Annotated in this window: 54 protein-coding genes and 1 pseudogene (1 of these 55 cut by a window edge); 21 read left to right on the forward strand and 34 right to left on the reverse strand. The window is 69.3% G+C overall.

Translation table 11 applies throughout. From position 1 onward, the window contains the following. Positions 1-182: 182 nt before the first annotated feature. From KGQ19_RS11940 to KGQ19_RS11965, 6 genes and pseudogenes are all read right to left on the reverse strand, one after another. Positions 183-1,211, reverse strand: a complete 1,029-nt coding sequence (locus KGQ19_RS11940; RefSeq protein ID WP_307856398.1) for an AI-2E family transporter — start codon at positions 1,209-1,211, stop codon at positions 183-185. 386 nt (positions 1,212-1,597) lie between these two features. Next, positions 1,598-3,754, reverse strand: coding sequence for a catalase (locus KGQ19_RS11945; RefSeq protein ID WP_212009168.1), 2,157 nt, complete (start codon positions 3,752-3,754; stop codon positions 1,598-1,600). 51 nt (positions 3,755-3,805) lie between these two features. Next, positions 3,806-3,928: pseudogene (locus KGQ19_RS11950) on the reverse strand (protease); the annotation flags it as partial. A gap of 310 nt (positions 3,929-4,238) precedes the next feature. Further along, positions 4,239-4,820 (reverse strand): hypothetical protein, encoded by a 582-nt coding sequence (locus KGQ19_RS11955; protein WP_212009170.1) that lies wholly within the window; start codon positions 4,818-4,820, stop codon positions 4,239-4,241. Beyond that, positions 4,817-5,791, reverse strand: a complete 975-nt coding sequence (locus KGQ19_RS11960; protein ID WP_212009171.1) for an Asp23/Gls24 family envelope stress response protein — start codon at positions 5,789-5,791, stop codon at positions 4,817-4,819. Before KGQ19_RS11960 ends, KGQ19_RS11955 begins: the two co-directional genes overlap by 4 nt. Continuing rightward, entirely contained in the window at positions 5,788-5,985 is a 198-nt protein-coding gene (locus tag KGQ19_RS11965; RefSeq protein ID WP_212009172.1) for a hypothetical protein, read from the reverse strand. Before KGQ19_RS11965 ends, KGQ19_RS11960 begins: the two co-directional genes overlap by 4 nt. A gap of 169 nt (positions 5,986-6,154) precedes the next feature. On the opposite strand from KGQ19_RS11965, the gene KGQ19_RS11970 reads away from it, so the two are divergent. The 5 genes from KGQ19_RS11970 to KGQ19_RS11990 all read left to right on the forward strand — a co-directional run bounded on the left by KGQ19_RS11970 (position 6,155) and on the right by KGQ19_RS11990 (position 8,841). Further along, a complete protein-coding gene (locus KGQ19_RS11970; RefSeq protein ID WP_212009173.1) occupies positions 6,155-6,667 on the forward strand; it encodes an Asp23/Gls24 family envelope stress response protein in 513 nt (170 codons plus the stop codon). A gap of 64 nt (positions 6,668-6,731) precedes the next feature. After that, positions 6,732-7,328, forward strand: coding sequence for an RNA polymerase sigma factor (locus KGQ19_RS11975; RefSeq protein WP_212009174.1), 597 nt, complete (start codon positions 6,732-6,734; stop codon positions 7,326-7,328). Then, positions 7,319-7,954, forward strand: coding sequence for a hypothetical protein (locus tag KGQ19_RS11980; protein ID WP_212009175.1), 636 nt, complete (start codon positions 7,319-7,321; stop codon positions 7,952-7,954). Before KGQ19_RS11975 ends, KGQ19_RS11980 begins: the two co-directional genes overlap by 10 nt. Continuing rightward, positions 7,944-8,276: a hypothetical protein gene (locus KGQ19_RS11985; protein WP_212009176.1), complete on the forward strand. Its 333-nt coding sequence runs from the start codon at positions 7,944-7,946 to the stop codon at positions 8,274-8,276. The genes KGQ19_RS11980 and KGQ19_RS11985 overlap by 11 nt, the downstream gene beginning before the upstream one ends. A 94-nt stretch (positions 8,277-8,370) precedes the next feature. Further along, positions 8,371-8,841, forward strand: coding sequence for an SRPBCC family protein (locus KGQ19_RS11990; protein ID WP_230418518.1), 471 nt, complete (start codon positions 8,371-8,373; stop codon positions 8,839-8,841). Positions 8,842-8,878: 37 nt separating this feature from the next. On the opposite strand, the gene KGQ19_RS11995 is transcribed toward KGQ19_RS11990, so the two are convergent. After that, positions 8,879-9,166 (reverse strand): STAS domain-containing protein, encoded by a 288-nt coding sequence (locus KGQ19_RS11995; protein ID WP_212009178.1) that lies wholly within the window; start codon positions 9,164-9,166, stop codon positions 8,879-8,881. Next, positions 9,163-13,356, reverse strand: a complete 4,194-nt coding sequence (locus tag KGQ19_RS12000) for a SpoIIE family protein phosphatase (protein ID WP_212009179.1) — start codon at positions 13,354-13,356, stop codon at positions 9,163-9,165. Before KGQ19_RS12000 ends, KGQ19_RS11995 begins: the two co-directional genes overlap by 4 nt. 106 nt (positions 13,357-13,462) lie before the next feature. Between KGQ19_RS12000 and KGQ19_RS12005 the strand changes: the two genes are divergently transcribed. Then, positions 13,463-13,831, forward strand: a complete 369-nt coding sequence (locus tag KGQ19_RS12005; protein WP_212009180.1) for an STAS domain-containing protein — start codon at positions 13,463-13,465, stop codon at positions 13,829-13,831. An 83-nt stretch (positions 13,832-13,914) separates the two neighbouring features. Here KGQ19_RS12005 and KGQ19_RS12010 read toward each other — a convergent pair whose 3' ends face one another. From KGQ19_RS12010 to KGQ19_RS12030, 5 genes are all read right to left on the reverse strand, one after another. Beyond that, positions 13,915-14,187 carry a GlsB/YeaQ/YmgE family stress response membrane protein gene (locus tag KGQ19_RS12010; protein WP_212009181.1) on the reverse strand — a complete coding sequence of 91 codons (273 nt, stop codon included), beginning with the start codon at positions 14,185-14,187 and terminating at the stop codon, positions 13,915-13,917. A 194-nt stretch (positions 14,188-14,381) separates the two neighbouring features. After that, the gene (locus KGQ19_RS12015; protein WP_307856402.1) at positions 14,382-14,762 is read right to left on the reverse strand and encodes an ATP-binding protein; all 381 of its coding nucleotides are present in this window, start codon (positions 14,760-14,762) and stop codon (positions 14,382-14,384) included. Positions 14,763-15,188: 426 nt separating this feature from the next. Next, entirely contained in the window at positions 15,189-15,971 is a 783-nt protein-coding gene (locus KGQ19_RS12020; RefSeq protein ID WP_212009183.1) for a DUF1206 domain-containing protein, read from the reverse strand. Between the two features lie 403 nt (positions 15,972-16,374). Beyond that, entirely contained in the window at positions 16,375-16,710 is a 336-nt protein-coding gene (locus KGQ19_RS12025) for an STAS domain-containing protein (RefSeq protein ID WP_212009184.1), read from the reverse strand. A 119-nt stretch (positions 16,711-16,829) separates the two neighbouring features. Further along, positions 16,830-17,306 carry an ATP-binding protein gene (locus tag KGQ19_RS12030; protein ID WP_212009185.1) on the reverse strand — a complete coding sequence of 159 codons (477 nt, stop codon included), beginning with the start codon at positions 17,304-17,306 and terminating at the stop codon, positions 16,830-16,832. Between the two features lie 473 nt (positions 17,307-17,779). Between KGQ19_RS12030 and KGQ19_RS12035 the strand changes: the two genes are divergently transcribed. Genes KGQ19_RS12035 through KGQ19_RS12060 form a run of 6 tightly spaced genes read left to right on the forward strand, consistent with a single transcriptional unit; the run spans position 17,780 to position 23,852 of the window. Continuing rightward, the gene (locus tag KGQ19_RS12035; protein ID WP_230418527.1) at positions 17,780-18,598 is read left to right on the forward strand and encodes an STAS domain-containing protein; all 819 of its coding nucleotides are present in this window, start codon (positions 17,780-17,782) and stop codon (positions 18,596-18,598) included. After that, positions 18,595-18,972, forward strand: a complete 378-nt coding sequence (locus KGQ19_RS12040) for an STAS domain-containing protein (RefSeq protein WP_212009186.1) — start codon at positions 18,595-18,597, stop codon at positions 18,970-18,972. Before KGQ19_RS12035 ends, KGQ19_RS12040 begins: the two co-directional genes overlap by 4 nt. After that, positions 18,969-19,397 carry an anti-sigma regulatory factor gene (locus KGQ19_RS12045; RefSeq protein ID WP_212009187.1) on the forward strand — a complete coding sequence of 143 codons (429 nt, stop codon included), beginning with the start codon at positions 18,969-18,971 and terminating at the stop codon, positions 19,395-19,397. The genes KGQ19_RS12040 and KGQ19_RS12045 overlap by 4 nt, the downstream gene beginning before the upstream one ends. Further along, positions 19,385-20,458, forward strand: a complete 1,074-nt coding sequence (locus KGQ19_RS12050) for an ATP-binding SpoIIE family protein phosphatase (RefSeq protein ID WP_212009188.1) — start codon at positions 19,385-19,387, stop codon at positions 20,456-20,458. The genes KGQ19_RS12045 and KGQ19_RS12050 overlap by 13 nt, the downstream gene beginning before the upstream one ends. Further along, on the forward strand, positions 20,455-22,227 hold the full coding sequence (locus KGQ19_RS12055; protein ID WP_212009189.1) for an ATP-binding response regulator: 1,773 nt from the start codon (positions 20,455-20,457) through the stop codon (positions 22,225-22,227). Before KGQ19_RS12050 ends, KGQ19_RS12055 begins: the two co-directional genes overlap by 4 nt. After that, positions 22,224-23,852 (forward strand): SpoIIE family protein phosphatase, encoded by a 1,629-nt coding sequence (locus tag KGQ19_RS12060; protein ID WP_307856400.1) that lies wholly within the window; start codon positions 22,224-22,226, stop codon positions 23,850-23,852. Before KGQ19_RS12055 ends, KGQ19_RS12060 begins: the two co-directional genes overlap by 4 nt. A 75-nt stretch (positions 23,853-23,927) precedes the next feature. Here KGQ19_RS12060 and KGQ19_RS12065 read toward each other — a convergent pair whose 3' ends face one another. Genes KGQ19_RS12065 through KGQ19_RS12075 form a run of 3 tightly spaced genes read right to left on the reverse strand, consistent with a single transcriptional unit; the run spans position 23,928 to position 26,404 of the window. Beyond that, complete coding sequence (locus KGQ19_RS12065) at positions 23,928-24,470, reverse strand: hypothetical protein (RefSeq protein WP_212009190.1); 543 nt, start codon at positions 24,468-24,470, stop codon at positions 23,928-23,930. A 30-nt stretch (positions 24,471-24,500) separates the two neighbouring features. Next, entirely contained in the window at positions 24,501-25,064 is a 564-nt protein-coding gene (locus KGQ19_RS12070; RefSeq protein ID WP_230418521.1) for a phosphatase PAP2 family protein, read from the reverse strand. Further along, a complete protein-coding gene (locus KGQ19_RS12075) occupies positions 25,061-26,404 on the reverse strand; it encodes a diacylglycerol/lipid kinase family protein (RefSeq protein WP_212009192.1) in 1,344 nt (447 codons plus the stop codon). The genes KGQ19_RS12070 and KGQ19_RS12075 overlap by 4 nt, the downstream gene beginning before the upstream one ends. 460 nt (positions 26,405-26,864) lie before the next feature. Between KGQ19_RS12075 and KGQ19_RS12080 the strand changes: the two genes are divergently transcribed. The 3 genes from KGQ19_RS12080 (at position 26,865) to KGQ19_RS12090 (ending at position 28,268) form a co-directional block, all read left to right on the forward strand. Next, entirely contained in the window at positions 26,865-27,461 is a 597-nt protein-coding gene (locus KGQ19_RS12080; RefSeq protein WP_212009193.1) for a hypothetical protein, read from the forward strand. A gap of 32 nt (positions 27,462-27,493) precedes the next feature. Continuing rightward, complete coding sequence (locus KGQ19_RS12085; protein WP_212009194.1) at positions 27,494-27,733, forward strand: hypothetical protein; 240 nt, start codon at positions 27,494-27,496, stop codon at positions 27,731-27,733. A gap of 82 nt (positions 27,734-27,815) precedes the next feature. Next, the gene (locus KGQ19_RS12090) at positions 27,816-28,268 is read left to right on the forward strand and encodes a DUF5324 family protein (RefSeq protein ID WP_212009195.1); all 453 of its coding nucleotides are present in this window, start codon (positions 27,816-27,818) and stop codon (positions 28,266-28,268) included. 245 nt (positions 28,269-28,513) lie between these two features. Here the strand turns inward: KGQ19_RS12090 and KGQ19_RS12095 are convergent, their stop codons facing one another. From KGQ19_RS12095 to KGQ19_RS12135, 9 genes are all read right to left on the reverse strand, one after another. After that, positions 28,514-30,661 (reverse strand): phosphocholine-specific phospholipase C, encoded by a 2,148-nt coding sequence (locus tag KGQ19_RS12095; protein ID WP_212009196.1) that lies wholly within the window; start codon positions 30,659-30,661, stop codon positions 28,514-28,516. A 236-nt stretch (positions 30,662-30,897) separates the two neighbouring features. Continuing rightward, entirely contained in the window at positions 30,898-31,578 is a 681-nt protein-coding gene (locus tag KGQ19_RS12100) for a hypothetical protein (RefSeq protein WP_212009197.1), read from the reverse strand. Positions 31,579-31,944: 366 nt separating this feature from the next. Beyond that, positions 31,945-34,296: a penicillin acylase family protein gene (locus KGQ19_RS12105; RefSeq protein ID WP_212009198.1), complete on the reverse strand. Its 2,352-nt coding sequence runs from the start codon at positions 34,294-34,296 to the stop codon at positions 31,945-31,947. Between the two features lie 180 nt (positions 34,297-34,476). Continuing rightward, positions 34,477-36,516, reverse strand: a complete 2,040-nt coding sequence (locus KGQ19_RS12110) for a bifunctional aldolase/short-chain dehydrogenase (protein WP_212009199.1) — start codon at positions 36,514-36,516, stop codon at positions 34,477-34,479. Further along, positions 36,513-37,538, reverse strand: a complete 1,026-nt coding sequence (mtnA, locus tag KGQ19_RS12115; RefSeq protein WP_212009200.1) for an S-methyl-5-thioribose-1-phosphate isomerase — start codon at positions 37,536-37,538, stop codon at positions 36,513-36,515. The genes KGQ19_RS12110 and mtnA overlap by 4 nt, the downstream gene beginning before the upstream one ends. Before the next feature lie 113 nt (positions 37,539-37,651). After that, positions 37,652-38,287 carry a TetR/AcrR family transcriptional regulator gene (locus tag KGQ19_RS12120; protein WP_212009201.1) on the reverse strand — a complete coding sequence of 212 codons (636 nt, stop codon included), beginning with the start codon at positions 38,285-38,287 and terminating at the stop codon, positions 37,652-37,654. Between the two features lie 131 nt (positions 38,288-38,418). Next, a complete protein-coding gene (locus tag KGQ19_RS12125) occupies positions 38,419-39,438 on the reverse strand; it encodes an NADP-dependent oxidoreductase (protein WP_212009202.1) in 1,020 nt (339 codons plus the stop codon). A gap of 111 nt (positions 39,439-39,549) precedes the next feature. Next, on the reverse strand, positions 39,550-40,170 hold the full coding sequence (locus tag KGQ19_RS12130) for a TetR/AcrR family transcriptional regulator (protein WP_212009203.1): 621 nt from the start codon (positions 40,168-40,170) through the stop codon (positions 39,550-39,552). 225 nt (positions 40,171-40,395) lie between these two features. Next, on the reverse strand, positions 40,396-41,319 hold the full coding sequence (locus KGQ19_RS12135; RefSeq protein ID WP_212009204.1) for an NADP-dependent oxidoreductase: 924 nt from the start codon (positions 41,317-41,319) through the stop codon (positions 40,396-40,398). 73 nt (positions 41,320-41,392) lie between these two features. Between KGQ19_RS12135 and KGQ19_RS12140 the strand changes: the two genes are divergently transcribed. The 5 genes from KGQ19_RS12140 (at position 41,393) to KGQ19_RS12160 (ending at position 46,516) form a co-directional block, all read left to right on the forward strand. Then, positions 41,393-41,809 (forward strand): winged helix-turn-helix transcriptional regulator, encoded by a 417-nt coding sequence (locus KGQ19_RS12140; protein ID WP_212009205.1) that lies wholly within the window; start codon positions 41,393-41,395, stop codon positions 41,807-41,809. A 170-nt stretch (positions 41,810-41,979) separates the two neighbouring features. Beyond that, positions 41,980-43,653: a class I adenylate-forming enzyme family protein gene (locus tag KGQ19_RS12145; RefSeq protein WP_212009206.1), complete on the forward strand. Its 1,674-nt coding sequence runs from the start codon at positions 41,980-41,982 to the stop codon at positions 43,651-43,653. Next, positions 43,650-44,531, forward strand: coding sequence for an amidohydrolase family protein (locus tag KGQ19_RS12150; RefSeq protein WP_212009207.1), 882 nt, complete (start codon positions 43,650-43,652; stop codon positions 44,529-44,531). The genes KGQ19_RS12145 and KGQ19_RS12150 overlap by 4 nt, the downstream gene beginning before the upstream one ends. Then, the gene (locus KGQ19_RS12155) at positions 44,531-45,328 is read left to right on the forward strand and encodes an SDR family oxidoreductase (RefSeq protein ID WP_212009208.1); all 798 of its coding nucleotides are present in this window, start codon (positions 44,531-44,533) and stop codon (positions 45,326-45,328) included. Before KGQ19_RS12150 ends, KGQ19_RS12155 begins: the two co-directional genes overlap by 1 nt. Before the next feature lie 171 nt (positions 45,329-45,499). Then, positions 45,500-46,516, forward strand: a complete 1,017-nt coding sequence (locus tag KGQ19_RS12160; RefSeq protein WP_212009209.1) for an NADPH:quinone reductase — start codon at positions 45,500-45,502, stop codon at positions 46,514-46,516. A 65-nt stretch (positions 46,517-46,581) separates the two neighbouring features. Here KGQ19_RS12160 and KGQ19_RS49505 read toward each other — a convergent pair whose 3' ends face one another. Continuing rightward, entirely contained in the window at positions 46,582-47,019 is a 438-nt protein-coding gene (locus tag KGQ19_RS49505; protein ID WP_212009210.1) for a MarR family winged helix-turn-helix transcriptional regulator, read from the reverse strand. Positions 47,020-47,134: 115 nt separating this feature from the next. On the opposite strand from KGQ19_RS49505, the gene KGQ19_RS12170 reads away from it, so the two are divergent. Then, positions 47,135-48,103: an amidohydrolase family protein gene (locus tag KGQ19_RS12170; protein WP_212009211.1), complete on the forward strand. Its 969-nt coding sequence runs from the start codon at positions 47,135-47,137 to the stop codon at positions 48,101-48,103. A gap of 1,969 nt (positions 48,104-50,072) precedes the next feature. On the opposite strand, the gene KGQ19_RS12175 is transcribed toward KGQ19_RS12170, so the two are convergent. From KGQ19_RS12175 to KGQ19_RS12210, 8 genes are all read right to left on the reverse strand, one after another. After that, on the reverse strand, positions 50,073-51,155 hold the full coding sequence (locus tag KGQ19_RS12175; RefSeq protein WP_212009212.1) for a hypothetical protein: 1,083 nt from the start codon (positions 51,153-51,155) through the stop codon (positions 50,073-50,075). Beyond that, positions 51,152-51,670, reverse strand: coding sequence for a SigE family RNA polymerase sigma factor (locus KGQ19_RS12180; RefSeq protein WP_194898096.1), 519 nt, complete (start codon positions 51,668-51,670; stop codon positions 51,152-51,154). Before KGQ19_RS12180 ends, KGQ19_RS12175 begins: the two co-directional genes overlap by 4 nt. 225 nt (positions 51,671-51,895) lie before the next feature. After that, positions 51,896-52,957 carry an aspartate-semialdehyde dehydrogenase gene (locus KGQ19_RS12185; RefSeq protein ID WP_212009213.1) on the reverse strand — a complete coding sequence of 354 codons (1,062 nt, stop codon included), beginning with the start codon at positions 52,955-52,957 and terminating at the stop codon, positions 51,896-51,898. Then, the gene (locus tag KGQ19_RS12190; RefSeq protein WP_212009214.1) at positions 52,954-54,231 is read right to left on the reverse strand and encodes an aspartate kinase; all 1,278 of its coding nucleotides are present in this window, start codon (positions 54,229-54,231) and stop codon (positions 52,954-52,956) included. Before KGQ19_RS12190 ends, KGQ19_RS12185 begins: the two co-directional genes overlap by 4 nt. A gap of 181 nt (positions 54,232-54,412) precedes the next feature. Continuing rightward, positions 54,413-54,949 (reverse strand): DUF5063 domain-containing protein, encoded by a 537-nt coding sequence (locus tag KGQ19_RS12195; protein WP_194898099.1) that lies wholly within the window; start codon positions 54,947-54,949, stop codon positions 54,413-54,415. After that, positions 54,942-55,541, reverse strand: coding sequence for a recombination mediator RecR (gene recR / locus KGQ19_RS12200; RefSeq protein ID WP_212009215.1), 600 nt, complete (start codon positions 55,539-55,541; stop codon positions 54,942-54,944). The genes KGQ19_RS12195 and recR overlap by 8 nt, the downstream gene beginning before the upstream one ends. Before the next feature lie 21 nt (positions 55,542-55,562). Next, positions 55,563-55,889, reverse strand: a complete 327-nt coding sequence (locus KGQ19_RS12205) for a YbaB/EbfC family nucleoid-associated protein (protein WP_230418536.1) — start codon at positions 55,887-55,889, stop codon at positions 55,563-55,565. 339 nt (positions 55,890-56,228) lie between these two features. Continuing rightward, on the reverse strand, positions 56,229-56,815 hold the end of the coding sequence (locus KGQ19_RS12210; protein ID WP_212009217.1) for a DNA polymerase III subunit gamma and tau. The gene runs 1,957 nt beyond the window's last position; only the last 587 of its 2,544 coding nucleotides appear in the window; the start codon falls outside the window, past its right edge — the gene reads right to left on this strand; the stop codon is at positions 56,229-56,231.

Raw genomic sequence — 56,815 nt, forward strand, 5'->3', positions numbered from 1 at the left:
CCGCAACCCGGCCCACAAACCCCAGCCCCCAGCAAACTCCACCCGCCAACGGATCCCGCCCGCCGACCGACACGTCGCGAACCACATCGCGAACCACGTCGCGAAAACTCCCGGGCAAACGTTGCCTGATACAGCACTAGAGCACCACCAGCCGCGCCCGGTTCGCACCGGGCGCGGTCGTGCTACGACAGCACGCCGGAGACCGCTCCGGTCTGGTCTCGCTTGGGGAAGACGACCTCGTCGAGGATCAGGCCGACGGCCGTGGCGGTCGGGACCGCGATCAGCGCGCCGATGAGGCCCAGCAGGGTTCCCAGTACCAGCACCGCGATCATCGTCGCGACCGGATGGATCCGTACCGTGTATTTCATGGTGAGCGGCGTGATGAGGTGGTCTTCGGCGAATCGGAAGACGATGTAGAAGACCAGCGAGGTGATCGCGGTCGGCACCGACACGGACAGCGCCACCAGGCTCACCACTACGCCGCCGACGGTTGAGCCGATCACCGGCACCAGGTCCATGATGGCGACCAGGAAGCCGAGCACCGCGGCGTAGGGGACGCCGACGGCCAGGCACCAGACGAAGGTCGCGATCCCGGCCAGGACGGAGGTGGCCAGGTTGGCCAGCATGTAGCGGCCGACCTGGAGCACGATCCGATTGGTCAGGTCCTCGGCCCGGGGCCGGTCGTCGGCCATGACGAAGCGCAGGCCGAAGTCCCGGACGGCCGGCATGCCGATCAGGAAGTAGGTCGTCAGCGTGATGACGATGAGGGTGCCGCTCACCGCACCGATGATGACCTGGCTGGCTGCCAGCAGACCGGAGACGACCTTCCCGCCGGCGTCGCCGGAGACGAATTGAGCCCGGGCTTTGGCGACGATGTGGTAGCGGTCCTCGATGCGGCCCAGCTGCGAGTTGTGGTCGTGGAGTTCCTGCAGCCACTGGGGGATGGCCTTGGTCAGGGCGCTGATCTCAGTACTCACCGGTGGGATGACCAGCGCGATGAAGCCGCCGATCACCGCGGCGAACCCGATCAGAACCACGGCCACGGCCGCACCGCGGCGCAGCCGCAGGCGCATCAGGCCCACGACGATCGGCTCCAGGCTGACGGCGATGAACGCCGACAGCAGCACGAGGATCAGGACCTGGGCGGAGCTCAATATCGCTTCGGCAGTCGCATAGGCCAGGATCAGCCCGATGCCCAGCCCGAACCCCACGTGCACCCAGGATCGCTCACGGGGCGGTCGCCGCGGGAAGCGTCCGGGCAGCCACAACGATCGGTCCCGCGGGTCGGCGGAAGCCGGCGAGGCAGGTGCCCCGTTAGCCGCCACTCCCCCGCCCGGCGTCAAGTTCGTGCCGTTCCCCACGCCCGCCACCTCTCCTCTGTCGACGCCAACGATGCCGGGGGCCGGTTGTCCCGCACTCCGCTCGCCAAACGTGCCTGTTTTGACCGGAGAGGTCCTGGCATTTCGCGGGCGGGCCGGGAAGTCACGGACGAGCCGCTTCGCCTCGAACAGCCAGGTGCCGGCAGAGTTCGCGGCGTACGCACGGCAGAGCGCGGGTCGCCAACGGGCCCGCGCTCTGCCGTCGACCATTCGCGCTGTCAGGTGAGGACCGGCGGACGGTCGGGGAAACGGTGCGCGGCGAGCGCGGCGAGAAAGGCGTCTGCGAAGTCGTCGACGCCGTTCTCGCCCGGTGCCGCCACCACGACGCCTTCCTGGAGGTCGGAGGCGGTCGGCGTCCGGCTATCGGAGGAGTCGGACAGGCCGGCCGGGTCGGCTGGGCCGTAGGGCGGCAGCACGTACGCGCCGCCGTCCAGCGCGCCGATCGGCTTGCCGTGGCGCCAGGCCTCTTCCACGAAGCGGCGGGTGTCCGGGTCGGCGGCCAAGGTGCGTGCCGACTCGGCACCGCCGGCGACCACGACCGCGTCGTAGAGCACCGAGGCGGTGGTCGGCAGTGCCCGGGTCACCGGCAGCGTGCCCTCGCCGTTCCCGTCGTGCAGTGAGCCGTCGTGCGCGGCGAGCACTTCAACGGTCACCGAATGCTGCTTCAGAAGCGACTGTAGAGCGGCGGCCGACGCGACGTCGACGCCGTCCGCCGCCAGGAGTGCGACCTTGCGGGTGCCGGGGTCGCCGGGCAGAAGGTTCTGCTGGCTCAGCGCGGCAGAGCTGCGGCCGTGGTTGGCGGTGCCGGTCTGTTCCGGGACGTCGACACCGATCCCGGCCGCGACGGCTGAGGCCAGGCCGTGGTCGACGTGGGTGAGGTTGTCGACCATGCGCTTTCTGATGGCCCGGTTCTCCACTTTGCCGAGTTCGAACCGGAAGGCCTGGACGATGTGCTGCTTCTCCCAGTCGGCCATGCTGTTCCAGAACAGCGTGGCCTGGCTGTAGTGGTCGGAGAAGCTGCCGCTGCGCTTGCGGATCGTGTCGCCGTCCACGCGCTGCTGATAGTGCTGGAAGACGCCGGGCTGCCGGTCCTGGCCGGCCTGGTGCGGGTTGTCTCCGTTCAGGGAGTTCGGGGCGTAGCTGGTGCCGGAGTGGATCACCTGCTGGCCGTAGCCGTCGCGGTGGTTGTGATTGACGTCGGCGATCGGCCGGTTCACCGGCAGCTGGGAGAAGTTGGGGCCGCCCAGGCGGATCAGCTGGGTGTCCAGGTAGGAGAAGTTGCGGCCCTGCAACAGCGGATCGTTGGAGAAGTCGATGCCCGGGACGACGTTGGCGGTGTGGAACGCGGCTTGTTCGGTCTCGGCGAAGAAGTTCTCCGGATTGCGGTCCAGGACCATCCGGCCGATCACCCGGACGGGGACCTCCTCCTCGGGAATCAGCTTGGTGGCGTCCAGGATGTCGAAGTCGAAGCCCGTCTCGTCCTGCTCGGCCACCAGCTGCACGCCGAGCTCCCACTCCGGGTAGTCCCCGCCTTCGATCGCCTCCCACAGGTCGCGGCGGTGGAAGTCGGGGTCCTTGCCCGCGGTGATCTGGGCCTCGTCCCAGACCTGCGAGGCGACGCCGAGCTTGGGCCGCCAGTGGAACTTCACGAACGTCCCGCGGCCGTCGGCGGTCACGAAGCGGAAGGTGTGGACGCCGAACCCCTGCATCATCCGCAGGCTGCGCGGGATCGCGCGGTCCGACATGGCCCACATCAGCATGTGGGTGGATTCGGGCTGCAGCGAGCAGAAGTCCCAGAAGGTGTCGTGCGCGGTGCCGCCGGTGGGCATCTCGTTGTGCGGCTCGGGCTTCACCGCGTGCACGAAGTCCGGGAACTTGATCGCGTCCTGGATGAAGAACACCGGCATGTTGTTGCCGACCAGGTCGTAGTTCCCTTCTCGGGTGTAGAACTTCGTGGCGAATCCTCGGACGTCCCGCACTGTGTCGGCCGAGCCCCGCGGGCCCTGGACGGTGGAGAACCGCACGAACACCGGCGTCCGCAGACCGGCTTCGGACAGGAAGTCCGCACAGGTCAGATCGGCCAGCGACGCATAGGCCTCGAAGTAGCCGTAGGCGGCCGAACCGCGGGCGTGCACCACGCGCTCGGGGATGCGCTCGTGATCGAAGTGGGTGAGCTTCTCCCGGGCCTGGAAGTCCTCCAGCAGCGTCGGGCCGCGCTCGCCGACCCGCAGCGAGTTGTCGGTGTCGTCGATCCGGACGCCCTGGTCGGTGGTGAGCAGGTCCTGCGCGGGGTGGGCGCGGAAGGCTTCGAGTTGCTCGTTCTTGGGGTCCTCGCGGTCAGCGCCGCTTCCTGCGGTGCCCGGTCCTGTCGCCATGAGAAAAGCTCCTTGCTGGTGGTTGTCTTTGCCGACTGCCGTACGGGAGCCTCAGCGGCTCGCGGACCGGGCTTGATCGGCGTGGCGGCCCTGGGCGAACTCCGCCACGAGCTTCGCGCAGCACTTCGGCAGGTCGTCGGGCTTGCGGCTGGTCACCAGGCCGGCGTCGGCGACGGCCTGGCCCGCCTGGATCACGTCGCCCAACGCTGCGGCCATCTCCGGTACCTCCATGCCTTTCGACGCGTGCCCCGAAGGGCGATCGCGGCGTTTTGCCCCGAAGATCCCATCCCAAACGCCGGACCGCGTCCTCGCAACCGGCAGGTCGCCGCCGCGAGGACCATCCGGTGAGGAATCCGGCCCTGGCCCGGGCGGGCTCCTCGCGAGCTTCCTCGGCCATGTGGTGTCCGCGTTCGATTCCGTGTCCGCGCAGGTCGGCGGCCCACCGGTGTGGTCGGCGGTGGGGGCCGGGCCGCGGACGCGTGTCTCATTTCACGCGTGCGGGTCTGCCGCGGCGCGAGCGTCGGCCGACGATGCGGATCTCGATGCCGGGCACGGCCCCACCGCAGGCCGTGCCGATGCCGGGGACGATGTCCGATCGCACACCGGCAAGCAGCCGAGCCGGCTCGGCCTCCGGACGCGGCCGCAGGATCAGGCGCAGCCGTGGCGGATCGGTGGTGACGAAGTGGGCGCGAGCCGAGGCCACCTCGTCGAGGTCGCGTGCCTCGGCGCAGATCCGGCGTGCCAGGGTCTGCGCGTCGACCCGTGCGGTGCCCAGTCGCAGAGTTCGCATTCGCACGGCGACGTACTGCCAGACGAGAAAGAGCGCCGCGAGAAGGCAGACGGCCGTGAGCGCGCCGGGCAGATACCAGCCGTGGACGGCCTCCCGCAGATGCGAGCGCGTGGTCGGCCCGGCCAACGAACGGTCCGGTCCGGTGGCGACGTACCGCACGGCACTCCCGGGCAGCAGGTGCGCGGCATACCGCGCCGTGAGCAGCCACAGGCCGAGCGCGACACACACCAGGCCCAGCACCGCGAGCAGCAGCCGGTTGACGATCACCGTGGTCATTGAACCCTTGCCTTCCTCATGCGCACTCGTGCGCGTACACGCAACCTCGGCGCCGCGAACGTCGCAGGAGCCTGCTCCTGGATCTGCCGCGCCCGGACCAGCGCGGCATCGGAGTCGGCCGGCTTCACGGTGAGCCGCACCCGAGCCGTGCGCCCTCGACGGACCGTGACCACGGCCGCCATGTCGACGTCCCGCACCGCGTGCCGTAGGTGGGAGGAGACCGCGCCGGGAGAGATCGCGGCGTGCAGGCGCGGATCCCCGGTCACCATCTCCAGCCGCGTCCGTCTCGGGGCGAGCGCGCACACCAGCGCGACGAGCCCGACCACGACCAGTCCCACGGCACCGGCGACGACCGCCCCGCTGGACGGATGCGCGTCCGCGATCGACCTCGCCCAGGACCCGAGCCGACCGCTGTAGTGGTAGCGCCGCTGGATGACGACGGCCAACGCGAGCGCCGCGACAGATCCGACGGCTGAAGCGGCGATTACGGTGGGCAGGGTGCGGGCATGCGGGATCGGCTTCGCCGCGGAAGCGGTCCGCGGTCCGCCATCTGGTTCGTTGTCTGATTGGGTCTGTGATGCTGTCTCTGTCGCTGGTCGAGATGCGGGCGCGATATAGGAGACACGGACTGCGACACGCCGCACGCGCGTATCGGCGAGAGCGTCGAGCCGCTCGGCGAGATGGCCGGAGACCTCGGCTGCCGCGGCTGCCGCCGACCGCGGATAGGGGACTTCGATCCACGCGTGCGCGACGCGCCGCCCCCGCCCGAAGTGCACCCGGACCCGTGCCTGATGGCCTGCCGGGCCCCAGGTGCCCAAGGTCTCGCGGGCGGCGTGTTCGGACAGGTGCGCGAGCGCGCGGTCGGAGATCGACAGGCTGCCGCGCTCGGCGGCCGGCGTGCCGACCGGTGTCGGAGCCGGCACCGAACTCTGAGCCGCCGTATCCGCCGACGCCTCCAAGGGCACGCTCACCGGTCCCGATCCCGGTCCCGGTCCCAGTCGCGGCTGCGCAGCGCCTCCGCCAAGCCGCCGCCCTCGGCGAGCCGCCCGACCCCGTATCCCGCCGCGCCCAGGGCCGCGACCATCACGAACGCGCTGAACCCGCCGAACGCCGCCGCGAAGCCCAGCGCGATCCCGTACATCATCCCGACTGTCGCAGTATTCATCGGCATCATCACCTCATCCCTCTCACCCGTATTCGACCCGGCCGGGCCCCGATCCTCACGCGGGCAGGCCGGGATGGCCGGAAAAAATCTCGGCGGCACCGCGTGAGGATCGCCGCGCGGCGGGGTCCAAGTCTGTGCACCGACGTCAAGACCCATGTGGAGGTACGCCATGACCACGACCGCGACCGAGCGCAGCACGAAGAGCGACGGCGAGAAGACCGAGGTGGTCGGCCAGGGGCGCACCCTGCCCGCCGCACGGGCCGAGAGCGCGGCGCCGGGCGCCGTGGAGGACCGGGGCAAGACCACGATCGCCGACCAGGTGGTCGCCAAGATCGCCAACCTGGCGGCGCGCGAGGTGCCCGGCGTGCACGCCCTCGGCGGCGGCATCTCCCGCACCCTGGCCACCGCCCGCGACCGGGTCACCGGCTCCGGTGCCAAAGCCGCGGGCCTGACCGGTGGGGTCAAGGTCGAAGTCGGCCAGCTGCAGGCGGCGGTCGATCTGCAGCTGATCGTCGAGTACGGCGTGGTGATCACCGACGTCGCCGCCCAGGTACGCGAGGATGTGGTGGACGCCGTCGAGCGGATGACCGGCCTGGAGGTCGTCGAGGTCAACATCTCGGTGATCGACGTCCGGCTGCTCGAAGAGGACGACGACCAGGACGGCGACGGCCGCGTGCAGTAAGCGCGCGCCGGGGGCCCCGCCGGTTTCCCGAACATAGCGCGGCAGCCGATCGAGGGGGTTGACCGTGACACCGGTATCAGGGCTCACCGACGCCCCCGGCACCCGGGACAGCGGCGGCGGCCTCGCCGAGGTCGACGACCGCCTGCTCGCCGCCCGCGCCGCCGACGGCGACGACGAAGCCTTCGAACACCTCGTGCACCGCTACGCCCCGCGCATGCTGACGCTCGCGACCCGGATACTGGGCGACCGGACGGAAGCCGAGGACGCGGTGCAGGAGGCATTCGTCGCGGCCTGGCGCGCGCTGCCCGGCTTCCGCGCCGACTCCCAGTTCCCCACGTGGCTCTACCGCATCGTCACCAACAAGTGCCTCAACCTCTTGCGGGCCCGGCGCCCCAACGCGCCGCTGGAGGACGCCGGCGAACTGCGCGCACCGGCCGGCGACCCGGCCGACGCCGCCGAGGCCACCGAGACACTGCGTACACTCGGGCAGGCCCTCGACTCGCTGACCGACGAGCAGCGGGCGTGCTGGGTGCTGCGGGAGATGGACGGGCTCTCCTACGAGGAGATCGGCCGGATCCTCGGGATCGGCGAGCCCTCGGTCCGTGGCCGGATCCACCGAGCACGCAAAGCACTGATGGAGGCGGTGCGCCCATGCACCTGAACCACCCCCTCCCCGACCCGGCGGCCGACCACAGCCTGCCGTGCGGCGCCGATCTGGACGAACTCCAAGCCTTCGGCGCACCGCCGCCCGCCCACGAGCGGTGCCCGCACTGCCTCGACGCCGTGGACGCCCTGCACACCCTTGAGAATCTGGTACGCGGTGCCCTGGAGCAGGATGAACGCGCCCAAACCAGTGCCCTGTGGCTCACCGACCGGATCATGCGCACCGTCCGCACCGAACTGCGCCCCGGGCCCCTGCTGCCCATGGGCGAGCCCGACGAAGACCTGTGGATCACCCACGCCGCCGCCACACGCGCCCTGCGCCGCGCCGTCGACACCCTGCCCGGCATCACCGCTGGAAGCTGCCGCGTCACCGCGGTCACCGCCGACGGCGAACGGCGCCCGCGAGGCGGACGGCTGCCGCGCGGACCGGTGCGGATCCGGCTGGAGATCGCCATCAGCCTCGGCCAGGTCGTGGCCGAAGTGGCGGCGGCGGCACGGGTCGTGGTCGCCGACACCGCCGCCGACTGCGGCATGGACGTGCGCGAGATCGACATCGCGGTCATCGACCTGATCGTCACGGCGCCGGCCGGCACAAGGGAAGACAAACGCAGCGATGGACACTGAGCTCACCGCCCGCCTGGCCGGCGCGGTCGCCGCCGTACCGGACATCGCCTACCTGAGCCCGCACCCGCGCGCCCTGTTCAGCACCGTGCTGGCTCGCGGCGACACGCGCGGCGGCGGAGTGAGCGTGCACGACGGACCGGCCGGTATGGTCGTGGAGGTGCGCGTGGCTCTGCGTCGGAACGCCCCCGCGCTGGCGACTGTGCGTGCGGTGCGCAGTACTGCGGAAGAAGTACTCGCCGGCTACTTCGGTGCGGATAAAAGCTATAAGGACACACACTCGCCGCGCGCCCACATCACGGTCACCGTCACGGCGATCATCTGACGAACCCGGCTCCGGTTTCTTGCGGACCACTTTGGGTAGCCGTGTATCCCCTGGCAGCGATGCCACAGCGACTAAAGCTTTTGAGAGGCTGAACATGAACTCGGTGACGCATTCGATCGATGTGGACGTGCCGGTCGCCACCGCGTATGACCGCTGGTCCCGGTTCGAGTCGTTCCCGCACTTCATGAGCGGTGTCCGTCAGGTCGAAACCCTGGGCGGCGGGCACTCCCGATGGCTGACCGAGCTCGGCGGGGTGCACCGCGAGTTCGAGGCGCGGATCACCGAGCAGCGCGCGGGGAAGTCCCTGGCCTGGGAAAGCGTCGGCGGGGATCTGTTCCACTCCGGGACCGTCACGTTCGACGAGCTCACCAAGTCCTGCACGCGCATCACGGTCACCATCGACTGGCAGCCCGACGGCCTGGTCGAGAAGGCCGCCGGCGCGCTCGGCCTGGACAACGTGCAGGTCCTGGTCGATCTGGAGCGGTTCAAGGAATGGGTTGAGGGCTCTGAGGGCTCTGAGGGCTCTGATCAGGCTCTTCCCGAACCGAGGGCTGTGCAGGTCTGAAGCGGCCCAAGGGCTTACAGACCATGTCCACGCCTGCTCACGGACGGTGGACGGTGGTGAGATCGGCGAGGCCGGAGATCGTCAGGACCGGTTCCAGCAGAGCGGTGGCGATGAGCTGGATGCGGTCGGCATGGGCGAAGAGCACGCTCAGGCCGGCGCTGTCGAGGTACTCGACGCCGGTGAGGTCCAGGACGATGGGACCGGGCACCTGCTCGATCGCGGTGGCGAGGTCCCCGGTGTTGCTCATGTCGATCTCGCCGACCGCCGTCAACACGGTCACGCCGTCCTGCCGCCGGCTGGAGGTCAGGGCAAGGGGTGCGGTCATAGGCCAATCCTCTTATGCATGCGGACAGTGGTGCCGGTCGGCCCCGGCGTGACGACGACCTGGTTCATGAGGGCGTGCATGAGCGTCAGGCCGCGGCCCCGGTCGGTGCCGCTCTGGATCTCGGGCGGTTTCCAGCTGCCGCTGTCCGTGATCGTCAGGTGCAGGCTGTCGACGCCGGCTTCGGCTCGGAAGAGGACGACCTCGCCGCGCACCTCGCGGTGGCCGTGCTCGATCGCGTTGGCGCAGGCCTCGCCGACCGCCACCAGGACGTTCTGCACGGTGCCCGGGGGCAGGTCGCACTGGTCGAGCCAGCCACGCAGGGCCTGACGAACCGGTGCCAGCTGCGAGGACTCCGCAGCGAAGGAGATCTGCAACGGGGCCGGGTGCCGGTACAGCAGCAGGGCGACGTCGTCGTCGTAGCCGCCGGCGGGGGCCAGGCTGTTTATGACGTCGGTGGCGAGGTCTTCGACCGCGGCGTCGCGGCCCGCGCGGACCACGGCGCCGGCTTGGTCGATGCCCGCGCTGAGCGAGCGGCGGCGGCGTTCGACCAGGCCGTCGGTGTACAGCAGCAGGGTGGAGCGGGCCGGTATCGCGCAGATACTCTCCGGCCGCGGGTGCTCCGGTCTGACGGCCAGCGGCAGCGCGCGCCCCTCTTCGAGCAGATGGGTGCCGCCGTCGGAGTGCACGAGGATGCCGGGTGGATGTCCGGCGCTGGAGTAGGTCAGGTTGCCGGTCTCGGGATCGAGGACGCCGCAGAACACGGTGGTGCACACTGCTCCGGGCACGTCAAGGGCGAACTGGTCCAGCACCGTCAGCACCCGGGCAGGGCTCGCGTCCTGCAACAGCAGTGCGCGGCAGGCGCTGCGCATTTGGCCCATGACGCTGGCCGCGCTGAGTCCGCGGCCGACGCAGTCGCCGACGACGATGCCGATACGGCCGTCAGCCAGGCGGACGGTGTCGTACCAGTCGCCGCCGACTTCCAGCGGCCGGGTGGCCGGCTCGTAGCGGACCGCGAATCCCTCGGGCAGCGAAGAGGGGCCCAAGATGGCGCGTTGCAGGGCGATGGCGGTCTCGCGCTGTTGCTCGATCTGGTGTACCCGCGCCAGGCCCTGGGCCAGGTGGCTGCCCAGCAGGGACAGCAGAAGCAGGTCTTCCACCGAGAGCGGCCGCTGCTCGCCCAGCTCGATGCCCAGGACCAGGGGACCATCGGGGTGCTCCAGCAGGACGCTGGCTCCGGCCTCGTCCGCGACGGTGGTCAGGGCGGGCTGCTGCCGAAGGTCCGCGAGCGCCCGGCGGCGTTCGGCGGCCAGCTGAGGCCAGGCCAGGGCGGGGTCGGTGGTCGTGAGGACCGGCTCGTCGCCGGATCCGAACACGGCCGCCACGACGCGCCGGGCGTGCCACAGGTTCTTGAGTTCCTCCAGGGCGCCGGTCAGCGCTTCGGGCAGGCTCGTGGCCCGCGCCAGGCACCCGGCCAGGGCGGCCAAAGCGGTCTCCCGCTGAACCGCGTAGTACTCAGCGGTCACGTCGCGAAAGGTCCCGACGATCACGGTGCGGTCCGAATCAGGGTCACGGACCCGGTCGCTGGCGATGCTGATCCACAGCCGATGCCCCTCGCGGTGGGTGACCGGGACGGTCTGGGTGCCCCGGTCCCGGCCGGGCAGCGCGGTGAAGGCCTCCGCGACCCGCCGGTGGGCCTCCGGCTCCGTGGCAGCCTCCGGCCACCAGGGATGGGCCGGGCGATAGGGCAAGCCCTCGGGGCCGTAGCCGAGGATTCCGCCGAAGGCGGCGTTGGTCTCGACGACTGTGCCGTCCTGCTCACAGATGAAAAACGCTTCCTGCAAGGAGTCCACCAGTGCGTTGCGCCACCGGATGTGATGGCTGCGCAGCTGCGAGAGTTCGATGTTCGCGCGGACCCGGGCCAGGAGTTCGGCAGCGGCGAACGGTTTCACCAGGTAGTCGTCCGCACCGGCCCGCAGTCCTTCGATGGACGCCTCCTGGCCGGCCCGGGCCGACAACAGCAACACTGGTATCGACGCGGTGCGCGGATCGCCCCGCAACGCCGCGACCAAGGCCAGTCCGTCCAGGTCCGGCATCATGACGTCGCTGATGATCAGGTCGGGCACGTCGGCGGTGACGGACTCCAAGGCCTGCCGGCCGTCCGCGACCACCGTGACCTCGTAACCCGCGCCCCGCAGAAGCCTGGTGAGGTAATCGCGCATGTCGGCATTGTCGTCGGCGACCAGCACCCGCCCGGCGTCCGCCGGACCCGCGCGCCGCGGCCCGGCCACGGGCTCCGGGGCTTGTTCGCCTCGGCCGACGGCCGCGCCGGCACCACCCCCGGCGGACTCCCCCGCCGAAGGCAACCAGCGCAGAGCCTCCTGCAGGAACGGATCGGCTCCAGTAGGGGCGGAATCCACCCCCGGCTCGGAAAAGACGGCGTCAGAGGGCAGATGAGCCGAGCCGAAGGGCAGGCGGATGGTGAGACACGTGCCCTCGCCCACAGCCGACGTCGCGGTGATGACGCCACCGTGCAAGGCGATGAGCTCCTTCGCCAGAGCCAGCCCGATACCGCTGCCCTCGTTGGAGCGGGAGCGCGCGCTCTCGATGCGATGGAACCGCTCGAACAGCCGGGGCATCTCCTCGTCGGCCACACCGATACCGGTGTCGGCGACCTCGACCTGAGCCTGGCCGTCGACGGCGCGCGTCGTCACCCGGATCGAGCCCTCGAAGGTGAATTTCAACGCGTTGCTCAGAAGGTTGAGGACGACCTTCTCCCACATGTCGCGGTCGACGTAGACCGCCGAGGGCAGCGTCTGGCAGTCGACCTCGAAATCCAGGCCGGCCTTGACGACGGCGGAGCGGAACACACTGGCCAGTTCCCTGGTGACCACCGCGAGATCGACGCGTTCGTAGACGGCCCGCATCCGGCCCGCCTCGATGCGGGAGAAGTCCAGCAGGTTGTTGACCAACTTTCCCAGCCGCATGCCGTTGCGGCGGATGGCCTCCAGTTCCTCCCGCACTCGCGGGTCCGCGTCGGAGAGCCGGTTCTGCAGTTCCTGGACCGGCCCCATGATCAGGGTGAGAGGCGTCCGGAACTCGTGGCTGATGTTGGAGAAGAACGTGGTCTTGGCCCGGTCCAGCTCCATCAGTTCCTCGGCCCGGCGTTGCTGGGCCCCATAGCTGCGGGCGCTGCCGATACCGGCGGCGATGTAGCCGGCGACCAGTTCCACGAAGGCGCCGTAGCCCTCGTCCATCGCGCGATACCGGTTCAGCGCCGCGACCAGGAAGCCATACGGCTGGCCGCCTTGCTGCCGCAACGGCACCACCATCGCCTGCGCGGGGGCCGCCGCCCAGGGTCCCGGCGGGAGATCCGCGAACACCGCTCCGTCCAGCGGCATCACCGCGGACTCGCCACGCAGGGGCATCTCGATCGGCCATACGGTCGCGCCGCCGGGATCGAGGAAGTCCACGGCAGCCGGATGGCCGCCCGGGAAACCGGTGGCAGCCGCCAGACGGGCACCCCCACCTTCCTGGTACAGGTACGTCAGCGTGAATGGCAGGTCGTACGGATTGCGGCCGAGCTGGGTCACGGCGAAGTCGAGCATCTCCCGCTCGGTCCGCAGCACGCTGGGGTCGGAGCCGAGATCTCGCAACGTGGCCATGCGGCGATCGCCGATGACCCGTTCGGTGTCCTCGCTGACCACGCACAGCATGCCCACGATCCGGCCGTCGTCGTCACGCATCGGGCTGTAGGAGAAGGTGTGGTAGCTCTCCTCGGGGTATCCGGACCGCTCCAGGAACAGCAGGAGCGCCTCGTCCCACGTCGCCTCGCCCGTGGCCAGCACGGTCTGGATCCGCGGGCCGATGGCGTCCCAGATCTCCTCCCACACCTCATGGGAGGGCCGGCCCAGCGCCCACGGGTACTTCTGCCCCAGGGTGTCGCGCCGGTAGGCATCGTTGCAGAAGAACGTCAGGTCCTCGCCCCAGGCCATCCACATGGGGAACTTGGACGCCAGCAGAATGCTCACCGCCGTCTGCAAGCTCACCGGCCAGCGGTCCGGCGGCCCGAGCGGCGTCGCCGACCAGTCCACCCGGGCCAGGTCAGCGCCGACTTTCCAATCCGCGGCGAAGACGGAGGCGGCCCGGTCCGCGATCGGCCCGGCAGGTTCGCCGTCATGGTGACGCGCCACTGCGCAGACCCTTCATCCGCCCCGGTGCTCGTGTGCGGAGCCTATCGTGTCCCTCAGCCCTATCCTGGAGAGGCGCAAAGTCGCGCCAAGTCGGACAGGAGCGAAGGTGACCGACCGCACTCTGACTGTTCTCCTCGACGACGACCCCTCGGGAGTCGCCGTGTTGACCCTGACCGGCGAGCTCGATCAACATACGGCTCCGGACCTGACCAAAGCCGTCCGGGACGCCCCGTTCACCAAGGACAGGCCGACAGTCATCGACCTGACCGGACTCACATTCTGTGATTCCACCGGCATAACCGTTCTTGTCATGGCATACCAGCGCGCCGAAAAGCAGGACAGCGGACTCGTGGTCGCGGGACTGGACAGCAATCTGATGTCTGTCTTCCACATCGTGGGCCTGGACCAGATCCTCACCTTCGCGCCGACCCTCGCCGAGGCGATCGCGCTGCTGCGGCCCGCGATCGAGCCGTGAGCGTTCGGTAGATCCTTCGCGGATCTCCTCACCGCGAAGACGGCGTCACGGATTCCTGGCGGTGCCGGCCATGTCGTCCTTCTTCATCGCCGGGCCGAGCGCCGGCCGGTCAGGGCGTGGAACACCAGCAGGAGCACGACCGCGCCGGCCAGGGCGGTCAGCCAGGTCGAGATGTTGAAGAATCCCTTCACGTCGTCGACGTGGAACAGCTTGGTCGCCAACCAGCCGCCGACGACCGCACCGGCGACACCGATGACGGTCGTCACGATGAGCCCGTGCGAATCGCCGCCGTTGACGATCTTCTCCGCGAGCAGGCCGACGATCAAACCGAGGACAATCCAGGCGATGACACCCATCGAACCGTGCTCCTCTCTGCGCCCGCCCTTCGCGGGACGGGACCTCTGCGCTTGCTTCCCGATCCCGTATGGCTCTTTGCCCGTGTATCAAACGGCGGCCCGCGCCGTCCGACCACGGACGCGGCGTGGACGCGATGGCGCTCGGGCAGACCCCGCACGGGCATAGTCCTTCGACGCGGTGGGCGTGGCCGAGGTCACCGCCCGGCACCGCGGCGCTTCACAAGCTCCACGTACACCGTCGGGCCGTCCGCACGCCACAGGATGTCGTCCACCAGCGCGCTGAGGATGGTCCAGCCGAACTCGTCGTTCTGCGGCGGTGCGGCGTTTCGCGCCTTACGGCTGAGCACCATGCGCAGGGTCGCGTCGTCGAGAATGAAGCGGCAGAACAAATCCCCCGCGCTGCCGGTGCCGTCGGCGGCCTGCTCGTCCCGGACAGTGTTGCGGAGCAACAAACCACAGGCCTCATCGACCGCCAAGCGCAGATCAGCGACCTCCGACAGGGTGCAGCCGGCTTTCGTCGCCACATGCGCACTGGCCGAGCGGATGACGGCCAGATAGTCGGCGTCAGCCGGCACCTGGATCAAAACCGCTTGCGTGTCAGCCTCGGCCGCCCAGGACGTCCCTTCGGACTGCGTTCCAGGATCCATTTTACTCTCCGCCGGTCTGTCAATCGCGGGCCGCTGCCGATTCACTCGGTGGGCGTCATTCCGCCGTACCCCGGCCGTTGCGGCCTAAACGGCGCGTCGATGATGGCAGGCAGAATCCAGCACAAATACACAAGAAAATGTTTCGCCACCGGTCAGTGGAATCACGCCGGAATTCCGAACCCGGTGGCCGCCGACCCGACAGCCGGATACCGGGCAAGATCGATCGTCAGGAGTCGTCTATGAAATACCCTTACACCGCTATATATTTCGTGCACTGAATCCGCACTCACAGTCCCCGGCAAGAATCAGTTCCCTCAGGTCTGGCCGCAGCCCACCGGACGTTCAAACCACACCCTAGAGCCGTCGCCATCGCGCTTCGCAGAACGAGTACGCGCCGAACGCGGCGAGGCCGAAGGCCATCGCGATCAGGATGACCGTGCCCAGCGGGGCGGTGGCCAGGGCTCGCAGAGTCCCGTCCACGCCGCGGGCTTTCGAGGGGTCGAACTTGATCGCGGCGTCGACGAGGAAGCCGCCCGCGCCCACGGCGATCACTCCACGCGCCACGTTGCCGACGGTGCCGAGGATCAGCACTCGACGTCGCGTGGCGCCGGAGGGCGACCCGGTCCGGAGTTCCTTCGCGAAACGCCTCTCCAGCCCCCGCTTGATCATGAAGACGCCGCCGATGACCAGGCCCAGCCCGGCCGCGCCGACCAGCCACCGCCCGCCGCTGTGCCGCATCAGATCGGTGGTGAAGTCCGTCGACTGCTGGTTCGTCGAGCCGCTCGCGTGACCGGTGACCGTGAACCGGGCCGTGGTGTAGGCGGCGACGGCATAGAGCACCGCCTTGCCCGCCGAGGCGAGTCGGGAGCCGACACCCTTCTTGCCCGGCAGTTCGGGACGCAGCGCCAAGGTCGCGCGCCACAGCGTCATCCCGGCGAAGCCGACGACGAGGAACCACAGGACGGCGAAACCCATGGTCTTGCCGGCGATCAGCTCCAGAGCACCGGTGCGGTCGGCCTCGACAGCCCGGTGTTCCAGCGCGATCATCAGCGCGATCCAGCCGATCACGAGATAGACCACACCGCGGGCGACGAAGCCGGCGCGGCCGAGGGTGTCGAAGACCTGCTTGTGCGACATCCCGGACGCTGAGCCACGGCGCCCGGTACGTCGTGTTCGGAAATGGGAACGCGGCGCTTCGTGCGATCCTGTACTCATCCGGGGTCCTCTTCTTCCTCCGGGCTGCACGGACGTGGCGCGGCTCGCTACCGCCGGCTCCGTGTGCCCTCACCCGAAAGAGGTAAACAAGACCCCAGACCTCGGCTCAGGTCGCGACTGACCGGCGTGCATGACGGGGCAAACCAGGTCTGCTCCACAGGACGCGAACGCCGTGCCCGGCACCCGCGGGATCGGCCACCGTTCGGCACCGCGCCCTGCCCCACCGATTCGATGGACGCTTCAGGCCCGCTTCCGACGGGGACCGATACCCGCTTCGCCGACGCGATCCGCCGGTTCGCCGCCCGCCACCGGTCGGCTCCGGGTGTCAGCCCCGCGGCGGCTCCGGAACCGACTCCCGAACGGTGAACCGCTCAAGCGTCCCGGACAGCTCCAGCACTCGGAGCACAGGCGGCGAAGGCGCGGCCAGTTCGAAGCCCAGGCCCGCCTCCTCCGCCGCGAGGAGGCCCGCGACCAGGGCGCGCAGGCCCATCGAGTCAAGGAACGTGATCCCCGCGCAGTCGACGACGACCGGCTGCCCGGCCCCGACCAAGGCGACGACCCGTGTCTCCAAGTCGGTGTGCGCCGCGAAGTCCAGCTCGCCGACCAAGGTCAGAAGCACGTGGTCCCGGTGTTCAGTGACCGTGTGGTGGAAACTGTTCATGTCATGATCCTGATGTGCGGGCACGATGGCCCTTGGCCGACGGAGGAGGCCCGACGCGATCCGCGGTGCGGGCACGATCAGACCGAGCGGCGGCGCCGCCGCTCGAACAGACTTTAGAATCAACCATTTACATGCAGCAACATTCGGTCGGTACCCGAACCGGTGCCGGCGGTGCCGGCCGCCGGCGACCAGGCCGGCCGACGGCCGCGGTCCACGGCCAATCTGACCCACACCGACTTGCCGTTCCGGCGCTTGTCCACACCCCAGGCGTCGGCCAGCCGCTCGACGATCACCAGGCCCACGCCGCCCGCGGCGCGGGCACCCGGCGCTCCGACGCGGAGTTCCCGGTCCGCCGCGCCGTCGGACACCTCGATCCTGACTTCCGAAGAGGCCCTCAGGATCCGCACCGCGAGTTCGGTGCCGGCATGATGCACCGCGTTGGTGACCAGTTCGCTCGTGATCAGCACCGCGGGTTCCTGCCAGGGCTCAAGCCGCCATGCCGAAAGCGTCTCGGCCACGAAGTCCCGAGCCTGCTGTGGTGCTGACGTCTGCGGCCGCAGCACGAGCCGGCGCTCGCTGTGCCCATCGGCGCTCACCCGTTCCCACCTCGATTCCATAAGAACCCGCCACCTCTTCGAGCAATCCGCCGGATTGCCGGGTTTGATCGCCGATCACCGGGCCATAAGGCACCGGCTCGACTCGAGCCCGACAGACTCACACCGGTTGGGAGGCCCCATGTACATCAGCTTCGGCGCCATCGTGCTCATCCTGCTCGTCGTTCTCGTCGTGATGATGATGCGGCGGCGCTGACATGCCATGGCAGAAGTCACATCGTTCATGCCAGACCTCCCCCGCCGATCGCATTCGAACTCCTGGATCGTCGTATTACCGGAGTACTGTTGATCAAACGGTGCGAGGCAGCTTCCATCCGTGCCCGAAGACACACCTTCGGTGACAGCGGCGCCGCTTAATCGATGGTCTTATAATCAGCTCGCCTGTGACCGTGAGCAAGGCGTGAGGAAGCGAGGAATCAGTGGATCAGGATTCAGCGAGTCATCTGCTGGAGTTGATGACCGGGCGGCGTGAGGAGCTGGCGGCCGGCTGGATCGAGGTCGTGTCGCGGACGCTGGCGACCCGGGTCAGCCGGGCGGAGTTGGATCGTGAGCTGCACGAGCTCTACAGCGCGATCGTGGAGGCCCTGGGCAGCGGCGGCCTGGACACCGGCGCGGAGGCCTGGACCGAGGTTCGGGCGCTGCTGGTGGAGCTGTCCCGCAACCGGGCCCGGCAGGGCTTCAGCCCGGCGGAGACCGCGGTGAGCGTGTTCGCGCTGAAGGCGGGCCTGGAGCGGCAGCTGGACCAGGGCTCGCCAGGGGATGTGGCCGCCTACCTGACGTTGTCCCGGCTCACGGACGCGTTGGGCATGTTCACGGTGGACAGCTACACGACGACCAGGGAACAGATCATCAGCTCCCAGGCGGAGGAACTGCTGGAGCTGTCCACACCGGTGGTCAAGCTGTGGGACGGGGTGATCGGCGTTCCGCTGGTGGGGACGCTGGACTCGGCCCGCACCCAGGTGGTCATGGAGAAACTGCTGCAAGCGCTGGTCGACACCGGTTCGGCCAAGGCGATCATCGACATCACCGGGGTGCCGGCGGTCGACACCGAGGTCGCCCAGCACCTGCTCAAGACGGTCGTGGCCGCCCGGCTGATGGGCGCGGAGTGCATCGTGTCGGGGATCCGGCCGCAGATCGCCCAGACGATCGTCGCCCTGGGCATCGAGTTCGGTGACATCGTCACGAAGGCCACTCTCGCCGATGCCCTGCGGCACGCGCTGCGTGGTCTGTCCGACGCGGATTCGGTACGCGGCAGGGGGGCATCGCAAGCGTGAGCGAGCGGCTGCCGATCCTGCGCATCGGCGAGAACCTGTTGGTCTCCATCCAGATAGACCTGGACGACCAGACGGTGCTGAACCTGCAGGATGATCTGGCCGAGCAGGTGGTCAAGCACAGTGCGCGCGGTGTGATCATCGACATCACGGCCGCGGAGATCGTCGATTCCTTCGTCGGCCGGATGCTGGCCACCATCGCCTCCATCAGCCGTCTGCTGGACGCCGAGACCGTGGTGGTCGGGATGCGCCCGGCGGTGGCGATCACCCTGGTCGAGCTCGGCCTGTCGTTGGGCGGCGTGCGTACCGCGCTGAACCTGGAGCGGGGCCTGGCGATCCTCGCCGAGCACGCGGCGGCGCGGGCGGCCCAGGCGTGACCGTTCCGGGGCGGGATACGACGGCCGACACGGTCCGTACGCAACCCATCGTCACCTCCGACGACGTGGTCCGGGCCCGGCAACTGGCCCGCACGCTCGCCGTGGAGTGCGGGCTGTCGCTGGTGGAGCAGACCAAACTGGTCACCGCCGCCAGCGAGCTGGCCCGCAACACCCTGGTCTATGGCGGCGGCGGCCGCATGGACGGCGAGGTGGTGTCCCGCACCGCCGGCCGCGGCGTCCGGCTCAACTTCACCGACCACGGCCCCGGCATCCCCGACACCGATCTGGCGCTGCGTGACGGCTGGTCCTCCGGCACGGGCATGGGCCTGGGCCTGTCCGGTGCCCGCCGTCTGGTGGACGACTTCGTCCTGCGCACCGAGGTCGGCGAGGGCACCGCGGTCACGGTGGTCAAGTGGACGCACTGACCACCGGAGCCATGGACGAGACCTGGATCCGCCAGGACGTCTCCTCGACGGCCCGAGCGCGACGGGCCGCCGCGGAGCTGGCCCGCCGAGTGGGCATGTCGGCCGAACGGGTCGGCCAGATCGAGCTCGCGGTCACCGAGGCAGCCGTCAACCTCACCACCCACGCCGACGACGGAGCGCTGCTGCTGCGCCTGATCGACACCGGACCCGCCGTGGCGGTGGAGCTGCTGGCCATCGACCACGGCCCGGGCATCGCCGACCTCGACCACGCCCGGCGCACCGGAGTGTCGACCGCTGGGACTCCAGGACTGGGCCTGGGTGTCGTGGAACGGATGGCCGACTCCTTCGACGTGCACTCTGTGCTGGGCCGAGGCACTGTTCTGGTGGCCCGGTTCCGGGATCGGGAGAAGTCGGCCACGCCCGAAACGCCCCTTCCAGAGCCGACCATGACCGGTCTGACCCGGCCGCTGAGCGGCGAGCAGGTCTGCGGGGACGCGTGGAGCGCCAAGAGCGTCGTGCCCAAGGAGCAGACCGGAGACCCGGTTCCGGTGGTGGTGATGCTGTGCGACGGACTCGGACACGGCCCGCTGGCCGCGCGGGCGAGCGGACAGGCCGTGGCGGTGCTCCACCGCGGCACCGCCGAAGACCCGAAGGACATCATCAACGAGTTTCACCACGCTCTGGCCGGCACCCGCGGCGGCGCGGTCGCGGTGGCCCGGATCGACTGGCACCGCCGCCGGATCGACTTCTGCGGGATCGGCAACGTCAGTGCCTTCGTCGTGGCCGACGACGCCCGTTCCAGCCTGCTGTCCTCCCCCGGCATCGTCGGCCACCACCTGCCCCGGCTGCGCGGCCACGAGGCGGCGCTCCCGCCCGGGGCGAGCGTGGTGTTCCACTCCGACGGGCTCACCGAGCGCTGGAGCCCGGCTGCGATGCCCGGTCTGTTCGCCGCGTCGAGCACGCTGATCGCCGCGCATCTGCTGCGCGAGGCCGGCGTGCGCAGAGACGACGCGAGCGTGCTGGTGGTCAAGGATCCCGCGGCCCCGGGCGCCAGATCATGACCGATGACAGCGCCACCAAGGTGCGGGTGATCGCGGTCACCGACGAGCGGGACGTCTTCGCGCTGCGCCGCGACGCGCGGACGATCGCCGAGGCCGCGGGCGCCGACAGCCAGGACCGGATACGGCTCGCCACCGCGCTGAGCGAGCTGGGCCGGGACCGCCTGGGCAGTGCCGGCGTGACGGTCCGGTTCGCGCTGACCGCCCGCCCGGCGCCCGCCCTTGAGGTGACGGTCCGCTGGACGGACGGCGCACCGCCGGATCCCGAGGCACTGAATTCGGCCCGCCGGCTCATCCGCGAACTGTCCAGCGAAACGCTGGGCCGGCAGGGCAGCATCGTGCTGCGCCAGCCCGTTGCGCTGGCTCCCGAGGGCTTCGCGGCGGCCGCCGACCGCCTCGCCGAGCTCCTGACCGACAACGAATCCGCAGATCGTGAGGACGACTTGCGTTCCCAGACCAGGGACCTGATCATCGCGCTGGAGGAAGCGCGTGCCCAAAGCGAGGAGCTCCGGCTGCTCAACGAGGAACTCGAGCAGACCAACGCGGGCGTGCTGGCACTGTACGCGGAGATCTCCCTGGAGCTGGAGCAGACCAACTCCGGGGTCGTCGCGCTGCACGCCGAGCTGGAGGACAAGAGCCGCCAGCTGCGGGAGGCCAGCGAGTCCAAGACGCGCTTCTGGGCCAACGTCAGCCACGAGTTGCGCAGCCCGCTGAACTCCGTGATCGGGCTGAGCCGGCTGCTGGCCGCCTCGGCCCCGGAGGAGCTCGGCCCGCAGCAGCGCGAGCAGGTCGCGCTGATCTCCGCCTCCGGGGAGACCCTGCTCGCCCTGGTCGACGATCTGCTCGACGTGGCCAAGGCCGAGGCCGGACAGCTCACCCCGCAGCCGGCGCCGGTCGACCTCGCCCTGCTGCTGGCGCAGATCGAGGCCGTCGTCCGCCCCGCGGCCCCGAATCCCGCGGTGGAGCTGCTGTTCCCGCGGCCGGAAGCGCTGCCGCCGCTGGTCACCGACGAGACCATGCTGACCCGGGTCCTGCGCAACCTGATCGGCAACAGCCTGAAATTCACCGAGAGCGGCCACGTCCGGCTGAGCGTCCGGCAGGCCCCGGACCAGGCGGGCATGATCGAATTCGTGGTCGAGGACACCGGTATCGGCATCCCCCCGCAGGAGCAGGCCAAGGTCTTCGAGGAGTTCCACCAGGTACGCGGCGCGCATCAGCGGGGCAAGGCGGGCACCGGGCTCGGACTTCCCTACGCACGCAGCCTGGTGACGCTTCTGGGCGGCACCATCGAGCTGACCAGCACGGTCGGTGCGGGAACCACGGTGATCGCGGCGCTGCCGGTCGTCCAGGCCCCGGAGCCGGTCCGGCTGCCGCTGGTCGCCGCCGCCGACGACGATCCGGCGTTCGCCGCGGTGTTCCGCCCGATGCTGGAGACCGTCGCCGAGCAGGTGGTCCAGCTTCCGGGAGGCCGGGAGCTCGTGGAGTTCGCGGTGCGCGAGCAGCCCTCGGCGGTCGTCGTCGACTTGGACATGCCCGGCACGGACGGCTACGAGGTGGTCCGCAGACTGGCCGCCGACCCCCGGACCGCCGCGACCCCGGTCGTCGTCGTCACCGGTTACCCGGCGGCCCGGGTGGACCGCGCGCGCCTGGCACACGTCCGCGCGGTGCTCAGCAAGGACACCGTGGACGCCGCCGCGCTGGGCCGGGCGCTCGGTCCGCGCCGGCCCGGTTCGTCCGCGACGTCCGCTGGCGGCCAGGGCGGTTCGCCGTGAGCGTCGTCGCGCCGGACCCCGGCGACATCCCCGGCAGGCTTCTGGTCGTCGATGACAACACAGCCAGCCGGTACGTGTTCGCCCAGTGGCTGCGCCGGGCCGGCCACGAGGTGCTGGAGGCGGCCGACGGCGCCGCGGCCCTGAAGGTGCTGACCGACGCCGGAGCGCTGCCCGAGGTCGCCGTCCTGGACGTGGTCCTGCCCGACATGACGGGCTTCGAGCTCTGCCAGAGCATCAAGGGCACCAAGGCCACAGCCGACATCCCGGTCGTGCACGTCTCGGCCTCGGCCGTCTCGGTGAGCGACCGGGCCCAGGGCCTGCACGGCGGCGCCGACGCGTACCTGACCAAGCCCGTGGACCCGGACGAACTGCTCGCCACGATCTCAGCGGTGCTGCGCTACACCCGCGCGCGCCGCGCGGCACAGACCCTGGCCGAGCGGCTGCTGCTGCTCAACGAGGCGACGCTGGCGCTGCACGGGGCCACCGAGTTCGCCCAGTTCGCCGCCGCCGCGGTGCACGGCGTTCTCAGCGTGCTGGGCGCGGAAGCCGCCAGCGTCTACCTCAACCTGTCCGGGAAGCCGGTGCGGACCTTCCAAGCCGATAGCGGCTCGCCTCTGGTCTCCGAACCCATCGACGAGGAGTTGCTCGAAAGAATCACCGACAGGGTCCTTGGTGCCCGCATCGGCGCCCGCACGATGCTGGTACCGGCTGAGACGTGGCACGATCTGGCGCCCGGGCCGAAGGCTTCCGGCGACGTCCTGGTCGCCGCCGTCCGGGCGCACCGCGCCCGTCCGCCGGTCTGCGTCGCGGTCACCGCCGGGCCGGCCCCCTCCGAGGATGACCACAGGCTGTTGCTGCAGATCGCGCAGGCCTGTTCCCTGTCCCTGGAGTCGCTGCGGAGCTACGCCGAGGAGCACGCCCTGGCCCTGCGGTTGCAGCGCTCGTTCCTGCCGGCCCGGCTGCCCCGGCCGGTCGGCGCCGAACTGGCGGTGCGCTACGTCCCGGCCAGCTCCCACGCCGAGATCGGCGGCGACTTCTACGAAGCCATCACCACCGCCGACGGCCTCCTGCTGGCGATCGGCGACGTCGTCGGCCACTCCCTGGAAGCGGCGATCCTGATGGGCGAAGTCCGCTACGCCCTGCGCGCCTACGCCATCGAGGGACACCCGCCCGACACCGTCCTGGAGCTCCTGGACACCCTGCTCAGCCGGGACCGCCCGGTCGTCACGGCCACGGTCTGCCTGGTCCTGATCGAACCGGGACGGCGCCGCCTGCACATCGCGAACGCCGGCCACATCCCGCCGCTGCTGGTGACCGACGGCCCCGCCGGCCCGGCCGCCCGTTTCATCACCGAGCACGGGCAGCTGCTGGGCATCGGCCGGGCCCGCTTCACCACGGCCACGGTGGAGCTGACCGGACCGGCCCGGCTCGTGCTGTTCACCGACGGCCTGGTCGAGAACCGCAGCACCGACATCGTCGAGGACCTCGCCGACTTCGCAGCCGCCGCGGCGCGGGGCCCGGCAGGCATCGAGGAGCTCTGCGACGCGCTGCTCACCGCCTTCGGACAGGGCAAGGACGACGACATCGCCCTGCTCGTCGCGGACCTGAAGCCGGCTGAGGGCTGATCTCGGCACACGTCCGCCGCGTGTCCGGGCCCGATGCGGTTCCGAACAGGGTCGCTGACCGATCCGGACGCGGGACTAGGGCAATCGGTGTCCTCTTCGGGCCGCCGTTCGACGATTGAGCGCCAAGAGGCGCCGGACCAGGGCACTCATCAGCTCCTCGCGGCGTCGGCGCTCGTACTCGGCCCGGATGGAGACCCAGAGACAGAAGACGCCCAAGGGCACCTCAACGCACAGCGCCAGCCCGAGGGCAACAATGAATTCCTTCGTAGTAGGCGCGGACAACACGTCGAACCAGGCGTCGATGAACAACATCACCGCCGTCATCGCCGCCGTGACCTCCACGTAGGCCCGTCGGTGCAACAGGGACCAGCCGGTGCGGATCAGCAGTGCGCACAGCAGCAGGTCGAATCCGACCCATGAGGCGTTGTAGTGCGCGGCCTCGGATTTGTCCGGCAGGTATACGGCCAGGTTCGCCGTCCAGGGCAGCGTGAAGACGCCCAAGGCGAGAAGAAGCCACCCGGTCCAGTGCGGAACGTTCCGCGGCGGAGTGACCCCCCTGTCCCCACCGGCTGCGGAATGGTTCTCGCCGTGTTCCTCGTGCGCCAAGTCAGCGCTCACGACCACACAACCCCCTTCCGAATCCTGCTGTCAGTGAACGGACCGCCGCGTTGCCCGGCTGGCGTTGAGTACCAACGCCGCACTGGCCGCGCCGAGTGCCGCGCCCCCGGCCACATCGCCGGGATAGTGCACGCCGGTGTGGACCCGCGAGTATCCGACGATCGCGGCGAGTGCTCCCAGCGGGGCCGCCATGGTCGGCAGGACCTTCCCCACGGCGACCGCGAACGCCACCGCCGATGCCGTGTGCCCCGACGGGAACGACGCCGAGTGCGGCATCACGACGTGGCGTCTCGGAAACGGTCCCGGCTCGGCGCGCGGTGGCCGGGGCCGTCGCGCCAGCCGCTTCGCGAGCAGGTTGGCGCCCACCGAGGCGACGCCGACAGCGCCGAGGCCGGTCGCGGCGGCCAACCGCGGCCGTCCGGGCCGGGTGGCCAGCAGCGCGGCGATCGTGAACGAGATCTTCGAATGGTTCGCGGCGCGCGACAGCGTGCGCACAGCCGCATCGACGGCCTCGGGGGCGGGCATGCGAGCCACCGCGGCGTACGCCCGCGCGTCGAGTTCCCCGAGCCCGCGCGGCAAAGGACGGCCGCTCATCGGTCGCCTCCCTCGTGCGATTCGGTACCGAGGCGGCCGAGTGCCAGGCCCAGGAGGGTGCGCCATTCAGTCCGCAAAGGCCGTGGCGGAGAAGTGTCCGGCCGGCGGCGCGGCACTTGGACGCGCAGCACGCCGGGGCGGATCGTGCAGACCACCGGAGTCCGCAGGCTCAGAGCCTCGCCGTCCACGGCGACCGGGATCGCCGCTTCGGCTGCCTCGACGCGCACTTCGCGGGCGTCGCGCACGGTGACGGCTCCGGACCCGGTGCCCAGCAGCGCCATCTGGGCCGCGCTGAGCGCACCGTCCACACGGACGGCCACCACGCCCAGAACCCCTCGGTCCAGACGCGGGCGGCGGCCGCCGCCGAGCGTGCCGGACTCCAGATAGGGGTTGTTGCTCACCAGCAGCATCTGAGGCGTCGGCAGCCGGTCGCCGTCCACGTTCACCGTGAGCGCCGCGTCGTCGCCGGGGAGCAGATCGGGCAGACTGTCCAGCGCCGTGCCGGCCTTGGAATCCCGGTACCGCGCGTCCTGGACGATCGCGGCATAGGCGCCGAAGGACGCCGTGTTGACGAACGGCCGGCCCGCCACCGTACCGAGGTCCACCCGCAACTCCACGCCATCGCGCAGCGCCGCCAGGCCCGAGGCCGGGTCGTCGCGGTCCAGGCCCAGGTCCATCGCGAAATGGTTGCGGGTGCCGGCGGACAGCACGACGAACGGCAGGTCGTGCTCGACGGCGACCGCCGCCACCAGTGCCTGCGTGCCGTCGCCGCCGGCCACCCCGAGCAGGTCGGCGCCGTCGGCCACGGCCTGACGCGCCATCTGTGCGACGTCCTGGCCGGCTCCGGAGTCCAGGAGGATCACCCGGGCACCGAGGGACTCGGCCTTTTCCACCAGAGCGAACTCATCGACCTTGCCGCCCCCGGACTCCGGGTTCATGATCAGCACCGGCTTGCGGGGAAGGGCCGAGCGCCGGTAGCGCGGCCGCGCGAACTCCGGCGGGCGGTCCAGGCCGCGCACCGCGGCGCGCGCGCAGATCAACCCGGCCGCTCCGGGCAACGCGACCGCCATCGCGTCGCGCCAGAAACCAGCCGCGACGGACAGCACCACCAGCACCACCGGCGCGGCCACCGCCAGCACCACGCCGAACCACCTGAGAGCTCCACGGCGCGCGATGGACCACCACGCGCCGACCCCGGTCAGCAGCAGCGCCGAGAGCACCGCCACCACCATGATCAGACCGGCGAAGAAGACGACGGTGACCACCATCGCGACGAGTGCGGCGAGCAGGCAGCCCACCGCGATCCGGGCAAGCGTGCGGGAGCGGCGGTCAACGGTCACCCGGCACCTCCAGGCGGACGCCAAGCAGGCATAGGACGGAATGCGGCGTGCGGCATGCGGTACGCCTCGACAGCATGGCTCACCGCGAGCACCATCGCGAGCGGAGCCGGGGGCCAGAATCGGCCCTGCCCGGCACGCCTCCTCCAGCCGCCGCCACCGCGCCCACTACTCATCCCCGGGCTTCCCTTCCCTGCGACCTGCGCGCATTCGGCGCGGCTCGCAACCACCGGCCCCGCATGCCCCTGCCCCGCGGAGACAAACGAGATCGGACACACGGATGTGCGAAGCCACACATGGGGGCGCCGAGACGACAACGGCCTTACCCGAGCCTTACCCGGCCCCACCGACGGCGACAGCGAGGCCGACGCCCTCGGCACCGAGGGCTCCGATCCGGCCAGCGACCCCGACTTGTTTGAAACGCCTCCGTCCGGAAACCCGGAGCCCGACCCAGGGAGGCATCATGGCCATCGGAGCGATAGCGGCGATCGTCGTCGTCGTGGGCATCATCATCGTCGGAGCGATGGAATACGACCGGCGCAGGAAACGTGCCGTCTTCGGCCCCGAATTCGACATCCTGGTGCAGCAGGAGGGCAGTCCGCGGGCCGCCGATCGGGAGCTGAGCCGACGGCGTCGTGCGTATTCCCAGCTCGCCCTCAGACCGCTGGGCGAGGAGGAGCGCGCCCGCTACACCCAGGACTGGCGCAAGGTGCAGGAGTCATTCGTCGACGACCCCGTCACCGCCCTCAACGACGCCGAAGCACTGGTCGTCCGCTTGGGGCGCTTCAGGGGCTACCCGGGCGGCAGCCACGAGGAGTTCCTCGAACTGTTGTCCATCCCGCACACGTCCGCCGTCGCGGGCTACCGGGATGCGGTCCAGGTGCGGCAGATGACGGAACAGCAAACGCAGCCCCCGTCGACCGAGGACATGCGCCAGGCCTTTCAGAAGTACGCCGCGCTCTTCGACGACATGCTCGCCGGAGCCGTCACGGACAACGGCCCGCAACACACGCAGAGCTCGGATTCCCGCAAGGCACCCACCTTGGAGACGGGCCCGTGACCGTGCACGACGAAGGTCGAGGAGGCGAGGCCATGAGAAGACTGGCGTTCACGGCAGGGCTGATCACCGGATACGTTCTGGGCGCCCGGGCCGGCCGGGACAGATACGAGCAGCTCGCCAAGAGCGCTCGCAGCGTCATCGGCCACCCTGCCGCCATCCGGGCACGGACCAAGGCCAAGGGCACGATCCGCTCAGGCATCGACGCCGTCGCCGCGAAGACCGGCTTCAGTCCGGTCACCAAGGACGATGTGGTCATCGACGGCACGGCTTGACCGCCGGCCGGAAGGTCGGCGTCGGCGTCGGCGTCGGCGAATCAGCGGACGAATCCACTCAGGCCACCTGAAAGGAATCATCATGAAGAACCTCGTACATAAGACGCCGGATCACAGCCGGCTCAGCACGATCGGGCACACGCTGTCCGAGCACAGCGCCGAGGCCGGACACAAGATCCGTGACGAGTTCGACGACGTGGCGCCCAAGGTCGCCGCAGCCGCATCCCAGGCGGTGCACACAACCGCGCATGCCGCGATGGAGCGCAGCCGCCCGATCCGGACGGAAGCAGCCGCGCGCGGTTCGGCGGCACTGTCCGGGCTACTGGGCGAGGTCACCCCCGCACAGATCGACCGGATGTCGGGACGAGCGTCACGCCGCGGCCGGATCGCTCTCCTGCTCGCCGCAGCCGGCGGAGTCCTGATCTGGGCGCTGTGGTGGAAGCGTTCGGACCCGGACCTCGGCCCCTGGCAGGAAGAGCTCTCCAAGCCGGATACCGAACCGGCCGAGGACCTTGCAGGACCGCAGTCACCCTGATCGACCTGTCCGGTGGCCGAACTCGACGGTCTGGGCGATCGCTTCGCGGGTGTCCCCCGCCGTAGGTCTGCGCGGCGAGGGATGCCGAGGGCGTCGCGGACATCGAGGAGGTCGAGGTTTGCAGCGTCGACGGCAAGCCGGTCGAGCCCGGTGGCCGGCTCGGCCGTCGGCAAGGACGCCTCGCCCGAGCATGAGGCGGTCTACGGGCATGCGAGAGTAAGCCCCCGCACGCCCGTGACAGAGCGTCAGCCCGACATCGGGCCCGGGTCGCTGGTGCTGGGGCGATCGTTCTCCAGATGCCCGGCGTAGCGGCGGTTGAAGGTCGGGTCCTCGACGGCGGTGACCGAGACGTCGTACCAGTTGGCCTGCTTGGCGATCTGCCAGTGGAACTCGAGTTCGCTGCCCGCGCGCAGGACCTTGGTGGCTGTCCCCTGGGCGCTGCGCTGGTAGGCGTTGGTCAGGCGGATGGTGCGGCGGGTTTGACCGTGGTTCTTCACGGTGACCCGGACCTGGTCACAGTCCCCCTCGGAGAAGGTCACCGTGAGCCCTTCGGTGCCGGTGCCGGCGAACTCGGACAGGCTGCCGTTGGGCCCATAGGCCGCCAGTTGGTAGCGGCTGCCCGTCCCCAGCTGCCAGTGGTCCCGCAGCGTGTCGTGCGCGGCGACCGTATAGCGGCGGGGCGCGGCCTGTGGCTGGAGCCGGTCGTAGATGTAGAAGGCGGCGCCGAGGCGGCCGTGGTTCTCCAGTTTGAGAGCGAACGCGCCAGTTTGCCGGCGCTCCTCGTTGACGTGCGCGCGGTAGCCCAGCGGGCGGGAGGGGCGGACGCCCGCTTCCTGGACCGGCATCTGCTGGGGCACCGTCACCTGGTACGGCTTCCCGCTGCCCTGGATCGGGGCAGGCACCTGGAAGTTCGGCGGTGTGGTGTCCTTCCCGGTGAAGTCGAAGGCGGAGGTGAGGTCGCCGCAGACCGAGCGGCGCCAGTCGCTGATGTAGGGCGAGCGGATGCCGAAGCGCTGCTCCAGGAAGCGCAGCACGGAGGTGTGGTCGAAAGTCTCCGAGCAGACGTAGCCGCCGCGGGACCACGGGGAGATGACCGTCATCGGCACTCGGGGGCCCAGGCCGATCGGTTGTCTGCCGCCCGGGTCGGCGCCCGGTACCAGCGGGCTCATCTCGCCGGGGTAGGCGTTCAGGTCCAGGAACTCGTCGGCCAGCGAGGCGAGCAGGCTGTCGGAGACCATGCCCTCGGCTCCGGGCGTGCTGTGCAGGGGCGGCATCGGCGGCATGATGTGGTCGAACAGGCCGTCGTTCTCGTCGTAGTTGAGGAACAGCGCGGTGCTGCCCCAGACTTCGGGGTTGGCTGTCAGTGCCTCCAGTACCAGGTTGATGTAGGAAGCGCCGTCCGTCGGCGAGGCGGAGGGGTGTTCGCTGTACATGTACGGCGGCACGATCCAGGTGACCGCCGGGAGCGTGCCGGACTTCACGTCGGCGGCGAACTCGGCGAGGGTGTGGTTCGAGGCACCCTTGTCCACGAGCGGGCCGGAGGCGCCTTCGGCTGTCTGGTACGGCTTGAAGAACATCAGCGAGTTGTCGGTGAAGTTGTCGGTGGGTGTGCCCGGGACGCCGCTGCCGCCCTGGTACAGCTTCCAGCTGATCCCGGCCTGCTCCAGCAGTTCCGGGTAGGTGGTCCAGGTGTAGCCGTTGGTGTTGTCGCGCTCGTCGGTACCGGGGCCGTTGAGCTCCGTCTTCCCGTAGACGTTGCGCGGGTCCATGGTGCCCGACCACAGGTAGATGCGGTTGGGCGCGGTGTCGGCGTGGACCGAGCAGAAATAGGAGTCGCAGATCGTGAAGGCCTCGGCGAGGGCGAAGTGGTACCGCAGGTCCTGACGCTTGAGGAAGCCCATCGTCATGACGTCCTGCTTCTGGTTCACCCACTGGTCGTCGCGGCCCTGGTTCACGGCGAGGTGCCCGCTGCTCCAACCGTGGTCGGTGCCCGCCTGGTACTCGGTGGTGCTGCGCGGGTCGATGTACCAGGGCAGCACTTCCGTTTCGCTGCTGGGCAGACCACGGTCGTGGTAACGGCTGGTCTTCGTGCCGGCGGCGGGCTGGTGGAAGACGGACTTGCCGTTCGGCAGCAACACCGGGCGCGGGTCGGCGAAGCCGCGCACGCCACGCAGGGTGCCGAAGTAGTGGTCGAAGGAACGGTTCTCCTGCATCAGGATCACGACGTGCTTGACGTCCCGAATGGAGCGCGTGCGCGAAATCGCGGGCAGCGTCATCGCTCTGGCGATGGCCGGGGGGAACATCGCCGCCCCGGTCGCCGCGGCTGCGCCCGCGCCGCCGAGTTGGAGAAACCTGCGCCGTCCGAGGTTGGCGTTGTTGTCGGGAGAAGCCATCGACCTGCCGTTTCCGTGTCTACTCATAGGGACAAGTCGGCACGGTAACAACCGCTCGGTGCTCGGAGCGCCAGGCAAGGGTGACGGAGAATGATCATTTGATGAAGAGTGCGCTCAGTACCACGCAGTGAGGTCCTTCGAGGAAGGCGCCCACACATCCTGGCGGCGGCACCACTGTCGGGGACGGGCCGCGTCTCGGGGGCCGCGTCTCGGGGCCGGGCCGGAGCAACCATCCGCTACGAAAACTGCAGGTCCCATAACGTGACGTCGATGTTCGCGGTCGAAGTGGCAACGTCGTAGGACGTGACTTTCAGGTATGCGACACGGGGATATTGGTCCCCGTGGGCACAGAACTGAAGCCCCGCTTTAGGCTCCAGCGTACCGACGGAGTGGGTGCGCAGCAGGTTGACGCAATCTTCGGCGCCCGGCGTACCGCTTCCCGTCCATGCGCTCAAACCATTGTTAATGGCAGAATAAATGAGGCCTTGGTACACGTACAACGAGCTGTCCATATAGCCCGGTTGCTCGACCATGGGCGACGGGGTACCGATGTCAACACCGGAACCTTCAGTCAACCCGATCGTGCCATGCCAAAGAACTTGCACAGGATCATTCGCCGGCGTTGACTCCGAAGCTTCGGATGTACCCGCGATAGTGCCGTTGGTAGTGACACTCGCCCCCTGAAGCGTTGATTTCGTAGACACCGGAGACGTAATACTGCCTGTATCGCTCTGCCTGACAAAGACCACCCAGCCAAGCAGCAGTGCTATGACACCCACGGCTACGGCCCCGGAACGGGCCAACCGGGTACTGAAAGCAGGAATCTCTACAGTACCGATCTTGATAACCCCCGTCCCGGCAAGCGCCGCAATCAGACAAGCCAGTCCGACCAGCCAGAAGACGGCAACGAGCGCCATGTCATCCCCATATCAGCCGTAGATCACACCTTGTCGATACAAAGCGTAGTGCAGCGTGATGCGTTGGTGAGGGGCAGCCGGGTAATCACCCTCGCTGATGCTCGCGCGGCAGATTCAGTCGCCTGATGGGCGATATTCCCGTCTATAGCCAGTGTGGTTTACCGCAGGGGCTGCGCAGTGGCCACCGCCCCCTTCGCCGCGTGGCGCCTTGATGGATTATGTAGGGCCGGAACTTACACACTCTGCTTTCTTGTCAGGACGATGAAAAACCCCGACTCGAAACAATCAAGTCGGGGTTGGAGAACAGGCTGAGACCGCCTCCGAACGGACGCTCAGACAACGGATCCCCGATTACCGACCACGCCCCTAGCGGCGCAGCACGGTGGTCTGCAGCCCCGGCGCCGCCTTGATCTCGGCGGGGGTGAACCGCTCGGTGACCCACTGCTTCTTGCTGAACAGCGCGGTCTGGTCTGCGTAGTGGGGGGACTTGGGGTTTGTGGATTCGGAGTAGGTCAGGACCGTGCGGGTGCGCGGTCCGGCGGGCGTCAGTTCGACGGCCATGATGAAGGTGGAGCCGGCGGCGTAGTTCGCCGGACTGGGGTCGAGGCCGCCCGCGGTGCCGGAGGTGGGTTGCGCGGTGAGGACGTTGAAGCAGCCGGAGTCGTCGGTGCAGCCGTGGAGCGGGACGCCGGCCCAGCGGTAGGCCTCGCCGGTGGCGACGTCGGGCGGGAGGCCTTGGGCGGCCAGGGATTCGACGGCGTCGGCGAGGGCGGTCCGTACCCGCGGGTTGTCGCCGTTGACACCGCTCGGCGTGGTGAGCGGGTGGGCCGGGTCGAAGGGGACGCGGGCCCACGCGCCGTTCGTGGTTTCCAGCAGCGGGTCGAAGAACGCCGCCCACAGCACGGCCCCACGGCTGGTGGCGCCGCCGTGCAGGTCCCAGGCGGCCAGTGCGTCGCAGGCGGCGCGGACGTCGATCTGCTTGCCGTCGCTCGCGGTCAGGACCGGGTGCGCCCGGCACATCGCCACGGCGTCGTCGCGGCCGAACTCGCCGCTGAGGTCACGGTCGCCGAGCGTCGTGGCCTGGAGCGAGGCGAGAGTGAAGCCGGGCTTGCCGAGGCCGTCGGCGCCGGTCAGCCGGTCGGCGATCATCCGCAGGCCGAGCTGGGGCCTGGGGAACAGCTGGGTGGTCGTGCCGTAGACGGCCGGGTAGCCGGTCAGCGGGGCGCTCGGGTTGGCCAGGGCCGGGTCGTTGTTGGAGTTGGCCACGTAGTCGGAGCGGGTCAGGGCCGGAGCGTGGGCCGGACCGTAGACGCCGGGTTCGAGCGCGGTCGGGTCGTCGCCCCAGTCGCAGGCCCGGGTGGAGCCGTCGAGCGCGGGCGGGCCCGCGTCGGCCGGCAGCGTACAGCGGGTGAGCTGGGCGTCGGTGAGGTCCGGGACGATCGAGGAATCGGTGAAGTACACGGAGCCACCGGCGTCGGCCGCGGTGGTGTAGGTCCAGGGCATGCCCTGGTAGGTGCGCTGGACGGCGCGCAGCTGGCCGAGGCTCTGCGCGGAGTCCATCGCCAGCCATTCGTTCATCGAGCGGATGTTCTCGGCGTTGGCGTCGCGGATGCTCAGGGCACTGCCGGCGTCCCAGCCGTAGCCCAGGACGGGGCCGTAGCGGGAGTCGTAGAGCGTCCGGGTGACGGTCTTCTGCTTTCCGTCGGCGCCCAGGACCGAGACCCGCACCGTGCGCTTGGCCATCGCGACCTTCTTGCCGTCGACCAGGTAGCTGGTCGGGTCGCCGGGGGCGAGGGTGAGCCGGTAGAACTCGGCGTGCGAGGCGTAGGAGGTGGTCTGGGTCCAGGCCAGGTTCTGGGTGTGTCCGAGCACGACGACCGGCGTGCCGTAGATGCTGACGCCGGAGACGTCCATCACTCCGGGGATGGTGAGCTGGACCTGGTAGAGGCGGGCGTTGCCGAGCCAGGGCAGGTGCGGATTGCCGAGCACCATGGCGTCGTGGGCGCTCGTGGCGTCCCGGCCCAGCGCCCAGCCGTTGCTGCCGAGGCCGCCGGCCGACGTCGGCAGCGCGGGCACGCCGCCGGGGGCCGGACCGGTCGGAGTGGAGACCGAGCCGAGGGCGGAGCCGATCGAGACGGCGGCCCCGGCGGCGGTCGGCGGCGCGGCGTCGCCGACGAACTTCTTGACCCCGGAGGTCCCGGCGACCTGATCGAGGTCCAGGATCCCGGTCCAGATGTCCGAAGCCGTGATCGGCCCGACCCACGCCTTGCCCCGGCACGTCGGATCCGGCAGCCCGGCGACTCCGGTGTCCCCCAGGTAGCGGTTGACTCCGGCGACGTACCCGTCGACCATCTGCTTGACCTGCGCGGTCGGACCGTAAGGCGCGGGTTGCGCCACCAACCGCCGCACGGTGCCCGCCTGCCGAATGCCCTGGAAGTAGGTGTCGGAGCTGAGGTTGTCCGCGGTCTCGCCCAACGCGTCGTCGTTCAGGGCGTCCGGCCCGAAGTACCGGGAACGCTCACCGCGCAGGGTGAGGACCCGGTCGGCCAGCTCGCAGAAGTTGTCCTGCGCGAAGGCATACCCGTAGCCGTAGCCGAGGTCGCCGTAGTTCCCGGCGGAGATGTGCGGAATGCCGTACTCAGTACGCTGGATCGTGACCGCGTGGCCGTGCAACGTAGCCGCGGGCACGGAGTCCGCCGCCTCGGCCGTACCAGTCACGGAAAGACACAACACCGTGGCGGCCACCAGGCCGGTCCAGCGTCTGCGGTACCGAGGCGGTAAATCAGGGCTATTTGACATGCCCCCATGCTGTCGGCGCTCATCACCGCTCGACATCAGCCCTGAGTACTTCGGGGCATCATTCCTTAGTAGCGTCTTTCCGGACGGCGCAGCTCGCCATCAGATGATCCGGTCGCTCCCGCCGTCCACGGGGATCTGGGCTCCGGTGGTCGCGCGGAAGGAGGGGCCGCAGACATCCGCGACCAGTGTGCCCACGATCTCGCTGGTCACTTCCGTGTGGAGCAGGTTGCGCTGCTTGTACTGCTCCACGGTCATGCCGTAGTGGGCCGCGCGGGCCTCGACGACGTCCGGGGTCCACAGGCCCGTGTCGAAGACGGCGTCGGGGTGGACGATGTTGACGCGGATACCGTCGGAAGCCCATTCGAGGGCTGCGACGCGGGCGAGCTGGGTCGCCGCGGCCTTCGACGCCGAATAGGCGGCGGCTCCGGGGCCTGGGGCTGCGGCGTTCTTCGAGCCGATGAGGACCACGCGGCCGTACCGGGGAGCGAGTTTGAGCAGGCCGTGAAGCTGGGCCAGCAAGTCGGCGAAGGCGTCCGTGTTCACCGACAGTGTGCTGCGCCACTGCCGCGGATCGAAATCGCTGATCGGGCGGCTGGCGCCGAAGACGCCCGCGGAGGCGATCAGCATGTCGATGCCGCCGAAGCGGTCCACGGCCCGGGCGATCGCGTCCTGGACGGCGGCGGGATCGGTGACGTCGGCGACGACGCCGAGGTAGTCCGGTCCCGACGCGGTCGTCGTCACCCCCGCGTCGACGTCCAAGCCGACGACGGCGGCGCCGCGCCCCAGGAGCGCTTCCACGCATGCCTTGCCGATGCCCGAGGCCGCGCCGGTCACCAACGCCACCTCCCCTGCGAACTCCGGCGGGCTGCCCGCGCGCCGCAGCTTCGCCTGCTCGAGTTCCCAGTACTCGACGGCGAAGATGTCCTCGGGCGACAGGGCACGATAGCCGCCCAGCTGCTCGGCGTGCTCTATGACGCCGATCGTGTGCCCGTAGACGTCGGCGGCGATGGCGGCGTCCTTCGGGCGGCGGCCGAACGCGATCACCCCGAGCTCGGGGTCCAGGGCGATACGCGGGGCCGGGTCGAGCATCGTCATCGGTGCGTTCGCGCTGTCAGATTCCTGAGACACCCCGGACTCTTGAGACTCGTAGTAGGCGACGTATTCCTTGGCATACGCGCCCACGTCGCGGCCGACCATCGGCAGGCGCTTGGTGCGGATGACGTGATCCGGCGTGGCCGGGCCCCGCTGTGACACCGTCGCCAGATCGGGCCGGCGGCAGAACGCCGTACTCGCCGGATCCGCCGCGCGCGTGGCGATCATCGGCGCGCCCGCGACCCGCGAGACGGCCTGCCGAAGCGACGCCAGCTCCAGCGCGTCCGGTGCCGTTCCACGGATATCCGGTGCCGCCTCCGTTTGCGCTGTCGGCCTCGCCGCGTTCGTTTGCGCCGTCGGCCTCGCCGCGTTCGTGTGTTCGGCGATGTACTGCTCGGCACGCCCCACGATCTCGATCATCCGACCGTATGCGGCGCGCGCGGATTCTCCGTAGGTGAAGACGCCGTGGCACATCAAGACCATGGTCTGCGGCATCGGGCCGGTGACGCCGCCGAGCAGATCGCGACAGTGCTTGGCCAGATCGAATCCCGGCATGACGTAGGGGATGACGATGAGATCGTCACCGAGCGCCGCGCGGATGCGGGCCTCGCCGTCATCGAGGTTCGTGAGGGTGAGCACCGCGTCGGCATGCGTGTGCAGCACGAAGGTTTCCGGGATGAGGGCGTGCAGGAGGGTCTCGACCGAGGGATCCGGCGCGCGTGCGTCCAGCAGAGCGCATCGGAGCTCGTTCATCATCGCACTGTCGGACAGCGACTCGGCCCCGAGGATCTCGCGCAGCCGCTCCAGTCGCAGCGGCGCGAACCCGGGCCGCTCGATGGTCGCCAGATCCCAGCCGCTTCCTTTGACCAGGAGCGTGGCGACATCGTTGCCCAGGGCGTCCTGTCTCATCGTCTTGACGGAGGTGTTCCCGCCACCGTGCAGCACCAGGTCTGGATCGGCGCCCAACAGACGACTGACATGAACACACTGATCCAGGCGATCCCCGTCCGCCGGTGCCTCCCGCACCTCATCCCAGCGGTTCCTCATCGGGCGGTACGTCCCGCCGCCGCCTTCTCCGAGCGCATGACCCTGGCCTCGGTCACCACAGCGGTGACGAGCTCGGCCGGCGTCACGTCGAACGCCGGGTTGAACGCCTCGGTCGCCTCCGGCGCGACCGGCATGCCCAGGACCTGCCGCACCTCGTCGGCGTCGCGTTCCTCGACCTCGATCAGGGCTCCGTCTTTCAGCTGCTCGTCCACCGTCGACTCCGGCGCGACCACCACCATGGGGATGCCGTGGTACGCGGCGCTCACCGCCAGGCCGTAGGTGCCGATCTTGTTCGCGACGTCGCCGTTCGCGGTGATGCGGTCCGCGCCGACCACCACGCAGTCGACCAGTCCGCGCGCCATCAACGAGGCCGCCGCCGAATCCACGGACAGCCGGTGCGGGATGCCGGCCCGTCCCAGCTCCCAGGCCGTCAACCGGGCGCCCTGCAGCAGCGGCCGGGTCTCGTCCACGATCACGAACTCGACCAGGCCCCGCTCCGCGAGCTCGAACACCGCGCCCAACGCCGTCCCCCGCAGACCCGCGGTCGCCAGCGCGCCGGCGTTGCAGTGGGTGAGCAGCCGCAACGGCCGATCCGGACACAGCCCGACGATCACGTCGGCGGCGTTGACCGTGGCCTGGTGGTTCATCCGGTCGTCTTCATCCATCAGCCGCAGGGCCGTGGCGAGCACGGCGTCGGGGCCGTCGCCCAGCGAGGCGAGCGCCTGCTCGACACCCCACCTGAGGTTGACCGCGGTCGGGCGCGCGGAGGCGAGGCGCTCGGCGTCCGCGCGGGCGGCAGCCTCGCCGAGAGGTCTGTCGGCGTCAGACAGATGCGTGCGCGCCGCGATCGCCACGCCGAACGCCCCGGCGATGCCCAGAGCAGGTGCTCCACGGATCGCGAGGCGCTTGATGGCGTCGATGAGCTCGTCGACGGTACGGACGCGCAGGGTGATCTCTTGGTGAGGAAGCGCGCACTGGTCGATCGTGACGACCGCGCCGTCCTCCCAGTCGAGCGTCCGCATCGACAGGTCCTCCCCTACGACAAGCACTTGACGCCGCCGAGGCGGCCTGCGTTTGCGTTTTCACGGTAACGGACCCGGTGGCGCGGGACTAGCGTCCGACACGGGGGATTCGTCTAGGCCGAGCCTGCCGCGAACATCCCTCGCAGGTGCGCCACTTCGGTCTCGGTCAGCGGGTGTCCGATGGCGCGGCGCCAGACGAAAGTCATGTGCAGCGCGGTGACGTCAGGCGACGCGGGAAGGGTCCCGGTTCGTGTGAAGTACAGTCCCGCCGACACGAGCATGTCGGCGAGCAGCTCAAGGTTTGCCGCCCGACAGACGCGAGCGTCGGGATTGCCCTGGAGGCCTCGGAGGATCGGCTCGACGTAGAGGTGTCGGAGCCTTGACCTGAGTGGCGCCGCGTCCTCCTCGATGGCGATCACCTCTTCGAGCAACTGCCACAGGCTGCGCTCGGGGGTGATCCGGGCGAAGAACTCCCGAAGCGTCATCCAGAGCCCTTCGACGCCGGGCGCGGTGCGCCAGATCTCACGGGCATCTTGCCGGCCTTGCTCAGCCATGTCCTCCAGGAGGACAGACACGAGATCTCGCTTGTTCTCGAAGTGGAGGTAGAAGGTGCCGTGTGCGCGGTCGGCTCGCTGGGTGATCTGGGCGACCGACGTACGGGCGTAACCCACTTCGCGAAGCAGTGAGCTTCCCGCCTCCAGAAGGGCCTGACGCGTCTGCTCGTTGCGTTCCTTCTGGGTCCGCCGCACCGTTATGTCTCCACGTTCACGTCTGTTCCTGTGCTGCTCATCGGTGACGTTCACTATAGAGCTCGGCTGAGTACGGCCAGGCGGTCAGCGACCGCGGAGGCGTCCGTCGGGCCTGGCCGGACCCGGTTGGTTCAGGCCTGGTCCTCCGCCAAGCGGATGATCGCCTTTCCGGTGTTCGCACCGGTCAGCATGCCGGTGAACGCCGCGGGAACCGACTCGATTCCTTGAGTGATCGTCTCTGGGTTCTTCAGCCGGCCGCTGTCCAGCCAGGCTCCTACCTGAGCATCGAAGTCCGTCCGAAGGTCCTCGTGGTCGAACGCGATGAACCCCTGCAGCCGGAGCCGTTTGGCCACGACCTTGATCGCGTCCACGGGGACCGCGCGATGCTCGACCGCGTTGTAGGCCGAGATGGTTCCGCACATCGCCACCCGCCCGTAGTCATTGAGCACCTCGATCGCCGCGGCCAGGTGATCCGCCCCCACGTTGTCGAAGTACACATCGAGTCCCTGGGGAAAGGCGCCCTGCAACTGCGTCAGCACGGGACCGGTCTTGTAGTTGAACGCCGCGTCGTATCCCAGCTGGTCTACGAGGTGCTGCACCTTCTCGGCGCTCCCCGCACTCCCGACGACTCGCTCGGCGCCGGCCAGCGAGGCGAACTGCCCGACCATGCTGCCGACGGCACCTGCCGCGCCGGAGACGAAGACGGATTCTCCGGGGCGGAAGCCCGCAACGTGGAAGAGTCCGACGAAGGCTGCGAAGCCGGGCCCTCCCAGGACGCCGAGATAGTAGGAACTCGGATATCGGCCCTTGTCGACGATGCGCGCAGCCTTGGCGTCAACGACTGCGTGCTCTCGCCAGCCGGCTTGGTGCACGAGCCAGGATCCCAGCGGAACGTCATCGCTCCGGGTCTCGATGACCTCGCCGACGGCGCCGCCGGTCAGGGCCTCCCCGAGCTCGAACGGGGGGACGTAGGACGGCACGTCATCCATCCGCGGTCGCATGTAGGGGTCGACCGAGAGGACGAGATTCTTCACCAGGCACTGACCTGGCCGCAGCGCCGGCAGGTCACGCTCGACCAGCTCGAAGGTCTCGGGAGCGGGGAGCCCGACAGGTCGGTGCATGAAGTGCCACTCGCGGGTCGTCACAGACATCGTCAGTCCTCTTCCACGGCTTCTCAGGCAGTGCGGCAGTGCGACTTGGAATCACTTAATGATACCAATGTCAGTATGCCGAGGGCGCGTCGATGAGGTGTTGCGTCGTGCCTACACGTGGCCCGCGGGCGATGCGGACACCCGGTCGTATCCGAGCGTGAGAGACCAGATCGTGGAGAGCTCATCCGCGAACTCATCGGCGGACCAGCTGGGGTTCTCCTGATAGAAGGCGCGGGTGCCGTCGGAGAGCATGCCGGCGAGGACACACGCGAGGACCTCGGGATCAAGACCGGGCATCAGCGCGGAGGGCTCGGCGGACGCAATGCCGTGCAGGATGCTGGTTGCGAGCTGCTGGAACCACTGGTCGCTCAACTTCTTGAAGGCCGATTCCACGCTGCCGCACTGATCGAGGAGCAGCCAAAGATCTCGATCATCTCCATACACTTCGATGAACCTGCGGACGGTCTTGCGCACGCCCGACTCGGGTTCTTCGTCCCACCGCCACAAGGCCTTGAGCTCAAGCGACATCCGAGCCATCGCGTCCTCAAGCAGCGCCTGCAGCACCGCCTCCTTGTTGGCGAAATGCAGATAGAACGAACCGTGCGCGCGGGCGGCGCGTTTCACGACGTCGGCGACGCCGGCGTGAGCGTAGCCCTTCTCGGCGAACACCTCCCGGGCAGCCGACAGCAATCGGCGGCGCGTCTCGGCGTTGCGCTCTTTCTGCGTGGGCACGGGGACCAGCGTACTGTCGTCGGCCCCGCGGCCTGCGAGGTGCGCTCACCTGCCCCGACGCCCGCCTGGCGCGGCCCTCGATGCCGATGCCGATGCCGATGCCGATGCCGAATGCGGGAAGAGTTACACTCAGCACTTACTGATGCATGTGTCAGTAAGTGCTCGGGATCGGGTTAGGCGGTGCCGCGGCAGCCGATGGGAAGGGAGTAGCCGCCCATGCAGGAGTCAGACGGTGAGGACGAGCTTGCCCTGGAGGTGGCCCCTCTCCAGCGCTCGATGCGCCTCGACAACGCGCTCGAAGGGAAACGTCTCCTGCACGTGGACTCGGAGCTTGCCCTGCTCGACAAGCTCGACAAGACCGCGCAAACCGACGGGATCGGGATCGACCACGATGCCGCTGAAGCGCATGCCGGCCGCCTCGCAACGGGCGGCGAGCTCCGGATCGTCATCGGCTACCGCCGTCAGCAGATGACCGCCCGGGCGGAGCACCGCGATCGACCGCTCGACGGTGTGCCCGCCAATCGTGTCGAGCACGACGTCGATGTCGCGAGCCGCCTCGGCGAAGTCGACGGCCGTGTAGTCGATCACCTCGTCGGCGCCGAGCTCCTCGACGAACTCCCGCTTGCTCCCGCCGGCGGTCGTGATCACGTGCGCGCCGAGTGCCTTCGCGATCTGGATCGCGACGTGGCCGACCCCGCCGCCACCGCCGTGGACCAGGACGCGGTCGCCCTCGGTCACGTCGGCGAGGTCTACGAGGCCCTGCCATGCCGTCAGCCCAACGGAGGGCAACGCCGCGGCCTCGACGTGCGAGAGCGAGGCCGGCCTGCGGGCCAGATGCAACGCCGGCGCCGACACGAGCTCGGCATACCCGCTCGCCATCCGCGGGAACAGCGGCATCCCGAACACTTCGTCGCCGGGCTTGAGCCGCCAGGTGTGGGGCGCCTTCTCCACGACGCCGCTGATGTCCCAGCCGAGGGTGAACGGCAGTCGCACGGGGAACTCGCCGGCGCGCATGCGCGTGTCCAACGGGTTCAGGCCGATCGCCTTGACGCGGACGAGGACCTCGGTCGGGATGGGCTGGGGCTCGGGCGCGTCCACGATGGTGAGCACCTCGGGACCGCCGAACTCCCGCTGGGTGATGACTCGCATGACTCTCCTCGTCCGGGAAGTGAGAGCAGCCAGCCTATTTTCGCGACAGTTACCCGCAGGTACCCGAGGAACCATGAGCCGTTTTGATCCCGGCGGCGGCTTCCTCGCCGACTGCCCGGCGCGTCTGACGGTCGAGCTGCTCGCGGACAAGTGGTCCGCGGTGGTGCTCTACGGCCTCAGCGAGGGCCCGGTCCGCCATGGTGAGCTGGTCGAGCTGATCGGCGATGTCTCGCGCAAGATGCTCACCCAGACGCTCCGGCGCCTTGAAGCGCACGGGCTCGTTCATCGCCACGTCTACGCCGAGGCGCCGCCCCGCGTCGAGTACGAGCTCACTCCGCTCGGGTCAACGCTGCTCGAACCGATTCACGTGCTGACCCAGTGGGCGAAGACGAACGGCGAGGCGGTCCTCGATGCCCTCGACGCCGGCACCGAGTCCGACGACGACAGCAACGGCAACGGCAACAGCGACAGCGACAGCGACAGCGACTGACGCTTGTCGAGCCCTGAGCAGCCCGTCGACCGCGCTCGCCTCACGGTCTTGACACTCCCACGGCGGTCGGCGCATAGTGACGACGTCACTTAATGACAAACGCGTCAGTAAATGTCCTCGCGGGCCCGCCGGGAATCGTTGATGGACAGGTATCCATCGAAGGGGACCTCATGGCCATCACTCGGAGGGACGCACGCCTTACGCCGGAGCGGATCGAGGAGTACACCGCGGCGGGCTACTGGTCGCAGGAGACTCTGGCCGATGCCTTCAGGCGCAACGCTGATCAGTTCCCGGACAAGGTCGCCTATGTCGACGATCACTCGCAGGTGACCTGGGGTGAGGTGTGGCAGATCAGTGGCGAGGTGGCATCGGGTCTGGCCCGGCGGGGCGTCGGGCGTGGGGATGTGCTGGCGGTGCAGCTGCCGAACCGGATCGAGTTCGTGCTCGTGCTGGCTGCCGCCGTTCGCCTGGGTGCGGTGTTCTGCCAGTTCCCGCCGGACTACCGGGCGCGCGAGATCGAGTTCATCCTCCGGTTCTCCGAAGCACACACCATCGTGGTGCCGGACCGGTTCCGGGGCTTCGACCACACCGGGATGATCGATGGGATGCGCGACCGGCTTCCGCGGTTGGTCAACATGGTCGCGGTGGCCACCGGCGAGTCCTCGACCGCGCTGGACGAGGACACCTGGGTCAGCCTGGACCAGCTTCGCCGTGACCTGGACCCCGCCGACCCGGCGCCGGATCGGCCTGCCGACGCTGACGACGTCACGCGGATCGCGTTCACCTCGGGAACGACCGGTGAGCCCAAGGCCGTGATGCACACCGCCAACACCACGCTCTCCATGACTCGCCACGAAAACCAGGAGCGGGGCGTCAACGGCGATGCCACCATCCTCGTGCTCCTGCCCGTAGGCCTGAATGCCGGCTTCAGCACCGTCGTTCAGGTGGCGAGCGCCGGGGCTCGGGGCGTGTTGATGGAGAAGTTCTCATCGTCCGCGTTGCTGGACCTGGTGGAACGTCACCGGGTGACGTCGTTCCTCGCCGCGCCGACGGCTCTCCTGGCGGTCTTGAGGGACGAGAGCCTCCGCGGCAGGGATCTGTCGTCGCTGCGCTTCGTCCAGACTGGCGGGTCGTCCACTCCCGTGGAGGTGCTGAGGGAGGCCAACGAACGGTTGGGCTGCCCGGTCATCGATCTGTACGGCATGCTCGAGACCGGCGTCACTTCGTGTACCGATCCTGACGAGCCCTACGAAGAATGGGTCGGCACGGTCGGCCGACCGTATTCGTTCCTGCGAGTACGGGTCCTCGATCCCGACGATGGGGATGTTCCCACCGGCGTCGAGGGCGACATCGTGAAGACCGGCCCGACCATCTGCGTGGGCTACTACCGCAACCCGGACAAGAACAGGGAGAGCTGGACCCCCGATGGGTGGTTCCGGTCCGGTGACCGCGGATACCTCGACGCCGACGGCAGGCTCACCATCTCGGGCCGTTCCAAGGACATGGTCATCCATGGCGGCGCGAACATCTGGCCCCGAGAGCTCGAGGAGATCCTGGTCAGGCACCCCGACGTCGCCGATGTCGCCGTGATCGGCATCCACGACGACTACTTCGGTGAGAACACCTGCGCCTGCGTCATCCCCCGCCCCGGCGCGGAGCCCACTCTGGAGGACCTCATCGCCTTCATGAAGGACGAGGTGGCCAAGTACAAGCTCCCCCAACACCTGGAGCTGTTCGACGCCTTCCCCCTCGGCCCCACCGGCAAGGTGCTCAAACGCGACCTCGCCGACGAGGTCGAGGCACGACGCAAGGCAGCGGCCACCTCCGAAGGAACAGCACGATGACCACACCGCCCCCTGTCATCGACTTCCACTCCCACTGGGGCACCGAGCAAGGCTGGAAGGGCAGCCCTTTCCAGACCACTGAGGCCCGTGCGGCGGTCCGTGACTACTTCAAGTGGGACATGACCTTCGTCAGCGAGGAAGAGCAAGCGGCCCAGTTCCGCCAGGCCAACGCCAAAGTGATGCTCGACCTCGCGTACACCTACAAGATGGACGTCGGTGCGATGCGGGACCAGCACGACTACGCGTTCGACTACACGCGCGAGTACCCCGACGTGGTGCTCGGCAACTGGATCGGGATCGATCCGACACGGCCCGGCCATGTCGGGGAGCTGGAGCGTTGTCTCAGCGACGGCCCGGGGCTAGTCGGGATGGCGCTTCACCCGTTCTCCGCCGCCGGGACGCCGGACCAGCCGGCCTGGGAGGAATGCCTGAACCTGTGCGTCGAGGCCGACCGTCCCGTGCTGATGCTCGTGGGCATGTCGGCGAACGGCGCCGGGACGCGTGGCGGCATGGGCCTGGAGCTTGAGAGCTGTCACCCGCGCTACGTCGACCGCATCGCGGCGCGCTATCCGGACCTGAACGTGATCGCGGCGCGGGTGGCGTGGCCGTGGCAGTCGGAGATGATCGCGATCGCGCTGCACAAGGCCAACGTCTGGATGGAGCTGCATGGTTGGTCGCCGCGCTACTACCCCGAGGAGCTCAAGCGCGAGATCGGCAAACGGCTCCGCAAGAAGGTGTTCTTCGCCGCCGACTACCCGATGCTCAGCCATGGGAAGTTGGTCCGAGAATGGCGGGAGCAGGGCTTGGCGCCGGACGTCCTCGACGACGTCTTCCACGGAAACGCCGAATCGTTCCTGACCTCGATCGGGGTCGGCTGATGGACCTCGGACTGGCAGGCAAGGTAGCCATCGTCGGCGGCGGAAGCGACGGGTTGGGCTTCGCGATCGCCGATCGACTGCTCACCGAGGGTGCCTTCGTGACGATCTTCGGACGACGTGCGGAGAAGGCCGCCGCGGCCGCTGAGGAGCTTTCTCGCAGGCACGGAGAGCACAAGATCCTGGGGCTGGCCGCCGACTGCTCGGACGCGGACGACATCGACAGGGTCACGGCTTCGACGGTCGCACGGTTCGGAGAGTCCGTACACGTCCTGGTCACCAACGACGGCGGGCCGCCCATCCGCCCCATCTCGGAGCTGACCGACGACGTCTGGGTGACGGCATTCGAGCGGCACTTCTACTACGTGGTGCGGTCCGTGCGAGCCACGCTGCCCTACATGACCGCCGAAGGCGGCAGCATCCTCAACGTCGTCTCCGCGGTCGTCCAACGACCGGCCGTCAACATGGCAGCCCCGGTGACGGTGTGGTCGGCGGTGATCGGCTATGCCCAGACGCTGGCCCTCGAGGTGGCAAAGCACAACATCAACGTCAACACCCTGATGGCCGGGCTGTTCGACACCCAGCTCGTCGACAAGATGATCGACAGACAGCCGGAGCTCTCCAAGGACCGACTGGGGAACACGGTGCCGCTGGGACGCATCGGGGAGCCGCGCGAGTTCGCGAACATGGTCGCGACGCTCGTGTCGCCGAACTCACGATTCGTCACGGGATCGGTGACGCCGGTGGACGGCGGCGCCCTCATCGGGGCCGCCTTCGGCACGCCGAGCCGCCCGGCGTGATCGCCGTCAGGGTTCTTAGCCCCGGCCCGGACACGCCCCGCACATCACCAGCCGAATCCACTCACTGAACGGTATTGAGGCGAAGCCGATGGCAACACCACTCAACTCGCGGCACTGCGCCAAGGGCCGCCCCGCGGGCCGCGCCGAGTGCCCGGAACCGAGCAACAGCTGATGCGCGCCGTCGTCTACACCCGGAGCGGCGACTCCTCCGTGCTCGACCTGGTCGAGCGGACGGCCGCGGACCCCGGGCCGGGCGAGGTCCGGGTGCGGATCGTCCGCGCCGGGGTCAACCCCACCGACTGGAAGTCCCGCTCCGGCGGTTTCGGCGAGATGGCCTTTCCCGAGATCGTGCCCGGCCAGGACGGTGCCGGCGTGGTCGACGCCGTGGGCTCCGGCGTCACCGGCGTCGCGGCCGGCGATCGGGTCTGGACGATGCTCGCGCAGCACACCCGTCCAGGCGGTACGGCGCAAGAGCTGGTGGTGCTGCCCGTCGACAACGTCACCACGCTTCCGGACACCTCGTCGTTCGACGTGGGTGCCGCGCTGGGCGTCCCCGCCGTCACCGCGCACCGTGCGCTGACCACGTCCGAGGACGGCCCCGATCGGCTCGCCCCGGGTGCGCTGACCGGCCGGACCGTGCTCGTCGCGGGCGGAGCCGGCGCGGTCGGCAACGCGGCGATCCAGCTCGCGAGGTGGGCCGGCGCCACCGTGATCAGCACAGTGAGCAGCGAGGAGAAGGCCAGGCTCGCGAAGGCGGCCGGCGCCCAGCACACCGTCCGCTACCGCGAGGGCAACCCGGTCACGGCCATCCGCGACCTGGCCCCCGCTGGCGTCGACATCGTCGTCGAGGTGGCCCCCGCGCAGAACTTGCGCCTCGACCTCCAGGTGATCCGGCCCCGCGCGACGATCGCCATCTACGCCGGCGAAGGCGGCAGCGAGGTCCCCGTCAGCGTGGGTCAGGCGTTGTCCGCCAACGCACGCTTGCAGTGGGTGCTGCTCTACACCGTCGGACGGTCGGCACTGCGCGCGGCAGCCGGGGACATCACCGCAGCGCTGGCCGACGGCGCCTTCGGCGTCGGCGAGGAGCACGGTCTGCCCGTCCATCACTACCTGCTCGAGCAGACGTCGCAGGCTCACGCCGCCGTCGAGGACGGTGCCGTCGGCAAGGTGCTGATCGACGTGTGTTAGACGGCGTAGCCGTAGTACTCCACACCGGCGAGTGTCATCCCGGCTCGCAGGAGTTCACGGCACGCTCAGGCGGTCTCTGCCCAGCCTTGTTCGAGTGCGTCACGCAGCGCCGTGACGCGCCGCTTCCCGATCCGGTGCGCCAGTTCGGCTTCCAGTTCGTCGAGCAGGTCCAGCGCCTGCCGGCGGCGGGCGAGACCGGCCGGTGTGAGCACGACGAGTTTCGATCGTTTCGAGACCGGGTTCGGTACGACCTCGAGCAGCCCGAGCGTGGCGAGGTGGTGGACCATCTGGTGGGCTGCCGGGGGGCTCACACCCATCAGCCGGGCAAGGTCGGACATGGGCATGCCGTCCGGATCGAGCTGGCTCAGCAGCGTCGCGTGTGCCGGGCTCACCCCGCCGGTGCCGTCTTCGAGTCCTGCCGTCACGGCCAGGCGGAACCAGTTGTGCGCTCGCCACAACAGCTTGGCGAGCGGTTCCCGGGTCGACTTGTCTTCGCTGGACACCGTGCTACCGTAGCACTCATAACCATTAAGTTACTTAATGGTTGGTGCGGGATCCCCCGCCCGTCGGCCGACGGACTCACCGACCCGCGCCCCGGCCGGAATGAAAGGCACTCCGATGAAGCTGATCGCCCTTGAGGAAGCCTTCTGGTGCGACAAACTGCAGACCGACGGCTCTCCACTCGCCCACATCCCCCTGAAGCCCGAAGTACTCGCGAAAGTACGCCGGCTGCTGCCCGACTTCACCGAGTTCCGGCTCCCGGAGATGGACACCAACGGCGTCGACATGCAGGTGCTGTCACTGACCGCTCCCGGCATCCAGGCGCAGCCGGACGCGGACGTCGCGGTGGCCGACGCTCGAGCGGCCAACGACTTCCTGGCCACCGTCATCAGCGAGCACCCCGGCCGCTTCCAGGGCCTGGCCGCGGTCCCCCTCCAGGACCCGAAGCGGGCCGCGGCCGAGCTGCGCCGAGCCATCGAGGAACTCGGCCTGTGCGGGGCCCTGGTCAACGACCACACCCTCGGCCACTACCTCGACGAGCCGCAATACGCCCCGTTCTGGGAAACCTTGCAGGACCTCGGCGTCGCGCTCTACATCCACCCCAACCCCGTCCCCGCCGACGACTGGAGCCTGCTGCGCGGCTACCCCGGGCTCGACCAGGCCACCTGGAGCTGGGCCGCCAGGACCGGAGGGCACGCGATGCGACTGATCTTCGGCGGCGTCTTCGACCGCTTCCCGGGCGCGAAGATCATCCTGGGCCACATGGGCGAATTCCTGCCCTCCCACCTCTACCGCTTCGACGTCCGCTACGCCGATCTCGACCCCGCCAAGCAGCTGCAACTCAAGAAGCCGCCCTCGGAATACTTCGGCGCGAACATCGCGATCACCACCAGCGGCGTGTTCTCGCACGAAGCACTGGTCGCCGCAATCCACGCAATCGGCATCGACAACGTGATGTTCTCCATCGACTACCCGTTCGAGCGCACCGAGGCGGCAGTCGAGTTCATGCGCACAGCACCCCTCGCCCCGGCGGACAAGGCCAAGGTCGCGCACGAGAACGCCGAGCGCATCCTGCGGCTCAAGTAGTCCACCAGCCCACACCGGCAAACCCATTGACGGCCGCCGGGCCCACGCCGCACCCACGGGCCCCACGGCCGCGCTCTCGCCGATCCGCCCCGGACGCCTCGGAGCTATCGGCGTCGGCGGTGGCCGGCATGGTCGGCGGGGATCGGGATAACGACGGTGACGTGTCGCCGCCGCAGTTGAGAGCGGATAGCGCGAGGAGTAGGCCTTGCCGGCCAGCACCATCTCCGGCCAGCACCATCTCCGGCTTGGTCCGGCGTCGCCCGACGGCTCGGGGAACGCGCAGGGCAGCCTAGTGCTGTATCAGGCGACGTTTCCGGGAGTCTTCGCGACGTGGTTTGCGACGTGGTTTGCGACATGCCGGTCGGCGGGTGGGATCCGTTGGCGGGGGGAGTTTGTTGGGGCTGGAGTTTGTGAGCCGGGTCGCGGTTGGGGCGTGGGTTTCAAAGCTTTTTACGGCCTTCGGTCATAGTTGTGCCGGTTCGGGGTTCGTGGCGGCGGGTGTGTTTGTCGGCTGCCGGTTTTCGCGTTCACAACCCCGCCGCACCTCAGGCCTCTTCAACTCCAGCAAGTCAGAGCAAGGGGCACAAGCAAGATCAACAGCACGGGCAAGATCAAGAGCAAGATCAAGAGCCACAAGCAAGATCAAGATCAAAAACTGTGATGAAGAGCCGGGCCTCCGGCGGGCCTCGGCAACCTCAGGGAAACTAGCGCGGTTCCCTAGGGTGCCTGGGTGAGTCTCAGCGGCTGCGGTCCCTGAGGTGGTGCGGTCCGTTCCCCACGGTCGCGTCGTCAGCCCGGGGGGTACAGCACCGGTGTCCGGGGGTAAAGTCCGCGCGCGGCGGTTGGGTGTGTGAGCTGCGGTTTTGTTCAGCGCGAACTTGACCCCCGGCCACCGGCACTGTAGGCGAAGCCCTGCCGACGCGACCGAGGGGAACGAACCGAAAACCAGCCGGAAGAATAGCAATCGCAAGGAACGAAGACGCAGGTTAGCGATACGGCTGCCGGTGAGGCCTTGGTGGCGGGCCGGTGGTTAGTTGGTCGAGAAATATGCCCGGGTGCGGCAGGCGGCATGCTTTGGTGGGCAGGTCTATCTGTCATCCGGCGGCGGCGATCTTGGCAGCCAGGCGGAGACCGGCGTGCCTGGCGAGCCCGTACCCGCGCCCGCCAGCCCAGGATGCGCACCTTCGGGACTGCCGCGCTGCCAGTACCCTGATCGGGAGCTGAACTCGCTGAGCTGCCGGTACCCGCACCTCCTGTTTTGTATTTCTCCGGCTGGTTTTCGGTTCGTTCCCCTCGGTCGCGTCGGCAGGGCTTCGCCTACAGTGCCGGTGGCCGGGGGTCAAGTTCGCGCTACCAAAACCGCAGCTCACACGCATGACCGCAAGCGCGCGGACTTTACCCCCGGACACCGGTGCTGTACCCCCCGGGCTGACGACGCGACCGAGGGGAACGGACCGCACCACCTCAGGGACCGCCGCCGCTGAGACTAGATCAGCCACCCTAGGGAACCGCGCTAGTTTCCCTGAGGTTGCCGAGGCCCGCCGGAGGCCCGGCCCTTCACCATGGGTTTGACCTTGATCTTGCTGTTGATCTTGCTTGTGTCGTTGATCTTGCTCTTGATCTGGCCCTTTGTCCTTGCACTGACTTGCTGGAGTTGAAGAGGCCTGAGGTGGGGCGGGGTTGTGAACGCGGAAACCGGCAGCCGACAAACACACCCGCCGACCCGAACCCCGAACCGGCACAACCATGACCGAAGGCCGTAAAAATCGTCTTTCAACCCAAACGCCAACCGCAACCCGGCCCACAAACTCAAGCCCCCAGCAAACTCCACCCGCCAACGGATCCCGTCCGCCGACCGGCACGTCGCGAACCACATCGCGAACCACGTCACCGACTCCCGGGCAAAGCGCGAACTCCCAGGCAAACGTTGCCCGACACGGCACTAGAAAGGCCGCTCAGTGTGTGCGCCTCAGTGCGCGGTCGTCGCGGACGTGGCCGGCTGGCTGGCGTGCCGCTGTCCCGGCGCCTGGAAGTAGTCCGTCACATAGACGGACGCCCCGCAGCTGGCCATGAAATTCGCGCTCTGTGCCGGCTGCGGCCCGTACACCGAATACCCCACCGAGTAGATCGTCGGCGCGGTCGCGGAGGACGACGGCGTCCCGGACGGCGACGGCTGGCCCGAGGAAGACGAAGTCGGACCGGACGGCGACGGACCGGACGAGGTCGAGGTGGCCGTGGGGCTCTGGCTGGTGGACGCGGGGGAACTCGGCGGCGACGTCGGCGTCGGATTCGTCGGGCACGCCAGCGGAACCCAGGCGAGCTGGAACTCGTACCGGTCGCCCGGCCGCAACGTCAGCGTCTGGCCCGACGGCTCGGTCGGAAGCAGCGGCGCGGCGGCGGGATCGGCCTTGTAGATGGGCACCTTCGCGGTCGTGCCGTCGGCGCCCAGCACGGTCAAAGCCGGCATCCCGGCCAAGGTGCAGGCCGTTTTCACGGTCGTCACGAAGGTCTCGTAGGTGACGCCGCCGGTCGTCCCGTTCTGGGTGGCGACCACCGACGACATCGAAGAGTTCTGACACACCCCGGCCGACGGGGTCCCAGCCGGGGTGACCGACAGGGAAGTCGCGGAGGCCGGCGGCTTCGAGCTCCCGGGCGTCGGGGGCAGCGCCGCCGAGGTCTGGGAGGGCACCGGATCGCCGTCGCTCATGTCCTGCCCGCCGGGCGTCGGCGGACCATGCCCGGATCCGCCGCCCGGCGCGTCGTTCGTGGCCGTGGTCATCAGATTGCCGACGTTGGTACCGCTGGCCTGCGAGCGCTGGGGGTCGAAGGAGCCGCGGGCGGCCAGCGTCGCGCCGGTGCTCACGGCGAACACCGACAGGGCCGTCGCCGCCAGCGCGGCGTGGCGCCGGCGCCGCCGGGCCGGGACCGCGCGCCGCAGATAGTCCAGCGTCCCGGGCGCCGCCTCCAGACCGGAGACCGCTTGGTGGAAACGCTCCCGCAGCGCCGCGCCGACCTCTTCGAGGCCGTCGTCATCCTCATGTGGCGCGCTCACCGGAACGCCTCCATCCGTACCCGAAGGGCCTCGATCCCACGAGACCCGTATGCCTTGACCGACCCGATCGAGATCCCGAGCAGGTCCGCGACCTGCGCCTCGGTCATGTCGGAGAAATAGCGCAGCACCAGCACCTCGCGCTGGCGCCGCTGTATGCCCCGCAGGGCGTGGATCAGGGCGTCCTTCTCCAGCAGTTCGTACGCGCCCTCCTCGGCGCTGGCCATGTCCGGCATCGGCTTGGGGGCCAGCCGCATGCCGATCAGCCGGCGGCGCAGCGTCGAGCGCGAGAGGTTCACCACGGTCTGGCGCAGGTAGGCCAGCACCTTGTCGGGGTCCCGCACGCGCGAGCGCGCGCTGTGCACACGGATAAACGCCTCCTGCACGACGTCCTCGCACGAGGCGAGGTCGTCCAGCAGGAGCGCGGCCAGCTTCAGCAGCGAGCCATAGTGGTCTCGGTACGTCTCCGTGAGCAGGTCGACAGTGACGTCGCCGGCTTCTCGGTCAGACGACACCACTGCCCCACCCGTACGCAACGGCGACGTCAACACTCCAGCGGTCACAAAGGTTAGACACGGAACACCCCCGTAGAGTTGTACCGCCTACGCGGGTGTTCCAACAGGCACATGCCTCTATTCCTACCCGATACGCCACCGGCTATCGACGGGGTTCAGTGAATTGGCGACCTGACCTGGACTCGGACCGTCTTCCAACCCTGATACAGCGGGGGCGGATCGTTGAGCTCAGATCTTCCCGGTCAGCTCGGCCGCCACGACCTCGGCGATCTGCGCGGTGTTCAGCGCCGCCCCCTTGCGCAGATTGTCGCCGCAGACGAACAGCTCCAGCGACTTCGGGTCGTCCAGCGTGCGCCGGATCCGGCCCACCCACGTCGGGTCGGTGCCGACCACGTCCGCCGGAGTCGGGAACTCCCCGGCCGCCGGGTCGTCCAGCACCACGACGCCGGGCGCGGCCCGCAGTATCTCGTGCGCCCCGGCCACCGTGACCTCGTCCTCGAAGCTGGCGTGCACGGAGACCGAGTGCGTGGTGATCACCGGGACCCGCACACAGGTCGCCGATACCCGCAGGCCCGGCAGGCCCAGGATCTTGCGCGACTCGTTGCGGATCTTCAGCTCCTCGGAGGACCAGCCGTCCTCCTTGAGCGAACCGGCCCACGGCACCACGTTCAGCGCCAGCGGGGCCGGGAACGGACCGAGGTCGCCGACCACACCGCGCAGGTCGCCGGGGTGCGTGCCGAGGTTGGTGCCGGCCACCTTCTCCATCTGCGAGCGCAGCGTGTCGATGCCGGGCTGGCCGGCGCCGGAGGCCGCCTGGTAGGAGGCGGCCACCACCGAGGCCAGGCCGTAGCGCTGGTGCAGGGCGCCGAGGACCACGATCATCGACAGGGTCGTGCAGTTCGGGTTGGCGATGATGCCCTTGGGCCGGTTGCGCGCCGCCGAGGCGTTCACCTCCGGCACCACCAGCGGCACGTCCGGATCCATCCGGAACGCGCCGGAGTTGTCCACGGCGACCGCGCCCTTGGCGGCCGCGATCGGCGCCCACTGCGCCGACACCTCGTCGGGCACGTCGAACATCGCCACGTCGATGCCCTCGAAGGCCTCCTCGGACAGCGCCACGACCTCCAACTGCTCGCCTCGACAGGCGAGCTTGCGGCCGGCGCTGCGCGGCGAGGCGATCAAACGGATCTCGCCCCAGACGTCTTCGCGGGTGGACAGCAGATCGAGCATCACGGTGCCGACCGCTCCGGTCGCTCCCACGACCGCCAGGGTGGGCTTCTTTACAGTCATCGGCCGGTGCCTCCGTAAACCACGGCTTCTCCACCCTCGGCATCCAGGCCGAAGGCGGTGTGCAGCGCGGCGACGGCGTCCTTGACGACGTCGGCGCGGCAGACCACGGAGATACGGATCTCCGAGGTCGAGATCATCTCGGCGTTCACGCCGACATTGGACAGGGCCTCGAAGAACACCGCGGTCACCCCGGGGTGCGACTTCATGCCCGCGCCGACCAGCGACACCTTGGCGATCTGGTCGTCGAACAGCAGCGCCTCGAAGGCGATCATGGGCTGGACCTTCTGCAGCGCGGTGATGGCCCTGCGGCCGTCGCCCACCGGCAGAGTGAAGGAGATGTCGGTACGGCCGGTCGCCGCGGCCGAGATGTTCTGCACCACCATGTCGATGTTCAGCTCGGCGTCGGCGATGGTGCGGAAGATCTGGGCGGCCACACCCGGCTTGTCGGGCACCCCGACCACCGTGACTTTCGCCTCGCTGGTGTCGTGTGCGACGCCGGCGATGATGGCTTGCTCCACGGTCTCTCCTTCTACTTTCTCTTCTTTTGCCCGGACCCAGGTGCCCTCGTGCTGCGAGAACGAGGACCGGACGTGGATCGGGACGTGGAACCGGCGCGCGTACTCCACGCTGCGCAGGTGCAGGATCTTCGCGCCGGACGCGGCGAGCTCCAGCATCTCCTCGTAGGCGACCCGGTTCAGCTTGCGGGCTTTGGGCACCAGGCGCGGATCGGCGGAGAACACCCCGTCCACGTCGGTGTAGATCTCGCACACGTCGGCGCCCAGCGCGGCGGCCAGCGCCACCGCGGTGGTGTCCGAACCGCCGCGGCCCAGCGTGGTGATGTCCTTGGTGGTCTCCGAGACGCCCTGGAAGCCGGCCACGATGGTGATCGCGCCCTCGTCCAGCGCGGCCCGCAGCCGGCCCGGGGTCACCGAGGTGATCCGGGCCTTGTTGAACGACTGGTCGGTGATCACGCCGGCCTGCGAGCCGGTGAAGCTGCGGGCGTCCCCGCCCATGGAGTTGATGGCCATCGCGACCAGCGACATCGAGATGCGCTCGCCGGCGGTGAGCAGCATGTCGTACTCGCGGCCCTCCAGGATCGGCGAGACCTGCCTGGCCAGGTCGATCAGTTCGTCGGTGGTGTCCCCCATCGCGGACACCACCACACACACCTCATGCCCGGCCCGGCGCGTCTCCATGATGCGTTTGGCGACACGCTTGATGCTCTCGGCGTCGGCAACGGAGCTGCCCCCGTACTTCTGGACGATGAGGCCCACGCGGTGTCTCCCTCGGGTGAGGCGGTGTGCGGTAGAAAGGGCCGCCCGCAGACGGCCCGCCGTCATCGAGTCTAATCGGGGCCGCTGAGACGACCCTGAGCTTTCACCATGTGGGACCGGCCGCCGCCGCAGGTCAAGCGGCCGGTCGCGGATTGCTCTGGAGTGGCTGGGACCTGCGGGGTCAGCCGGTGGTCGCGCCGAGCCGGGACCGGGCCACCACCGACAGCAGCGCCCGCTGCACCGCCGAGGCCGCCGGGCCCCAGCTGGACAGGTAGGAGAACTGCCACCACCACAGGGCCTCGGTGACCCGCTCGGCCTTGTAGTGGGCCAGGCCGTGCGCCAGGTCGGCGCAGACCAGGGCCAGGTCGTCGGAGATACGCCGGGTCTCGATCTCGGACTTCGGGGCCAGCGGGTCGAACACCTCCTTGTAGGTGTTCACCGGCTTGAGTAAAGCGTTCAGCTTCTCGCGCAGCTCGTCCAGATCCGGGTCCGGGCCGGCGTCGGTCTCGAAGCGCTCGTCGGGCACCACGTCCCGGATGGCGCCCAGGCGCCCGCCGGCCAGCAGCAGCTGCGAGGTCTCCAGCAGCAGGATCGGCACGCTGCTCTCCGGGGCGTCGCCCCGGGCCACCGCGCGCACCGACAGCAGGAAGGAGGTGACCTGGTCGTGGATCTCGATCGCGAAGTCCGACAGATCATCGGAGGTCATCGGTTCAGACATCGAGCTGCCTTCTCCCCTCGAACGCCCGGCCGAGGGTGACCTCGTCGGCGTATTCCAGATCCCCGCCCACCGGCAGGCCCGATGCCAACCGGGTCACCCGCAGCCCCATCGGCTTGATCAGCCGTGCCAGATAGGTGGCGGTGGCCTCCCCCTCCAGGTTCGGGTCGGTGGCCAGGATCACCTCGGTGATCGCGCCGTCGGCCAGCCGCTTGAGCAGTTCCTTGACCCGCAGGTCGTCCGGGCCCACCCCGTCGATCGGCGAGATGGCCCCGCCCAGCACGTGGTAGCGGCCCCGGAACTCCCGGGTCTTCTCCACGGCGACGACGTCCTTGGACTCCTCCACCACGCACAGGCTGGCCGACTCGCGCCGCGGGTCCCGGCAGATCTTGCACTCCTGCTGCTCGGCGACGTTGAAGCAGATCGCGCAGAACCGCACCTGCTCCTTGGCCCGGATCAGCACCTCGGCCAGCCTGCGTACCTCGGCCGGGTCGGCCTGCAGCAGGTGGAAGGCGATGCGCTGGGCCGATTTGGGCCCGATGTTGGGCAGATGGCCGAGCTCGTCGATCAGGTCCTGGACCACACCCTCGTACATGGCAGAATCCCCTGGTCCGGCTCAGCCGAACAGGTTGCCGAGGTTGCCCAGGTCGGGCATCCCGCCACCGGCCAGCGGGCCCATCTTCTCCGAGGCCAGCTTGTCCGAGGCCGCGCGGGCGTCCCGCACCGCGGCGATCACCAGATCGGCCAGGGTCTCGGTGTCCTCCGGATCGGCGGCCTCGGGCTTGATCTCCAGCCCGACCAGGTCCCCGGTGCCGGTCACCTTCGCGGTCACCAGCCCGCCGCCGGCGCTGCCGGAGACGATGGTGTTCTCCAACTCCTGTTGCGCCTGGACCATCTGCTGCTGCATCTGCATGGCCTGGCCGAGCATGCCCTGCAGGTCCATGCCGCCGAAGTCAGGCAGCCCGCCGCCAGGCCCGGTCGCATCGGGGAAAGCCACTGTGCGTGCTCCTGTTCGTGCATGTTCGCCGCCGCTGTGTGAAGTCGTACTCGACCATACGCGCTCCGGGACCAAGGCGGCCAATACCGCGTGTCCCGGTCGAGAACGGCCGCCGACCGGCCCGGGTGACGTGCGACGCCCGGCCGGTTACCGCAGGAGAACGGTCGGCGGGCGGCGGTGGTTCCGGGCCTCCGGTCAAGGGTGCGGATGACTCTCAGTGACCAGTGCCGGAACGGCGGTCGGCGAAGATCCGAACCGCCGGTCCCGCACGCCGCACTTGGCCGATCACTGCTCGCCGTCCAACCGCTGCGCGCCGAGTTCGCGGATCACGAGTTCGTGGGCTGTCGCGTTGTCCTCGGCGAGGACTTCGTCGTATTCGGAGACGACGTCGTCCTCGGGGCGGACGGTCGGCGTGGGCGGCGGCGCGGGGGCCGACGGAGCGGGCGCCGGGGCCGGAGCCGATTGCCGGGGCTGAGCCTGCGGCGGCTGCTGCGGCGGCGCCGCTTGTTGCGGCGGCGGGGTCGGGGCCTGAGTCGCACGCGGCGGCTCAGGCCGCTGCTGCGACTGGTTCGGCTGTTGCGATTGCGATTGCTGCGGCGGAGGCGGAGGCGTCGACTGGGCCGGGGCCGGGGCCTGCGGGGGCTGATACGCACCCGGTGGCGGCGGCATCTGCGCCGGGGGCGGCGTCATCGAGACCCCGGACGACACCTGCGTCCCAGGGGTCTGCGACGGATCGACGATCGCGTCGACCTGCCACTTGAACCCGAACAGGTCCTGCACCGCCTGCCGCAGCGTGTCGGAGGTCTTCCGCCCCACGAAGCGGTCCCGCGCGCCGGCGTTCACGAACGCGACCTGCAACCGGTCGCCGTCCA

It is taken from the genome of Catenulispora pinistramenti, assembly GCF_018274385.1.
GTDB classification, from domain to species: Bacteria; Actinomycetota; Actinomycetes; order Streptomycetales; family Catenulisporaceae; genus Catenulispora; species Catenulispora pinistramenti.

What these genes read in the sequence shown, in the direction of transcription:
- KGQ19_RS11945 (WP_212009168.1), bottom strand. Translation starts at nt 3,754, where the DNA reads ATGGCGACAGGACCGGGCACCGCAGGAAGCGGCGCTGACCGCGAGGAC.
- KGQ19_RS11955 (WP_212009170.1), bottom strand. Translation starts at nt 4,820, where the DNA reads ATGACCACGGTGATCGTCAACCGGCTGCTGCTCGCGGTGCTGGGCCTG.
- KGQ19_RS11965 (WP_212009172.1), bottom strand. Translation starts at nt 5,985, where the DNA reads ATGAATACTGCGACAGTCGGGATGATGTACGGGATCGCGCTGGGCTTC.
- KGQ19_RS11970 (WP_212009173.1), top strand. Translation starts at nt 6,155, where the DNA reads ATGACCACGACCGCGACCGAGCGCAGCACGAAGAGCGACGGCGAGAAG.
- KGQ19_RS11980 (WP_212009175.1), top strand. Translation starts at nt 7,319, where the DNA reads ATGCACCTGAACCACCCCCTCCCCGACCCGGCGGCCGACCACAGCCTG.
- KGQ19_RS11985 (WP_212009176.1), top strand. Translation starts at nt 7,944, where the DNA reads ATGGACACTGAGCTCACCGCCCGCCTGGCCGGCGCGGTCGCCGCCGTA.
- KGQ19_RS11990 (WP_230418518.1), top strand. Translation starts at nt 8,371, where the DNA reads ATGAACTCGGTGACGCATTCGATCGATGTGGACGTGCCGGTCGCCACC.
- KGQ19_RS11995 (WP_212009178.1), bottom strand. Translation starts at nt 9,166, where the DNA reads ATGACCGCACCCCTTGCCCTGACCTCCAGCCGGCGGCAGGACGGCGTG.
- KGQ19_RS12010 (WP_212009181.1), bottom strand. Translation starts at nt 14,187, where the DNA reads ATGGGTGTCATCGCCTGGATTGTCCTCGGTTTGATCGTCGGCCTGCTC.
- KGQ19_RS12020 (WP_212009183.1), bottom strand. Translation starts at nt 15,971, where the DNA reads ATGTCGCACAAGCAGGTCTTCGACACCCTCGGCCGCGCCGGCTTCGTC.
- KGQ19_RS12025 (WP_212009184.1), bottom strand. Translation starts at nt 16,710, where the DNA reads ATGAACAGTTTCCACCACACGGTCACTGAACACCGGGACCACGTGCTT.
- KGQ19_RS12035 (WP_230418527.1), top strand. Translation starts at nt 17,780, where the DNA reads ATGACCGGGCGGCGTGAGGAGCTGGCGGCCGGCTGGATCGAGGTCGTG.
- KGQ19_RS12055 (WP_212009189.1), top strand. Translation starts at nt 20,455, where the DNA reads ATGACCGATGACAGCGCCACCAAGGTGCGGGTGATCGCGGTCACCGAC.
- KGQ19_RS12070 (WP_230418521.1), bottom strand. Translation starts at nt 25,064, where the DNA reads ATGAGCGGCCGTCCTTTGCCGCGCGGGCTCGGGGAACTCGACGCGCGG.
- KGQ19_RS12080 (WP_212009193.1), top strand. Translation starts at nt 26,865, where the DNA reads ATGGCCATCGGAGCGATAGCGGCGATCGTCGTCGTCGTGGGCATCATC.
- KGQ19_RS12085 (WP_212009194.1), top strand. Translation starts at nt 27,494, where the DNA reads ATGAGAAGACTGGCGTTCACGGCAGGGCTGATCACCGGATACGTTCTG.
- KGQ19_RS12090 (WP_212009195.1), top strand. Translation starts at nt 27,816, where the DNA reads ATGAAGAACCTCGTACATAAGACGCCGGATCACAGCCGGCTCAGCACG.
- KGQ19_RS12095 (WP_212009196.1), bottom strand. Translation starts at nt 30,661, where the DNA reads ATGGCTTCTCCCGACAACAACGCCAACCTCGGACGGCGCAGGTTTCTC.
- KGQ19_RS12100 (WP_212009197.1), bottom strand. Translation starts at nt 31,578, where the DNA reads ATGGCGCTCGTTGCCGTCTTCTGGCTGGTCGGACTGGCTTGTCTGATT.
- KGQ19_RS12110 (WP_212009199.1), bottom strand. Translation starts at nt 36,516, where the DNA reads ATGAGGAACCGCTGGGATGAGGTGCGGGAGGCACCGGCGGACGGGGAT.
- mtnA (WP_212009200.1), bottom strand. Translation starts at nt 37,538, where the DNA reads ATGCGGACGCTCGACTGGGAGGACGGCGCGGTCGTCACGATCGACCAG.
- KGQ19_RS12125 (WP_212009202.1), bottom strand. Translation starts at nt 39,438, where the DNA reads ATGTCTGTGACGACCCGCGAGTGGCACTTCATGCACCGACCTGTCGGG.
- KGQ19_RS12135 (WP_212009204.1), bottom strand. Translation starts at nt 41,319, where the DNA reads ATGCGAGTCATCACCCAGCGGGAGTTCGGCGGTCCCGAGGTGCTCACC.
- KGQ19_RS12140 (WP_212009205.1), top strand. Translation starts at nt 41,393, where the DNA reads ATGAGCCGTTTTGATCCCGGCGGCGGCTTCCTCGCCGACTGCCCGGCG.
- KGQ19_RS12145 (WP_212009206.1), top strand. Translation starts at nt 41,980, where the DNA reads ATGGCCATCACTCGGAGGGACGCACGCCTTACGCCGGAGCGGATCGAG.
- KGQ19_RS12150 (WP_212009207.1), top strand. Translation starts at nt 43,650, where the DNA reads ATGACCACACCGCCCCCTGTCATCGACTTCCACTCCCACTGGGGCACC.
- KGQ19_RS12155 (WP_212009208.1), top strand. Translation starts at nt 44,531, where the DNA reads ATGGACCTCGGACTGGCAGGCAAGGTAGCCATCGTCGGCGGCGGAAGC.
- KGQ19_RS12160 (WP_212009209.1), top strand. Translation starts at nt 45,500, where the DNA reads ATGCGCGCCGTCGTCTACACCCGGAGCGGCGACTCCTCCGTGCTCGAC.
- KGQ19_RS12170 (WP_212009211.1), top strand. Translation starts at nt 47,135, where the DNA reads ATGAAGCTGATCGCCCTTGAGGAAGCCTTCTGGTGCGACAAACTGCAG.
- KGQ19_RS12185 (WP_212009213.1), bottom strand. Translation starts at nt 52,957, where the DNA reads ATGACTGTAAAGAAGCCCACCCTGGCGGTCGTGGGAGCGACCGGAGCG.
- KGQ19_RS12195 (WP_194898099.1), bottom strand. Translation starts at nt 54,949, where the DNA reads ATGTCTGAACCGATGACCTCCGATGATCTGTCGGACTTCGCGATCGAG.
- recR (WP_212009215.1), bottom strand. Translation starts at nt 55,541, where the DNA reads ATGTACGAGGGTGTGGTCCAGGACCTGATCGACGAGCTCGGCCATCTG.
- KGQ19_RS12205 (WP_230418536.1), bottom strand. Translation starts at nt 55,889, where the DNA reads ATGGACCTGCAGGGCATGCTCGGCCAGGCCATGCAGATGCAGCAGCAG.